The sequence below is a fragment of the Microbacterium sp. SORGH_AS_1204 genome (assembly GCF_030818935.1).
GTDB lineage: Bacteria > Actinomycetota > Actinomycetes > Actinomycetales > Microbacteriaceae > Microbacterium.
On record NZ_JAUTBD010000001.1, the window covers coordinates 2,860,260 to 2,917,084 of the forward strand.

At 70.8% G+C, this 56,825-nt stretch carries 54 protein-coding genes and 1 pseudogene (2 of these 55 cut by a window edge); 19 read left to right on the forward strand and 36 right to left on the reverse strand.

Annotation, left to right across the window (positions count from 1 at the left end):
- The 3 genes in view from QE410_RS13120 to QE410_RS13130 are tightly spaced (at most 3 nt apart) and all read left to right on the forward strand, a layout consistent with a single transcriptional unit that may run on beyond the window.
- Positions 1-483, forward strand: the 3' portion of a protein-coding gene (locus QE410_RS13120) for an MFS transporter (protein ID WP_307332835.1). It extends 867 nt beyond the left edge of the window; only the last 483 of its 1,350 coding nucleotides appear in the window; the start codon falls outside the window, past its left edge; it ends in the stop codon at positions 481-483.
- The gene (locus QE410_RS13125) at positions 480-1,814 is read left to right on the forward strand and encodes an aspartate aminotransferase family protein (RefSeq protein WP_307332839.1); all 1,335 of its coding nucleotides are present in this window, start codon (positions 480-482) and stop codon (positions 1,812-1,814) included. Before QE410_RS13120 ends, QE410_RS13125 begins: the two co-directional genes overlap by 4 nt.
- Positions 1,815-1,817: 3 nt before the next feature.
- Complete coding sequence (locus QE410_RS13130; RefSeq protein ID WP_307332842.1) at positions 1,818-2,561, forward strand: GntR family transcriptional regulator; 744 nt, start codon at positions 1,818-1,820, stop codon at positions 2,559-2,561.
- Positions 2,562-2,664: 103 nt separating this feature from the next.
- On the opposite strand, the gene QE410_RS13135 is transcribed toward QE410_RS13130, so the two are convergent.
- From QE410_RS13135 to ykgO, 3 genes are all read right to left on the reverse strand, one after another.
- The gene (locus tag QE410_RS13135) at positions 2,665-2,961 is read right to left on the reverse strand and encodes a hypothetical protein (RefSeq protein WP_307332846.1); all 297 of its coding nucleotides are present in this window, start codon (positions 2,959-2,961) and stop codon (positions 2,665-2,667) included.
- Positions 2,958-3,260: a helix-turn-helix transcriptional regulator gene (locus tag QE410_RS13140; protein ID WP_307332849.1), complete on the reverse strand. Its 303-nt coding sequence runs from the start codon at positions 3,258-3,260 to the stop codon at positions 2,958-2,960. The genes QE410_RS13135 and QE410_RS13140 overlap by 4 nt, the downstream gene beginning before the upstream one ends.
- Before the next feature lie 97 nt (positions 3,261-3,357).
- Complete coding sequence (gene ykgO, locus QE410_RS13145; RefSeq protein ID WP_307332852.1) at positions 3,358-3,480, reverse strand: type B 50S ribosomal protein L36; 123 nt, start codon at positions 3,478-3,480, stop codon at positions 3,358-3,360.
- A 79-nt stretch (positions 3,481-3,559) separates the two neighbouring features.
- Between ykgO and QE410_RS13150 the strand changes: the two genes are divergently transcribed.
- From QE410_RS13150 to QE410_RS13160, 3 genes are all read left to right on the forward strand, one after another.
- The gene (locus QE410_RS13150; protein WP_307332855.1) at positions 3,560-4,555 is read left to right on the forward strand and encodes a GTP-binding protein; all 996 of its coding nucleotides are present in this window, start codon (positions 3,560-3,562) and stop codon (positions 4,553-4,555) included.
- 376 nt (positions 4,556-4,931) lie between these two features.
- Positions 4,932-5,123 (forward strand): hypothetical protein, encoded by a 192-nt coding sequence (locus QE410_RS13155; RefSeq protein WP_058230988.1) that lies wholly within the window; start codon positions 4,932-4,934, stop codon positions 5,121-5,123.
- Complete coding sequence (locus QE410_RS13160) at positions 5,120-5,956, forward strand: DUF72 domain-containing protein (protein ID WP_058230987.1); 837 nt, start codon at positions 5,120-5,122, stop codon at positions 5,954-5,956. Before QE410_RS13155 ends, QE410_RS13160 begins: the two co-directional genes overlap by 4 nt.
- Positions 5,957-6,291: 335 nt before the next feature.
- Here QE410_RS13160 and QE410_RS13165 read toward each other — a convergent pair whose 3' ends face one another.
- The 4 genes from QE410_RS13165 to QE410_RS13180 form a co-directional block, all read right to left on the reverse strand.
- Positions 6,292-7,386, reverse strand: a complete 1,095-nt coding sequence (locus QE410_RS13165; RefSeq protein ID WP_307332858.1) for an ABC transporter permease — start codon at positions 7,384-7,386, stop codon at positions 6,292-6,294.
- On the reverse strand, positions 7,383-8,480 hold the full coding sequence (locus tag QE410_RS13170) for an ABC transporter ATP-binding protein (protein WP_307332862.1): 1,098 nt from the start codon (positions 8,478-8,480) through the stop codon (positions 7,383-7,385). The genes QE410_RS13165 and QE410_RS13170 overlap by 4 nt, the downstream gene beginning before the upstream one ends.
- 199 nt (positions 8,481-8,679) lie before the next feature.
- Positions 8,680-9,579 (reverse strand): NAD(P)/FAD-dependent oxidoreductase, encoded by a 900-nt coding sequence (locus tag QE410_RS13175; RefSeq protein ID WP_307332865.1) that lies wholly within the window; start codon positions 9,577-9,579, stop codon positions 8,680-8,682.
- 213 nt (positions 9,580-9,792) lie between these two features.
- Positions 9,793-10,746 carry a glycerophosphodiester phosphodiesterase family protein gene (locus QE410_RS13180; RefSeq protein ID WP_307332868.1) on the reverse strand — a complete coding sequence of 318 codons (954 nt, stop codon included), beginning with the start codon at positions 10,744-10,746 and terminating at the stop codon, positions 9,793-9,795.
- A 142-nt stretch (positions 10,747-10,888) separates the two neighbouring features.
- Here QE410_RS13180 and QE410_RS13185 point away from each other — a divergent pair, with 142 nt between their 5' ends.
- Together QE410_RS13185 and ligD are read left to right on the forward strand one after the other, a co-directional pair.
- A complete protein-coding gene (locus QE410_RS13185) occupies positions 10,889-11,758 on the forward strand; it encodes a Bax inhibitor-1/YccA family protein (RefSeq protein ID WP_307332871.1) in 870 nt (289 codons plus the stop codon).
- Positions 11,759-12,199: 441 nt separating this feature from the next.
- Positions 12,200-13,432, forward strand: coding sequence for a non-homologous end-joining DNA ligase (ligD, locus tag QE410_RS13190; RefSeq protein WP_307332874.1), 1,233 nt, complete (start codon positions 12,200-12,202; stop codon positions 13,430-13,432).
- A 53-nt stretch (positions 13,433-13,485) separates the two neighbouring features.
- On the opposite strand, the gene QE410_RS13195 is transcribed toward ligD, so the two are convergent.
- The 7 genes from QE410_RS13195 to guaB form a co-directional block, all read right to left on the reverse strand.
- A complete protein-coding gene (locus tag QE410_RS13195) occupies positions 13,486-14,853 on the reverse strand; it encodes a glycosyltransferase (RefSeq protein WP_307332877.1) in 1,368 nt (455 codons plus the stop codon).
- 353 nt (positions 14,854-15,206) lie between these two features.
- Positions 15,207-16,787, reverse strand: a complete 1,581-nt coding sequence (gene guaA / locus QE410_RS13200; RefSeq protein WP_307332881.1) for a glutamine-hydrolyzing GMP synthase — start codon at positions 16,785-16,787, stop codon at positions 15,207-15,209.
- A complete protein-coding gene (locus QE410_RS13205; protein WP_307332884.1) occupies positions 16,784-17,305 on the reverse strand; it encodes a DUF3817 domain-containing protein in 522 nt (173 codons plus the stop codon). Before QE410_RS13205 ends, guaA begins: the two co-directional genes overlap by 4 nt.
- A 10-nt stretch (positions 17,306-17,315) precedes the next feature.
- Positions 17,316-18,185, reverse strand: coding sequence for an SURF1 family protein (locus tag QE410_RS13210; RefSeq protein WP_307332887.1), 870 nt, complete (start codon positions 18,183-18,185; stop codon positions 17,316-17,318).
- Between the two features lie 11 nt (positions 18,186-18,196).
- Complete coding sequence (locus tag QE410_RS13215; RefSeq protein ID WP_307334533.1) at positions 18,197-19,312, reverse strand: GuaB3 family IMP dehydrogenase-related protein; 1,116 nt, start codon at positions 19,310-19,312, stop codon at positions 18,197-18,199.
- Positions 19,313-19,327: 15 nt separating this feature from the next.
- Positions 19,328-20,005: a TMEM175 family protein gene (locus QE410_RS13220; protein ID WP_307332890.1), complete on the reverse strand. Its 678-nt coding sequence runs from the start codon at positions 20,003-20,005 to the stop codon at positions 19,328-19,330.
- 75 nt (positions 20,006-20,080) lie between these two features.
- The gene (guaB, locus tag QE410_RS13225) at positions 20,081-21,583 is read right to left on the reverse strand and encodes an IMP dehydrogenase (RefSeq protein WP_307332893.1); all 1,503 of its coding nucleotides are present in this window, start codon (positions 21,581-21,583) and stop codon (positions 20,081-20,083) included.
- A 344-nt stretch (positions 21,584-21,927) separates the two neighbouring features.
- Here guaB and QE410_RS13230 point away from each other — a divergent pair, with 344 nt between their 5' ends.
- The 4 genes from QE410_RS13230 to QE410_RS13245 are packed head-to-tail and all read left to right on the forward strand — an operon-like array spanning position 21,928 to position 25,921.
- On the forward strand, positions 21,928-23,214 hold the full coding sequence (locus QE410_RS13230) for a branched-chain amino acid ABC transporter permease (RefSeq protein ID WP_307332895.1): 1,287 nt from the start codon (positions 21,928-21,930) through the stop codon (positions 23,212-23,214).
- Between the two features lie 7 nt (positions 23,215-23,221).
- Positions 23,222-24,205, forward strand: coding sequence for a branched-chain amino acid ABC transporter permease (locus QE410_RS13235; protein WP_307332898.1), 984 nt, complete (start codon positions 23,222-23,224; stop codon positions 24,203-24,205).
- A gap of 37 nt (positions 24,206-24,242) precedes the next feature.
- Positions 24,243-25,202, forward strand: coding sequence for an ABC transporter ATP-binding protein (locus QE410_RS13240; protein ID WP_307334536.1), 960 nt, complete (start codon positions 24,243-24,245; stop codon positions 25,200-25,202).
- On the forward strand, positions 25,199-25,921 hold the full coding sequence (locus QE410_RS13245; RefSeq protein WP_307332900.1) for an ABC transporter ATP-binding protein: 723 nt from the start codon (positions 25,199-25,201) through the stop codon (positions 25,919-25,921). Before QE410_RS13240 ends, QE410_RS13245 begins: the two co-directional genes overlap by 4 nt.
- Positions 25,922-26,408: 487 nt before the next feature.
- On the opposite strand, the gene QE410_RS13250 is transcribed toward QE410_RS13245, so the two are convergent.
- From QE410_RS13250 to groES, 3 genes are all read right to left on the reverse strand, one after another.
- A complete protein-coding gene (locus QE410_RS13250) occupies positions 26,409-27,758 on the reverse strand; it encodes an ABC transporter substrate-binding protein (protein ID WP_307332903.1) in 1,350 nt (449 codons plus the stop codon).
- Positions 27,759-27,928: 170 nt separating this feature from the next.
- Positions 27,929-28,870, reverse strand: a complete 942-nt coding sequence (gene rarD, locus QE410_RS13255) for an EamA family transporter RarD (protein WP_307332906.1) — start codon at positions 28,868-28,870, stop codon at positions 27,929-27,931.
- Between the two features lie 189 nt (positions 28,871-29,059).
- Positions 29,060-29,356 (reverse strand): co-chaperone GroES, encoded by a 297-nt coding sequence (groES, locus tag QE410_RS13260; protein ID WP_013583903.1) that lies wholly within the window; start codon positions 29,354-29,356, stop codon positions 29,060-29,062.
- 397 nt (positions 29,357-29,753) lie between these two features.
- On the opposite strand from groES, the gene QE410_RS13265 reads away from it, so the two are divergent.
- The 4 genes from QE410_RS13265 (at position 29,754) to QE410_RS13280 (ending at position 35,848) form a co-directional block, all read left to right on the forward strand.
- Positions 29,754-31,724, forward strand: coding sequence for an Hsp70 family protein (locus QE410_RS13265; RefSeq protein ID WP_307332909.1), 1,971 nt, complete (start codon positions 29,754-29,756; stop codon positions 31,722-31,724).
- A gap of 30 nt (positions 31,725-31,754) precedes the next feature.
- Positions 31,755-34,331 carry a helix-turn-helix transcriptional regulator gene (locus tag QE410_RS13270; RefSeq protein ID WP_307332912.1) on the forward strand — a complete coding sequence of 859 codons (2,577 nt, stop codon included), beginning with the start codon at positions 31,755-31,757 and terminating at the stop codon, positions 34,329-34,331.
- A 91-nt stretch (positions 34,332-34,422) separates the two neighbouring features.
- Complete coding sequence (locus tag QE410_RS13275; protein ID WP_058230967.1) at positions 34,423-35,166, forward strand: IniB N-terminal domain-containing protein; 744 nt, start codon at positions 34,423-34,425, stop codon at positions 35,164-35,166.
- The gene (locus QE410_RS13280; protein WP_307332918.1) at positions 35,153-35,848 is read left to right on the forward strand and encodes a hypothetical protein; all 696 of its coding nucleotides are present in this window, start codon (positions 35,153-35,155) and stop codon (positions 35,846-35,848) included. Before QE410_RS13275 ends, QE410_RS13280 begins: the two co-directional genes overlap by 14 nt.
- Before the next feature lie 48 nt (positions 35,849-35,896).
- Here QE410_RS13280 and QE410_RS13285 read toward each other — a convergent pair whose 3' ends face one another.
- The 5 genes from QE410_RS13285 to QE410_RS13305 form a co-directional block, all read right to left on the reverse strand.
- Entirely contained in the window at positions 35,897-37,435 is a 1,539-nt protein-coding gene (locus tag QE410_RS13285; protein ID WP_307332921.1) for a dynamin family protein, read from the reverse strand.
- Positions 37,432-39,147 carry a dynamin family protein gene (locus tag QE410_RS13290; RefSeq protein WP_307332923.1) on the reverse strand — a complete coding sequence of 572 codons (1,716 nt, stop codon included), beginning with the start codon at positions 39,145-39,147 and terminating at the stop codon, positions 37,432-37,434. Before QE410_RS13290 ends, QE410_RS13285 begins: the two co-directional genes overlap by 4 nt.
- A 61-nt stretch (positions 39,148-39,208) precedes the next feature.
- Positions 39,209-39,352, reverse strand: a complete 144-nt coding sequence (locus tag QE410_RS13295) for a hypothetical protein (RefSeq protein WP_307332925.1) — start codon at positions 39,350-39,352, stop codon at positions 39,209-39,211.
- Between the two features lie 124 nt (positions 39,353-39,476).
- Entirely contained in the window at positions 39,477-40,334 is an 858-nt protein-coding gene (locus tag QE410_RS13300) for a hypothetical protein (RefSeq protein ID WP_307332927.1), read from the reverse strand.
- Between the two features lie 30 nt (positions 40,335-40,364).
- A complete protein-coding gene (locus QE410_RS13305) occupies positions 40,365-41,228 on the reverse strand; it encodes a hypothetical protein (protein WP_307332928.1) in 864 nt (287 codons plus the stop codon).
- 309 nt (positions 41,229-41,537) lie between these two features.
- Between QE410_RS13305 and QE410_RS13310 the strand changes: the two genes are divergently transcribed.
- Positions 41,538-42,725, forward strand: a complete 1,188-nt coding sequence (locus QE410_RS13310) for an SAM-dependent methyltransferase (protein ID WP_307332930.1) — start codon at positions 41,538-41,540, stop codon at positions 42,723-42,725.
- Positions 42,726-42,734: 9 nt separating this feature from the next.
- Here the strand turns inward: QE410_RS13310 and QE410_RS13315 are convergent, their stop codons facing one another.
- From QE410_RS13315 to tsaB, 4 genes are all read right to left on the reverse strand, one after another.
- Positions 42,735-43,175, reverse strand: a complete 441-nt coding sequence (locus tag QE410_RS13315) for a hypothetical protein (protein WP_307332932.1) — start codon at positions 43,173-43,175, stop codon at positions 42,735-42,737.
- A gap of 245 nt (positions 43,176-43,420) precedes the next feature.
- Positions 43,421-44,542: a tRNA (adenosine(37)-N6)-threonylcarbamoyltransferase complex transferase subunit TsaD gene (gene tsaD / locus QE410_RS13320; protein ID WP_307332934.1), complete on the reverse strand. Its 1,122-nt coding sequence runs from the start codon at positions 44,540-44,542 to the stop codon at positions 43,421-43,423.
- Positions 44,542-45,204, reverse strand: coding sequence for a ribosomal protein S18-alanine N-acetyltransferase (gene rimI / locus QE410_RS13325; protein WP_307332936.1), 663 nt, complete (start codon positions 45,202-45,204; stop codon positions 44,542-44,544). Before rimI ends, tsaD begins: the two co-directional genes overlap by 1 nt.
- Positions 45,204-45,836: a tRNA (adenosine(37)-N6)-threonylcarbamoyltransferase complex dimerization subunit type 1 TsaB gene (gene tsaB / locus QE410_RS13330; RefSeq protein WP_307332938.1), complete on the reverse strand. Its 633-nt coding sequence runs from the start codon at positions 45,834-45,836 to the stop codon at positions 45,204-45,206. Before tsaB ends, rimI begins: the two co-directional genes overlap by 1 nt.
- Before the next feature lie 77 nt (positions 45,837-45,913).
- On the opposite strand from tsaB, the gene QE410_RS13335 reads away from it, so the two are divergent.
- Entirely contained in the window at positions 45,914-46,858 is a 945-nt protein-coding gene (locus QE410_RS13335) for an alpha/beta fold hydrolase (RefSeq protein WP_307332940.1), read from the forward strand.
- 26 nt (positions 46,859-46,884) lie between these two features.
- On the opposite strand, the gene tsaE is transcribed toward QE410_RS13335, so the two are convergent.
- From tsaE to coaA, 5 genes and pseudogenes are all read right to left on the reverse strand, one after another.
- Entirely contained in the window at positions 46,885-47,388 is a 504-nt protein-coding gene (tsaE, locus tag QE410_RS13340; RefSeq protein ID WP_307332941.1) for a tRNA (adenosine(37)-N6)-threonylcarbamoyltransferase complex ATPase subunit type 1 TsaE, read from the reverse strand.
- Complete coding sequence (alr, locus tag QE410_RS13345; protein ID WP_307332942.1) at positions 47,385-48,506, reverse strand: alanine racemase; 1,122 nt, start codon at positions 48,504-48,506, stop codon at positions 47,385-47,387. The genes tsaE and alr overlap by 4 nt, the downstream gene beginning before the upstream one ends.
- A gap of 239 nt (positions 48,507-48,745) precedes the next feature.
- Positions 48,746-49,093: pseudogene (locus QE410_RS13350) on the reverse strand (holo-ACP synthase); the annotation flags it as partial.
- A gap of 162 nt (positions 49,094-49,255) precedes the next feature.
- Entirely contained in the window at positions 49,256-51,106 is a 1,851-nt protein-coding gene (gene glmS, locus QE410_RS13355; protein ID WP_307332944.1) for a glutamine--fructose-6-phosphate transaminase (isomerizing), read from the reverse strand.
- 66 nt (positions 51,107-51,172) lie between these two features.
- Positions 51,173-52,126, reverse strand: coding sequence for a type I pantothenate kinase (coaA, locus tag QE410_RS13360; RefSeq protein WP_307332946.1), 954 nt, complete (start codon positions 52,124-52,126; stop codon positions 51,173-51,175).
- Between the two features lie 101 nt (positions 52,127-52,227).
- Between coaA and QE410_RS13365 the strand changes: the two genes are divergently transcribed.
- The gene (locus QE410_RS13365; RefSeq protein ID WP_307332948.1) at positions 52,228-53,157 is read left to right on the forward strand and encodes a Ppx/GppA phosphatase family protein; all 930 of its coding nucleotides are present in this window, start codon (positions 52,228-52,230) and stop codon (positions 53,155-53,157) included.
- A gap of 98 nt (positions 53,158-53,255) precedes the next feature.
- On the opposite strand, the gene glmM is transcribed toward QE410_RS13365, so the two are convergent.
- The 5 genes from glmM to QE410_RS13390 all read right to left on the reverse strand — a co-directional run.
- A complete protein-coding gene (gene glmM / locus QE410_RS13370; RefSeq protein WP_307332949.1) occupies positions 53,256-54,611 on the reverse strand; it encodes a phosphoglucosamine mutase in 1,356 nt (451 codons plus the stop codon).
- A gap of 14 nt (positions 54,612-54,625) precedes the next feature.
- Positions 54,626-55,096 carry a 30S ribosomal protein S9 gene (gene rpsI / locus QE410_RS13375; RefSeq protein ID WP_058230951.1) on the reverse strand — a complete coding sequence of 157 codons (471 nt, stop codon included), beginning with the start codon at positions 55,094-55,096 and terminating at the stop codon, positions 54,626-54,628.
- Positions 55,097-55,120: 24 nt separating this feature from the next.
- Positions 55,121-55,567, reverse strand: coding sequence for a 50S ribosomal protein L13 (gene rplM, locus QE410_RS13380; RefSeq protein WP_058230950.1), 447 nt, complete (start codon positions 55,565-55,567; stop codon positions 55,121-55,123).
- Between the two features lie 187 nt (positions 55,568-55,754).
- Entirely contained in the window at positions 55,755-56,504 is a 750-nt protein-coding gene (locus tag QE410_RS13385; protein WP_307332953.1) for a CPBP family intramembrane glutamic endopeptidase, read from the reverse strand.
- 199 nt (positions 56,505-56,703) lie between these two features.
- A protein-coding gene (locus QE410_RS13390) for an alpha/beta fold hydrolase (RefSeq protein ID WP_307332955.1) crosses the window boundary here: on the reverse strand, positions 56,704-56,825 show its 3' portion. It continues 715 nt past the right edge of the window; 122 of the gene's 837 nt are visible here — the last part of the coding sequence; its start codon lies beyond the right edge, outside the window; its stop codon occupies positions 56,704-56,706.

Sequence of the window (56,825 nt, forward strand, 5' to 3'; positions counted from 1 at the left end):
GTCCTGCCGGTCACGTTCGGCGTCGCCGGACTCGCTGCTCCCATCGTGGCCGGGTGGGTTTCCGACACCCTCTTCGGCGCACGACGCGCTCCGGTGGCCGTCATCGCCCTCGTGGTGACCGCCGTCTGCTTGGCTCTGTTCTACCCGCTCACGGCCACGGGATCGGTGTGGGGTCTGGCACTGATGTTCGCCGCCCTCGGTTTCGCCCTGTACAGCGCCGACTCGGTCGTGTCCGCGGTCGCTGCCGTCGACTTCGGCACCGACGACTCCGCCGCGGCATCCATCGGCTTCGTCAACGGCGCCGGCGCCGTGGGAGCCGTGCTCGGGGGCCTGCTCCCCGGCTACTTCGAAGGGTCGACGCTGTTCCTGGTGTTCGGCGGCGCCACGGTGGTCGCCGCGCTCATCCTGGCGCCGAGCTGGAACCGGATGCCGTCCGAGCCGGTCGACGAGAAGATCGTCGCCGCCGAGGGGGTGGCGCGATGAGCGGCTCCAGCATCATGGAAGCCAACAGCTTCCGCGGATTCGCCGCCGACGGCGACGAGACCGACCTGCAGCGGCTCATCGGCCGACGTCAGCGCGTGCTGGGCGGGGCGTACCGCCTGTTCTACCGCGAGCCGGTGCACCTCGTGCGCGGTGAGGGTGCGCGCCTGTGGGACGCGGAGGGCCGCGAGTACATCGACATGTACAACAACGTCGCGAGCCTCGGCCACTGCCACCCGGCCGTCGTCGCCGCGGTCACCGAGCAGATGTCCCGCTTGAACACGCACACCCGCTACGTGCACGAGACCATCGTGGACTACACCGAACGCCTGCTGGAGACGTTCCCCGCGCACATCGATCGGGCCATGTACATGTGCACGGGCTCGGAGGCGAACGATCTGGCCATCCGCGTCGCGCGGCAGTACACCGGTCACCGCGGCATCATCGTCACGGCCGAGGCGTACCACGGCACGAGCGACCTGACCAGCGGAGCATCGCCGGCGCTCGGATCGGGCCAGCCCCTCGCCCCGGAGGTGCGAACGGTCGCCGCCCCCGACACCTACCGGGAGGGGGATGCCGCGGGTGCGAGGTTCGCCGCCGACGTGCGCGCCGCGATCGCCGACCTGGACGAGCACGGATACGGTGTCGCCGCCCTGCTGGTGGACTCGATCCTCTCCTCCGACGGGGTGCTCCCCGGGCCGCGGGGCATGCTCTCCGACGCGGCGGCCGCGGTTCGGGCGGGCGGCGGCGTGGTGATCGCCGACGAGGTGCAGCCCGGCTTCGGACGCACCGGCGAGACGTTCTGGGGGTTCGACCGTCATCATCTGGACCCCGAGATCGTCACGCTCGGAAAGCCCATGGGCAACGGGATGCCGGTCTCGGGCCTCGTCGCCCGGGGCGACGTGCTCGCCGCCTTCAGCGACCATCTGCCGTACTTCAACACATTCGGCGGCAATCCCGTATCGATGGCCGCGGCATCTGCGGTGCTGCGCACGCTGCAGGAGGAGCGCCTGATGGAGCACAGCGCTCGCGTCGGCGCGGAGCTGCTCGAGCGCCTGTCGATGCTGGCGCTGACGCACCCGCTCGTCGGCGACGTGCGAGGGGCGGGCCTGTTCATCGGTTTCGAGCTCGTGACCGATCGCGACACCAAGGAGCCCGCGACCGTGGCGGCACTGCGGGTGCTCGAGGAACTGCGCCGACGGGGCGTGCTGACCTCCGTCGCCGGGCCCCACGGCAATGTCTTGAAGTTGCGACCCCCGCTCGCCTTCCAGTCCTCCGACATCGACCCGGTCATCGCCGCGTTGGACGAGGCCCTGTCGGTGGTCGAACATTGACCCATGACGACGGGCACGGCCGGGGAGGTCGCGCAGCATCGACTGCGTGAATGGATGACGGCCAACGCGTTCCTCCCCGGCGAGCGCCTCGGGAGCGAGCGTGGCCTCGCGGAGCGGTTCGGCGTCAGCCGGGCCGCTCTGCGCTGGGCCCTGGACCGTCTCGAAGCGGGCAACGAGGTGCGTCGGGCGATGGGACGCACCGGTGGCGTCTTCGCCGACGACGGCAAGCTGCAGCGGCAGGTCAAGACCACACTGGGCGTGCCGGCGATCGCGCGCCAGCAGGGATACGACGTCATGACGAAGGTCCGGGGGTGCGAGGTCGTCGAGGCGACCCCCGCGCAAGCCCGCGCTCTGCGCCTGCACCCGGGCGCACCCGTCGTCCGGCTGCGGCGGCTGCGCAGCGTGAAGGGCAGCAGCTGGTCGCTCGACGAATCGGTGCTTCCGGCAGAACGCTTCCCCGGTATCGAACGCGCGGATCTGTCGGGCTCGCTATACGCCCTGCTGCGCGATGTCTTCTCCCTTCGCATCGGCAGGACGGAGGAGACGGTGGAGGGTGTCTCAGCGGATGCCGAGCAGGCCGATGCGCTGGACGTGGATCAGGGCGCGTCGCTCCTCGTGCTGCGCCGCATCGCCTGGGACGACGCGGGGGCGCCCTTCGAGTGGGCGCTCGACGCCTTCCGCGCCGACCGGACTCGCCTGCAGCTCGCGCCGTTGCCCGCCAACTGGAAACGTCACGGGGACGCCTGAGACGACGCCGCCGTCGGCAGACGGAAGGGCCCGCCTTTCCCGAAGGAGAAGCGGGCCCCCACTCCCGGCATCCCGCGCTCGTGACACGGGATGCCGCTCGAACTCAGTGCTCGTCGTAGTGGTCGGCGTGCAGCGAGTGACGGTGCCCGTCGTGCACGTAGTCGACGTGGTCGTCGTGCTCGACCTTCTCGTGCCCGCAGTCGTCGCCGTGCGCGTGCTCGTCGACCGTGTGCTCGGCCTTCGATTCGTGCTCGTCGTAGTGGTCGCCGTGCAGGGCGTGGTGGTGCGTGCCGTGCACGTAGTCGACGTGGTCGCCGTGCTGGATCTTCTGGTGGCCGCAGTCGTCGCCGTGGGCGTGCTCGTCGACGGAGTGCTCGGCGTGGGTTTCAGCGATGCTCATTGTTCGTTCCCCTGGTCGGTCGATTCTTGTGCGTGGGCGATCGCATCGAGCACGACGTGCGCGACGTGCTGGTCGGTGAGGGCGTAGCGGATCTCTTTGCCCTCGCGTTCCGAGCTCACCAGCCCCGCCTGCCGCAGCGTCCGCAGGTGTTGCGACACCAGCGGTTGCGACAGGCCGGCCTGGTCGGCGAGCGCGCCGACCAGGAGCGGTTCGCGGCTCAGCAGCCACACGAGCGCGAGTCGCGACTCGTTGCCGAGAACCTTGAACAGCTCCGCAGCCTCGTCGAGCCCGGCGATCATGTCCACGGCATCCACGACACCATACACATGCACAGATTGCAATGTGTTCACCTAATCGGGAACGGTTCTCGTTCGCGTTATCGAGACCCCGCGCGCATCACCCCTGACGCCCCTTGAACCGCGGGTTCAGCTTGTTGATGACGAAGATCTTGCCGCGGCGGCGCACGACCTGCGCCCCGGGCTGCTTCTTGAGCGACTTGATCGACGCGCGAACCTTCATGGCATCCTCCTTGTTGATAACCGTTCTCAACAACACGGTAAGGTGTCGAGAGCTCCCTGACAAACGAGAGGTGGATGCCATGAGCCGAACGATCGCCGTCATGGGCGTCTGCGCCCCCGAACGCCGCGCCTACGCCGAACGCACCGCCGTCGCGCTCGACCGCTCGCTGCACCTGCTGCGATACGCCGACCTGCGCTCCCCGCACGCCCTGCCGCACCCCCGATCCCGTCCGGCCGATGCGGACGTCGTCGTCGACCTCGCGGGCGATGTCGACCTCATCCACGCCATCGGCGCACGGGGCGGCGCCGAGGTCGAGGCGGTGTGCGTGGTCGACGCCCGGCACATGATCGGCGATCTTCTCGACGACGCCCCGCTCGTGGCATCCGTCCGCGTCGGCGACACCCGCGGCGACGTCGGCGCGCGCGCCCGGCAGGCCGCGCTCGCGCTGGAGCTGGCGACCCGCATCGTCTGGATCAACTGGGAACAGGTGCCCACGCCGGCGCTCGCCGTACAGATGGCGCTCGCGTCGCACCTGAATCCCACCGCTGTCGTGCGGCTCTCGCGCGATCCCCTGAGCGATCTGCGCTCCGAAGCCGTGCACGAGGGCGAGATCCTCGAGCGCGCCGGCTGGGTGCGCGCGCTCAACGGCGAGCACGACCCCTACATGAGCGACAACCGCGTCATGACCCTGCGCTACGAGCAGCTGCGCCCGTTCCATCCCGCGCGCCTGTCGGCCGCCCTCGACCGTCTCGATGAGGGCGCGGCCGGACGCCTCGTGCGCTCCGCCGGATTCTGCCGTCTCGCGTCGCGTCCCGGCATCCTCGCCCGATGGGAGCACGTCGGGTCGGCGATGTGGATCGAGCCCCTGGGCGCCGACGACGGCCGCATGGGAATGGGGCAGGAGATCGCGTTCACCGGCCTCGATCTCTCGGCCCCGAAGCTGGCGCACGTCCTCGACCAGGCGGCACTCACCGACGACGAACTCGCCGCCGGCCCCTCGGCGTGGGTGGCGTTCGACGATCCGCTACCGGCGTGGCCCGCGGCGGCACCGTCGATTCCGGATGCCACCAACTGAACGCGTCGTTCTTGCCCGCGTGCGCTCGGAGCCGAAGGGCCGGGTTTGAGGTGTGTTCGGCACGTCGGGGCGGAGAAATCACGCCCCAAGACGCCGATCACGCCCCAAACCTCGCCCCGACTCAAGCAGCGCACGCCCAGAGCGGCAAGACCGGGTTTGGGGCGAGATTCGCACCCTGGAGCAGGAGTACCCGGGTTGGGGCGGCTTTCGCACGTCGGGGCGGCGAAATCACGCCCCGACTCGCCGATCACGCCCCAAACCCGCCGCGACCCGCCCCGCAGCACGGCCTCGCCCCCGGCGACGCCCTCTCAACGAGCGAGACGGCCGCGCTGTCAAGCCGGTACACCGGGCCGCGCACGTGCGGCACCGTGGGCGCATGAGCACTCCTGACATTCCGTCCCGTCACGCCGACGACGCCCGCGCCGACTCCGCCGCCCCCACCGATGCGGTGACCGACGACGTGCGCGAAGACGCCGCGCAGGCCGAAGAGCACGTGAACCTCGACGATCACACCGGTGACGCCCTCGAGCCCGACCCCGGATTCCCCGCCGCGGAGGGCCACGCCTGACCGCCTCGGCGTTCGTCGGCATTTCAGGGTGGCGGTATCCGCGCTGGCGCGGCGACTTCTACCCGCGCGGGCTCGTGCAGCGGCGCGAGCTCGCGTACGCCGCCGAGCGGATGCCGAGCGTCGAACTGAACGGGTCGTTCTACTCCCTGCAGCGGCCGTCCAGCTACCAGCGCTGGCGCGCCGAGGTGCCCGACGGGTTCGTGTTCGCCGTGAAGGGCTCGCGGTACGTCACGCACATGCTGCGGCTCGTCGGCGTGCACACCGCGCTCGCGAACTTCTTCGCCTCCGGCGTGCTCGCCCTCGGACCGACGCTCGGCCCGTTCCTCTGGCAGCTCCCCGAGCGCCTCGAATTCGACGCCGGTGTCCTCGACGACTTCCTCGCACAGCTGCCGCGAACCAGCGGTGACGCCCTCGCGCTGGCCCGAAACCACGACCAGCGGCTCGACGGACGCACCTGGCTCGACATCGAGAGCGATGTGCCGCTGCGTCACGCGCTCGAACCCCGCTCGGCGTCGTTCGCCGACCCGCGCGCCGTGGAGGTGCTGCGCGCGCACGACGTCGCCCTCGTGCTCGCCGACACGGCCGGACGCTGGCCGGCGTTCGACGCCGTCACCGCCGATCACGTCTACGTGCGCCTCCACGGCTCTCGCGAGCTCTACGCCAGCGGGTACACCGACGCCGAGCTCGACACGTGGGCCGATCGCATCCGGGGCTGGCTCGACGGCTCGGCAACGCCCGACGGGCTGCCCCGCGACGTCTACGCGTACTTCGACAACGATGCGCGCGGACGAGCGCCATGGGATGCCATGGCACTCGCGGAGCGGCTGCGCTGAAGGGTCGGCGTCGCTCGCGGAGCGGCTGCGCTGAAGGGTGGGCGTCGCTCGCGGAGCGGCTGCGCTGAAAGGTCGCCGGAGCTCGCGGAGCGGCTGCGCGGCGGACCCACCAGCGGCGGTGTCCGGGCTCCCGCGCTAAGGCTCCACTGGCGACGCGCCCCGAGGCCCGCGCTGCGGCCATCAGCGTTCGCACGCGCCGCCTCGCACTGCTGCGCGATACGCGTCCCCGGAGACTGTCGCCTCGCCAGACCCCGCGCGCGAGCCGTTCCCCTCTCGCACGACGCGAGGCTCCGGCGGTGCTCCCCGCCGATATCCGCGCGCGAGACGACGCGCTCCTAGGCGATACGCGTCCCCGGGGGCAGTCGCTTCGCCGGCGTCCGCGTACGGGCGATCCCCCAAGCCATCAGACCGCCGGCGAGCACGACCTGAACGAGCAGACCGACGAACCAGCTCGGGGTCGTCCCGGCAATCTGCTGCTCGGGCGTCTCGTACGGGGGCTGATCCTGCGAGAGGTACTGCCCGCACGACTGCACCACCTCGCGAGGCTCGGGAGGGATCTGCGCGAAGCGGACGCCGTACGCGATCTGCGAGAACAGATCACTCGGCGAGCCGTACTCCTCGTCGTACGTGGGCGGCGTCGCATCGGCCAGAATGACGAACGGGTTCGCGGCGAGCAGCCACCACACCCGGTCGAAGCGCGGCACCTCCCGATACGAGGTCGTCTCGACGCACCCGATCTCCGAGGGCGACGGACACCCCTCCCGGTCGGTGGGACCGTAGGGGTTGCATCCCACCGGCACCGAGTCGACGTCGATGTCGCGCACCACGGTCTCCTGCGTCGATCGCAGCGCCGTCGACCCGAGACCGAAGGCCAGGAGGGTGCCGATCGTCAGGGCGGCGACGATGAGATACGTGCTCGCGACGGAGAAGAGCGGCCTGGCGAGGATCGCGCTCAGCCCCACGCCGATCGCCGCGACGATTCCCACCTCGATCACCAGGATCAGCAGCGACGTGAGGATGACCAGCGGATTCAGTTCGCCCGCGAACGTCGACACGAGCAGGAAGGGCAGAGCGACCACGAGGAACGCGAGTCCCGAGATCCAGGCGGCGAGGAACTTGCCGACGACGATCTCCACCGTGGTGGCGAGCGTGATCTGCACGGGCGCGAGGGTCGCGGCATCCCGATCGCCGTTGACGGCGCTGCCGCTCAACGTCGGCGACACGAGCAGCACGAGCAACAGCACCAGCATGATGACGAACGAGAAGAACAGCTCGTTGCCACCGCTCCACAGGGAGAACGAGGCGAACGACAGCACCAGCAACCCGACCAGGATGACGGCGAAGACGCCGAGCAGGACGTACCAGGCGACGGAGCGCACGCGCTGTCGCAGCTCGATCCCGACGATCGTGCGAAGGCGGTGGAGGTTCATGCGCTGCTCCCGTCGTCGGACCGGCTTTCGGGCGGGGCGGCCGGTCTCGGCGGCGCACCGGGCGACGGTGAGGGCGAACGAGGCGAGGGGTGCGCCGACTCGGGAGTCGGAGCGGCGCCCGGGGAGGATCGGGGCGTCGAGGCCGCGTCGGGGGTGCCCGCTGCGTCGGCTCTCAGATCGAGGAACGCGTGCTCGAGATCGCCGACCGCCGGCGCGAACTCCACGATCGGCAGCCCGGCGCTGACCAACGAACGAAGCCCCGCGACCGCGGCGGCCTCGTCGGCGAACGGCACGAGCACATCGCGTCGGTCGACGCCGACCTCGGGCCCCGTGCGGCCGAGAGCGGACGCGATGTCGAGGCGGACGGCATCCATCGGCCGGGCGGTGTCGGCGGCCGCACGCACGCGCCACACGCGAACCCGGGTGGCAGCCGCCGCGATGCGATCGCTGCCGACCGTGCGCCCTTCGACGAGGAACACCGCGTCGTCGACGACCTCTTCGAGTTCGGACAGCACGTGACTCGAGATCAGGATCGTGCGCCCCTCCGCCGCGAGGCGTCGCAGCAGCACGCGCAGCGCGATGCGGGCCTGCGGATCGAGGCCCGATGCCGGCTCGTCGAGCAGCAGCACTCGCGGGTCGTGCACGAGCGCCCGCGCGAGGGCGAGGCGCTGCTTCTGCCCGCGCGAGAGGACCCGCGCCGGCGAGGCGGCGAGCGCGGTCAGATCCACGAGCTCGAGCAGTTCGTCGGCGCGGGTGCGCGCGGCCTCGCGCGTCAGGTCGTAGAGCTGTGCGGTGGCGACGAGCACCTCGCGCGCGGTGAGGCTCGGCCAGGCGCCGAGCGAATCCGGCATCCATCCGAGCAGCCGCCGGACTCCTGCCGGATCGGCCACCGGGTCGACGCCGCCGAGACGCATCCGCCCCTCGTCGGGACGCAGCAGCGACGCGAGCATGAGCATCAGCGTCGTCTTGCCCGATCCGTTCGGGCCGACGAGACCGGTCACCCGCCCCGGCGCCGCTGTGAACGTGACCTCGCGGACGGCGTGGACCGCCCCGAACGACCGTTTCACCCCTGCGACGTCGATACCGGCATCCATGCGCCCCACCCTAGAGGGGGCCTCCGACACCGCCCCCGCCGGAGGGGCCGCCCCGAGCGCGCGACCGGCGGGCGATTCCGCGGCACGATCGGCAATCCGGCCGGCGCCGACGCCCGCGCGTGTCGGCGCCGCCGCGGGCTCGTTCGTCTCGACCCGGCGCCGTCGGACTCAGGATGCCGCCAAGGCCCGCCCGAGCGCGTCACCCGAGGTCCATGCGGTGCGCACGGCGGCGCTTCCCTCCCCAGGCATCACCGCAGGCCGAGAGTCCGGGCGAGCGGAAGAAGGGCTCGCCCGTGGTCTCGGCCGGGCGTGCGAACGTCCAGCGGTGAGCGCGCGCGGCCGCGGGCTCGGCGTCGATGCGCAGCAGGCGGCGCGTCGCGGTGAGCACGGGGGCGATCGCTCCGTCGGGATCGTCGAGATGCCGACGCGCTCGATCGGCCGTGGTGTGCACGACGAGCACGGGGGCGCCGTCGCCGCGCCGGTCGCCGTCATCGGCGATGAAGGTGACGTCGGCGTCGCCGTCGGCGAAGGCACCGTGCAGGTCGGCATCCCACTGCCGTTCGTCCCACCGCAGCACCACCGCGATCACGGGATCCCACTCCTGCGACCCGCCCGGAGCGTCCCCCGTCAGGCGGGCGGCCTGGGGCGCGGGCATCGCGAGCACGACCTCGCCCGCGTCCTCGCCGTCGACCCGGTACGGCGCCACCCGTTCGACGAGCCGTTCCGTCTCGACGTCGAGCCCCTCGGCGAGATCCAGCGCGAGCGTGCGGAGTCCGAGCGGGGCGGCCCACCGCATCGGCCCGGGCTTCGGCGTCTTCGTGCCGTCGGCGTCGATGACCTGGAACGTATCCGTCCACGGGCGAGCGAGCTCGCGCTCCTCCCAGTCCGCGACGACGTGGGCGAAGTCCTCGGCCTCACCGACGACGAAGTACGAGGCGCCGAGATCGACGGGGCGCTCGTCGATCGTCCGGCTCGCCAGACGCCCACCCACGCGCCGCCCGCGATCGAGCACTCGCACCGTGCGTCCGGCATCCCGCACCGCCCGCGCGCACGCGAGCCCCGAGATACCGCCGCCGACCACCGTCACGTCCACCGTCATGCGGTCATCCTCGCGCGGCAGATCGGGCCGCACGGCGGGGTTGCGCGGCGTGCGTCCGCCCGTGCTCGCGTGCCGGGTGGTGGGTGCAGGCGGCTCACGTCAGCCGCCGCTCGCGCGCCGGACTCCGGAGGATCACCCGCGCAGCGGCGCACTCCGCGCCCGCGAGCGGCCGCGACGTTCGACTTCTCCGGAGCCCGGCCCGCCCGCCCACGATCACGGCCGGAAGAACTCCACCCCCAAGTCGGGGTGATCGACGAACACCCCGTCGAGCTCGGCCTCGCGCAGCACCGTCCACTCGCGTCGGTAGTCGCCGAAGGCCGCGTCGGCGCCCGGCAGGCGATACGTCGGCAGCAGAAAGACGTTCTCCGGGCGGCACGTGTACGCGAAGACGGTCAGCCCGCGCGCCTTCGCTTCCCGCGCCAGCTCGGGGATATCCCACAGCAGGCCCTTGTCGACGCTGAGGCCGTCGACCTCGGCCTCGAGCGAGTCGAGGCCCCGCGGCGTAAGCATCGACGCGTACGTCGCAGCCTCCGAGCCGTCGCGCGCGCGCAGATCCCACGGCGCCCCTCCTCGGTCGACGAGCTGGATGAGGGGGACCCGGATGCCGCGCTCCCGCAGCCGCGCCAGCACCAGCGGCTCGAACGACTCGATGACGAGGGCGTCGACGGCATCCACCCATCCCGCCTCTCGCAGCTCCGCCTCGACCAGCGCCGCCATGTCGAAGCCGAGCCGGGCGAAGGATGCCGCGTGCTTGATCTCGAGCACGACGCCGACGCCGCCGGCCCGCGCGATATCGAGCACGTCTCGCAGCCGCAGCACGGGCTCGGTGTCGTCGTGCGCCGCACTGTCGGGACGGAGGGCGGGGATCCGCTCGCGGCACCGGAGCGTACCGAGCTCGTCCCAGGTCAGGTCCTCGACGAACCAGCCGGTCATCCGCTCGCCGTCGACGACCTTCGTCGTGCGGCGGTCGGCGAACTCCGGCCGTAGCGATATGTCGGTGGTCGCACCGATCTCGTTCTCATGCCGCACCACCAGCACGCCGTCGCGCGTAGGGACGACATCGGGCTCGACGGCATCCACTCCCGCCGAGATCGCGAGCAGGTAGGAGCTTCGCGAGTGCTCCGGGAGGTATCCGGGCGCACCGCGGTGGCCGATGACGAGAGGCACTCGGGAAGCGTACGAGCCTCGGGTGAACGACAGTATCGCTCATAGCAGAATCCCAGTCAGCACAGGGATTCCGACGCGCTGCTCGGCTAGTGTTGTCTGACAGCACGGTGCTGTGATCACCATCTTTGGAGTGTGAGTTCCCGTGGCCCTCAACAACCCGGCATTCAATACCCCGGCGTTCCAGGACCCTCGAGCCGGTGGCGCCAACACGCGCTACAGCCCGCCCCCGGCCGTCGATCCTGCCGCCGCCGCATCGATCGAAGGCGCCTACTCGGCCCCGTCTGCGAGCGCCGTCGACACCGGTCGCATGACGGTCGAAGACACCGTCATGAAGACGCTGGCCCTGTTCGGCATCCTCGTCGTCACCGCCGTCGTCGGCTGGATCTGGACGATGAGCGGTGTCACCGCCGCCAACCCGCGCCCGAGCGCCGCACCGATGATCATCGGTGGCCTCGTCGGCTTCGTCCTGGCCCTGGTGGCGACCTTCAAGAAGAAGCCGTCCGTCCCCGTCTTCGTCGCCTACGCGGCGTTCGAGGGTCTGTTCATCGGCGGTATCTCGGCCTTCTTCGAGTTCCAGCTGCCCGGCATCGTCGTGCAGGCGACGCTCGCGACCCTCTCGGTCGTCGGTGTGACCCTCGCGCTCTTCGCCAGCGGCAAGATCCGCGCGTCGAAGCGGGCCACGAAGATCTTCATGATCGCGATGGTCGGCTACCTCGTGTTCAGCCTCCTCAACCTCGGTCTGATGCTGTTCGGCGTCCTGCCCGAGGGCATGGCGTTCGGCCTGCGCAGCGCCACCATCGCCGGCATCCCGATCGGCCTGATCCTCGGTGTGCTCGTCGTCATCATGGCCGCGTACTCGCTGGTGCTCGACTTCGACCAGATCCAGCGCGGCGTCCGCAACGGCGCCCCGCGCGTCTACGGCTGGGTCGGCGCCTTCGGCATCATGGTCACCGTCGTGTGGCTGTACGTCGAGATCCTCCGCATGATCGCGATCATCCGCGGCAACAACTGACGCACCGCTCTGCATGAAGGGCCGTCCCGTTTCGGGGCGGCCCTTCGTCGTCGCCGCCGCATGCCGCGACTCCGGGCGGTCGCGATAAACGCGATCGGCGGGAAGGAACGCCAGCACAGCGCGTTTCTTCCCGCGAAACGCGTTTATGCCAAGACCTGCGACACTGACCCCCTCGCGCGCGGGACGGCCGACGCGGGCCCGCCGCGGCATCCGCCGACTCCCGGGGGTAGCCATAAACGCGATCGCCGGGAAGAAACGCCAGCACAACGCGTTTCTCCCCGCGAATCGCGTTTATCAACGCCCGCCGCACCCCCCTCGCGCGCGGCCGCGGACGGGACGGGCCCGCCGCACCCCCTCGCACCCCCGGGACGGAACCGCCCCACCCCGCCCGCGCGCCGCAAGGGGTCTGCCCGCCGAGGGCGACGGCACTAGCGTCGCTGCATGAGCCCCGCCAAGACCCCGGCTGAGATCCTCGACATCGACGGACACGAGGTGCGCGTCACCAGCCCCGACCGCGTCGTCTTCGCCGAGCCCGGCCTCACGAAGCTCGATCTCGTGCGCTACTACCTCGCCGTCGCCGACGGCGCACTACGCGGAGCGGGCGGACGCCCGATGGTGTTGAAGCGCTTCTCGAAGGGCCTCGACCAGGAGCCCTTCTTCCAGAAGCGCGTCCCCGAGAATCACCCCGCCTTCATCGACACGGCGACGCTCCGCTACGCCTCCGGCACCTCCGCCGAAGAGACGGTGATCCGGGATGCCGCGGGCCTGGCGTGGGTCGTCAACCTCGGCTGCCTCGACCTCAACCCTCACCCGGTGCGCGCCGAAGACCTCGACCACCCTGACGAACTCCGCGTCGACCTCGACCCCATGCCCGGTGTGGATTGGGCGCAGATCGTCGACGTCGCGTTCATCGCCCGCGAGGTGCTCGAGGATCACGGCCTCACCGGGTGGCCGAAGACCTCCGGCTCGCGCGGCCTGCACATCCTCGTGCGCATCCGCCCCGACTGGGAGTACGCCGACGTGCGCCTCGCCGCGGAGACCCTCGCCCGCGAGGTCGAGAATCGCGCGCCCGGACTCGCGACGGCCCGCTGGTGGAAGGAGGAGCGCGGCGAGAGCGTCTTCGTCGACTTCAACCAGAACGCCAAGGACCGCACGGTGGCATCGGCCTACTCGATCCGGCCGCTCCCCGACGCCCGCGTCTCCACTCCCCTCACCTGGGACGAGGTGCGCGACCGGCGCCCCGAGGAGTTCACCGTCCTCACCGTGCCCGACCGGTTCCGCGCGATCGGCGACCCACACACCGGCATCGACGATGCCGCGGGGTCGCTCGACGCCCTCCTCGCCCTCGCCAAGGAGCTCGGCCCCGCCGAGAAGCCGCCGCGCGGCTCCGACGGTTCCGGTCGGCGCGCCTCGACCATGCCCCTCATCGAGGTCGCGCGCACCAAGACAAAGCCCGAGGCGCTCGACGCCCTCGAGACGTGGAGAAAGCGGCATCCCGACGCATCCGAGCAACTCCACCCCGCCGACGTGCTCATCGACGGCATGCGCGGGTCGAGTTCGCTCTGGTACCGCGTCCGCGTGAATCTGCAGCACATTCCGGATGCCGAGCGCCCGGCGCAAGAAGCCCTGATCGCCGACTACGACCCCTGGGCCGGCCGCTCGGCGAGTACCTGAAGCCGCGGGCGTCGACCGTCGTCAGGCTATGCGCCATGCCCGACGGTCTGGCGTCAGCGCCGCCGCGGGCGTGACAACGATTCGCGGCACGCGGCTGCGAGCGTCGTCATCGCCCGCTCCGGGCTCAGCGCGGCCGCGGCATCCCGCGCCTGCGCCGAAAGACGTTCGCGCAGCGCGGCATCCCTCAGCACGCGGGTGAGGGCAGCGGCGAGCGCGTCTTCATCGCCGTCCGGAACCAGGATGCCGCCGCCGGTGGCGAGCATGTCGCGCGGGCCGTAGCGGATGTCGTACGCGACGACGGGCGTGCCGTGCGCGAGGGCCTCCGCCATCGCGAGCCCCTGCCCTTCGAAAGCCGAGGTGGTGAGGTAGACCGCGGCTCGGTCGAGCACGGTGCCGGGACTCGAGGTGAGGCCGGGCAGGGTCACGCGCGCGCCGAGACCGTAGTCTGCGACGAGCCTCTCGAGGTCGCCGCGCTGCGGCCCTTCGCCCCACAGGTCGAGCCGCGCGTCGGGCACACCGTCGGCGACACGGGCGAAAGCGCGGATCGCATGGTCGAGCCGCTTGCCCGGGGCGAGACGGCCGAGGACGACGACCCGACCGGCATCCCGCTGACTCGACGGAACCGCGGTCGCCGGCCCCTCGACGGCGTGCGGTGCGACGACATCATTCGCCTCCGCGCCGAAGCGGGCGCGCACCTCCTCGCGCTGCTGCAGGGTCGGCCAGAGCACGGCGTCGAAGCGCGGCGCGATCTCGAACCACCGCGCCCACAGACGGTTCAGGTCGGAGTCGGCGCGGTACGGCGGCTCGAGATGGATCGTATGAATGGTGTGCAGGATCCGCACGTCTTCGTCGCCCCACCCGACGATGAGCTCGCCCAGCTGCCGCGACTCGCAGATGACCACGATCGGCCGATCGATCTCGGCGCGCATCGCCGAGGCAACGTGCGACAGCCACGCCCGGTACAGGGCACCGAATCCGTCGATGACGCCCACCGGCTCGCCCGCGGTGTCGCGGACGACGATCGGCGCCGTCGTCAGGAGCCAGTCGGGGTCGATGACATTCGGCAGCGACACCGCGCCCCCGGCGACGTCGCGGTACTCCAGCGTCGGATCGGCGTGCCCGTGGTGCGCCGCCTCGCGCAGCCACTCGGCCGCTCCCCCGGCGGTCGCCACGGCGTCGTCGAAGAGGTTGCGGAAGACTTCGGATGCCGCAGCCGCCCCGCGCTCGACGAAGGTCGCCCGGTGCGCCGCGTGGGCGTCGACCGCGCCGGGGTCGACCGTCAGCAGCAGCGGCGACGCACCGGCCTCCGCCATCTGACGTGCCCGGGCCAGGGTCGAGATGGTGTAGCCGCCGTCGAGATCGGGGATGAGTCTGCTCGAGAGGATGAGGTACCAGGCGTCGGGGAACTCGGCGTCGATCACGCCCCTATCCTCCCGCACCAGCCTTTGCGTCCGCGTCGGCCGCCGGGCACGGCCATCGCGCCGTTTCGGGGCGGATTCCGCCGTTCGGGGCGAGATCCGCCTGCCCCGACCGGCCGATCCTGCCCCAAATCCCGTCGCAGCGCCGCCGGCGCCGGACGGCGAAGGGGCATCGTCTCCGGGTCGATCCGGGTAGGGCCCCCGCCACACCCCTTCGCGTCCAGACAGAGCGCCGCCGACGCCGGACGGCGAAGGGGCACCGTCTCCGGGTCGATCGGGGTAGGGGCCCCGCTCTCGACCCGGAGACGGTGCCCCGGAGCCGGCCGACGACGTCGGCGCGGGAGCGAGCTAGACGCTCACTCCCATTCGATCGTCCCCGGCGGCTTCGACGTCACGTCGAGCACGACCCGGTTCACGTCTTTCACCTCGTTGGTGATGCGGTTCGAGATCTTCGACAGCACGTCGTAGGGCAGGCGCGTCCAGTCGGCGGTCATGGCGTCTTCGCTCGAGACGGGACGCAGCACGATGGGGTGGCCGTAGGTGCGGCCGTCGCCCTGCACGCCGACCGAGCGCACGTCGGCGAGCAGCACGACGGGGCACTGCCAGATCTCGTTGTCGAGACCGGCCTTGGTCAACTCGGCGCGGGCGATGGCGTCGGCCGCACGCAGGATCTCGAGACGGTCAGCGGTGACCTCGCCCACGATGCGGATGCCAAGACCGGGCCCCGGAAAGGGCTGGCGGCCGACGATCGCTTCGGGCAGACCGAGTTCGCGACCGATCGCGCGCACCTCGTCTTTGAAGAGGGTGCGCAGCGGCTCAACGAGCTCGAACTGCAGGTCTTCGGGGAGACCGCCCACGTTGTGGTGGCTCTTGATGTTGGCCGTGCCCGCGCCGCCGCCGGACTCGACGACATCGGGGTAGAGCGTGCCCTGCACGAGGAAGCGCACCTGCTCGCCTTCGGCCTTGGCCTCGGCGACGAGGTCGGCCTGAACCTTCTCGAACGCGCGGATGAACTCGCGGCCAATGATCTTGCGCTTCTGCTCGGGGTCGCTGACTCCGGCGAGCGCCTCGAGGAACGTCTCACGGGCGTCGACGGTGATGAGCTTGACTCCGGTGGAGGCGACGTAGTCGTTCTCGACCTGCTCGCGCTCGCCCTGGCGGAGTAGGCCGTGGTCGACGAACACGGCGATGAGCTGGTCGCCGACAGCCTCGTGCACGAGGGCCGTGGACACCGCGGAGTCGACGCCGCCCGAGAGCGCGGAGATGACGCGGCCGGTGCCGACCTGCTGGCGGATGCGCTCGACCTGCTCGGCGATGACGTTGCCGCTGTTCCAGTCGGCGGGCAGGCCCGCCGCCTTGTGCAGGAAGTTCTCGAGCACGTGCTGGCCGTGGTCGGAGTGCTTGACCTCGGGGTGCCACTGCACGCCGTACATGCGACGGGTGTCGTTCGCGAACGCGGCGACGGGCGTGTGGGCCGTGCGGGCGAGCACCTCGAAGCCCTCGGGGGCGCGCGAGACCTGGTCGCCGTGGCTCATCCAGACGTTCTGCTCGACCGGCTGTCCCTCGAGCAGGGTGCCCTCGGTCACGATCGTGGCATCGGTCGCGCCGTACTCGCGCAGGCCCGTGTTCGCGACCTCGCCGCCCAGGGCTTTCGCCATGACCTGGAAGCCGTAGCAGATGCCGAGCGTGGGGACGTCGAGATCGAACACCCCGGTGTCGAGGCTGGGCGCGCCCTCTTCGTACACCGAGGAGGGGCCGCCCGACAGGATGATGCCGACGGGGTTCTTCGCCGCGATCTCCTCTGCTGAGGCGGTGTGCGGCACGATCTCGCTGTAGACGCCCGCCTCGCGGACGCGGCGGGCGATGAGCTGGGCGTACTGGGCGCCGAAGTCGACGACGAGGACGGGGCGCTGGGACGTTTCGGTCTGTTCGGTCACCGGTTGCCTTCCGGGGCGGGAACGGGAGCGGATGCCGTGGCGGCTTCGCGCTCGGCGAGGTAGGCGCGCACGCGGCGAGCGGTGCGCACCTCGAGGAAGAAGGAGAGGAACGGCACGACGCCACCGAGGGCGAGGAACACGAACCGACGGAACGGCCACCGCATGAGGCTCCACACGCGGAAGCACGAGAAGAGGTAGACGACGTAGAACCAGCCGTGCGCGACGAGGATTGCGAGTGAGACGTTGACACCGTCACCCGTCGACAGGATCTCGCAGCCGCTGCCGCCGGGCACGAAGAGCGAGAACCACTGGCAGTCGGGGCCGGGCACGGCATCCGCGAACCACAGGAAACCACCGGACCCGCCGAGGAACAGCTCCACGTGAAGGGGCGTGTACTTCAGGATCATCTCGGCGACCAGCAGCAGCAGGCCGACACCGGTGATGATGGAGCAGATCTGGTAGAACTTCAGGGCTCCGCGGATCGCCGGGAACGAGGCGAGCTTGGGGGCGCGGGGCATGGATGCCAGTCTAGTCGCGGGACGCCGCGGCCCCCGCCGCAAGGGCTTCGGCCTGCTCGTCTTCGAGATCTTCGACCTCTTTCTCCCAGGCGTCGCGGGCGAGGCGGTACCAGAGGTAGAGCGCGAAGCCGGCGAAGACGGCCCACTCCGCGGCGTAGAAGATGTTGAGCCAGTTGACGCGGGAGCGCTCGTCGGGAGCCGGAGAGGCGATGACGTCGAGCGGGCCGATCGCCGTCTGCGAGGCGATGTACTGCCGGTAGACGTCGACGTTCTCGACGTCGTGCCAACGCCCCAGCAGCATCGCCGGCGACATCTTCACCAGGGTCAGCGGGTCGGCTCCGGCGGGCGGGACGGAGGGCCCCTCGTCGGAGATGAGGCGTCCGGTGACCTCGACCACGGCCGCGGGGTCGGCTCCGGCCTGGCGTTCGAGTTCGTCGGCGGCGGCGTTCGCCTGATCGAGGTTCTGCGTCCATCCGGTTGCCACGGCGACCGAGGTGGGTTCGGCGGTTCCCGCCACACGGAGCTGACCGGTGACCCAGTACCCCTGGACGTCGTCGTTGAATCGCGAGGAGACGACGATGAAATCGGATGCCACCCACGTGCCGCTCACCTCGACCCGCTGCCCCACGAGGGGCTCGGGCAGGTAATCCCCCGGCTCCACGACCTCGGAGAGGGGCCGCACGACCTCGGTCATGCCGGGTTCGGGCGGGGCGGTGTCGACGGCGCGACCCAACTGCCACTGCCCCAGCCACGCGAGCACACCCGCGACGAGCAGCGAGAACGCCAGTAGCGCGATCCAGCGCGGTCGCAGCATTACCTCCCGCAGCGTGGGCGGGAAGATCTGCGGCGGCGCCGGGTCGGTCGCGGGGGTCGACGTCATGCGGTGGCGGCTCAGTGACCGTAGGGGGCGACGACGACCTCGACGCGCTGGAACTCCTTGAGGTCGGAGTACCCGGTGGTGGCCATCGACTTCTTGAGCGCTCCGACGAGGTTCGCGGTGCCGTCCGCGACGGGCGCGGGACCGTACAGGATCTGCTCGAGGGGACCGACGCGGTCGACGGCGACGCGGCGACCGCGCGGGAGCTTGGCGTGGTGCGCCTCGGGACCCCAGTGGAAGCCGCGACCGGGAGCGTCGGTCGCGCGAGCGAGCGCGACGCCGAGCATGACGGCATCCGCCCCCATGGCGAGCGCCTTGACGATGTCGCCCGAAGTGCCCACGCCGCCGTCGGCGATGACGTGCACGTAGCGTCCGCCCGACTCGTCGAGGTAGTCGCGGCGCGCGCCGGCGACGTCGGCGACGGCCGTGGCCATCGGGGCGTGCAGGCCGAGGGTCGCGCGGGTGGTGGAGGCCGCTCCCCCGCCGAAGCCGACGAGCACGCCGGCGGCGCCGGTGCGCATGAGGTGCAGCGCCGCGGTGTAGGTCGCCGCGCCGCCGACGATGACGGGCACGTCGAGGTCGTAGATGAACTTCTTGAGGTTGAGCGGCTCGGCGACCTTCGAGACGTGCTCGGCCGACACGGTGGTGCCGCGGATGACGAAGAGGTCGACGCCGGCGGCGACGACGGTCTCGTAGAGGTCTTGCGTGCGCTGCGGCGTGAGGGCGCCGGCGACGACGACGCCCGCGGCGCGCACCTCGGCGAGACGGTCGCGGACGAGCTCGGGCTTGATCGGCTCGGAGTAGAGCTGCTGCATGCGACGCGTCGCGTCGGCCTCGGGGAGAGTCGCGATCTCGGCCAGGTGCGGCTCGGGCTCGTCGTAACGCGTCCACAGGCCCTCGAGGTCGAGGACGCCGAGACCGCCGAGGCGGCCGAGCTCGATCGCCGTGCGCGGGCTGACCACGGAGTCCATCGGAGCGCCGAGAACGGGGATCTCGAACGGGAAGGCGTCGATCGTCCACGCGGTCGAGACGTCTTCGGGGTTGCGCGTGCGCCGCGACGGCACGACCGCGATGTCGTCGAAGGTGTAGGCGCGGCGGGCGCGCTTCGCGCGGCCGAGATCGATCTCCATGGTCACCCGCCCAGCCTACCTGCGCCCTCCGACATCGCCGTCGGCTCGGTCGCGGTCCGCGGCTGAAGGAGAGACGGGCGCGTCCGCCCCGCGAAGAGCCCGCGTGAGCAGCCCATCGAAGACGAAGAGCAGGAACGCGGCCGACCCGAGCCACGGACTGAGGAGCATGGCCGCGCCGCTCAGGATGACCGCGCTGAGGCTGGCGCGGCCGAGTCGTCGCGCGTCGTCGGGCGTGAGGTCGGTGATCGCGCCCGAGCGGACGGCCCAGATCCACTGCACCCAGCCCAGGACGATCGCGAGGAAGAAGTTGATGGGCAGGAGGATGCGTCCGAGCAGCAGGTCGGCGTACGACGTGTCGAGCGACGAGGTGAACGGCACCAGCACGATGAGCAGGAGGCGCAGGGTGTTGATCCACATCCCCGCGTCGTCGATGCGCACGATCCACTCGAACTGCCGGACGTGCGTCATCCACATGAGACAGAGGATGAGGAAGCTGATGACGAAGGAGAACACCGGATGGAGGAGCTCCCGCAACGCCGAGGCGAGCTCCGCGTCGGTTGTGATGGTGCCCAGCGACCGGTCCGTCAGACCGAGCACCAGTAGCGTCGCCGCGATGGCGAACACGCCGTCGGTGAACGCCTCTGTGCGCCGCGCCGAGACGGATGCCTCCGGATGCCGCGTCCGCCGAATCATGGGCTCAGCGTAGCCCCGCGCCGGCTACGGCGAAGGGCCGGGCGATCGTCCGCCCGGCCCTTCGCGAGAAACGTCCTACTTCTTGTAGTTCGGCGCCTCGACGACGATCTGCACGTCGTGGGGGTGCGACTCCTTCAGGCCCGCCGACGTGATGCGCACGAACTTGCCCTTGGCCTTGAGCTCCTCGACGGTGCGCGCACCGACGTAGAACATCGACTGACGCAGGCCCCCGATGAGCTGGTAGGCCACGGCCGCAACGGGACCGCGGTAGGGAACCTGACCCTCGATGCCCTCGGGGATGAGCTTGTCGTCGCTGGGAACATCAGCCTGGAAGTAGCGGTCTTTCGAGTACGACGTCTTCTTGCCGCGCGTCTGCAGCGCACCGAGCGAGCCCATGCCGCGGTACTGCTTGAACTGCTTGCCGCCCTGGAAGACGATCTCGCCCGGCGACTCGTCGGTGCCCGCCAGCAGCGATCCGAGCATGACGGTGTCGGCACCCGCGACCAGCGCCTTGGCGATGTCGCCCGAGTACTGCAGACCGCCGTCGGCGATCACGGGCACGCCCGCGGGGATCGCCGCCTGCGCGGCCTCGTAGATCGCGGTCACCTGGGGCACGCCGACGCCGGCGACGACGCGGGTGGTGCAGATCGAGCCCGGCCCGACGCCGACCTTGACCGCATCCACTCCCGCATCGATCAGGGCCTGGGCGCCGTCGCGCGTGGCGACGTTGCCGCCGATGACGTCGATGTGCGCGAACGACTCGTCGGCCTTGAGGCGGCGCACGATGTCGATCACGCCGGCCGACTGACCGTTGGCGGTGTCGACGACGAGCACGTCGACGCCCGCGTCACGGAGCGCCTCGGCACGCTGCCACGCGTCGCCGAAGAAGCCGATGGCGGCGCCCACGCGCAGGCGACCCTGGTCGTCCTTGGTGGCGAGCGGGTACTTCTCGCTCTTGTCGAAGTCTTTGATGGTGATGAGGCCGGCGAGTTTGCCCTCGTCGTCGACGAGCGGCAGCTTCTCGACGCGGTGCTTGGCGAAGGTGGCGATGACGTCGTTGGCGTGGATGCCGACGTGACCGGTGATGAGGTTGTCTTTCGTCATCACGTCTTTGACCTGCGTGGTCTGGCGTTCGAAGCCGGAGACGAAGCGCATGTCACGGTTGGTGATGATGCCGACCAGCACACCGTCGGCGTCGACCACCGGCAGACCCGAGATGCGGTACTGCGCGCACATCGCGTCGACCTCGGCCACGGTGGCATCCGGGTTCGTGGTGATGGGGTTGGAGACCATGCCCGACTCGCTGCGCTTGACCTGGTCGACGATGCCGGCCTGGTCTTCGATCGAGAGGTTGCGGTGCACGATGCCGATGCCGCCCTGGCGGGCGATCGCGATGGCCATGCGGGCCTCGGTGACGGTGTCCATGGCACTGGAGAGAAGAGGAGTGGCCACCGTGATGCGGCGGGTCAGACGCGACGACGTGTCGGCCTCGCTCGGGATGACGTCGGTGTGCCCGGGCAGGAGCAGAACGTCGTCGTAGGTCAGTCCGATGAAACCGAAGGGGTCGTGCTGCTCCATGGGTCCTCCTGCGCACGCGGCGCCTGTCTGAGATAGGGACGTCGTCGGCCGGCGCGCGCTATGCGCTCCGCCTGAAAGTGTAAGCGCCGGAAGGCCCCTCTTTCTTCCCGCTCGCGCGGGATAGCGCACCGGAAAGCGCCGTCACAACCCGCATTCCGCATCACCGCGGACGACTCCACCACGCAGTCTGCGACGGACGTCGACGCGCCGGGTATCGTTCTGGCATCAACTGCCGCCGGAGAAACACCGCGGCAATATTCCCGGACTACGGTGTCCGGGCGGCGACGGGCCACGTCGCCGAATGACCAGGAGGTTCCGTGACCACTCGGCAAGCATCCCCGAGGATGCCTCGCCGTCGACGTTCGATCTTGACGCTGTTGTCAGGATTCTTCGCTGCCGCACTGGTGTTCGGGCTCGCCCCGGCATCGATGGCGGCCGTCGGCGACGAGGACCTTCCCTATTCGATCAATGTCAACGTGCGTTCCGAGGGTGAGCCCGTCGCACAAGCCAAGGTGACCGCCACCGACGGCACCTTCACCGGCGAGGGCACGACCGACGAGCGCGGTCGTGCGACCATCAAGGTTCCGACCAAGGACGGCACCTGGACGCTGGAGCTCGACCGCAACTCCCTGACGGGCATCTCGGTCCCCGACGGCTCGGAGTTCGAACGCACGGTGGAGTTCGGAAGCTCCAGCACCGTCTCGAGCAACTTCACGCTCGGAGCCGCGGAGCGACAGACGACGAGCTTCGTCGACCAGTTGCTCTCGCGCACGGTGAACGGCCTGAACTTCGGCCTCATGCTCGCCCTCGCCGCCATCGGCCTCTCCCTCGTGTTCGGCACGACGGGCCTGTCCAACTTCGCGCACGGCGAGATGGTGACCTTCGGCGCCATTGCCGCCTTGTTCCTCAGCGCCGGAACCGGGTGGTCGATCTGGGTGGCGATTCCCCTGGCGATCGTCTTGTCGGGTCTGTTCGGACTCGCCATGGATGCCGGGATCTGGCGGCCCCTGCGGCGACGCGGTCTCGGCATCGTGCAGCTCATGATCGTCTCGATCGGTCTGTCGCTCGCGCTGCGCTACATCTTCCAGATCTTCATCGGCGGCGGCACGCAGCAGCTGCCCGGCGCCTCGAGCGAGATCATCCCGGGCCTCGGGCCGGTGCGCATCAGCGTCACCGACGTCACGAGCATGGCGATCTCGATCGTCGTCATCGGCGCGTTCGCGTGGTGGCTGACCCGCACGCGCCTCGGCCGCGCCACGCGCGCCGTGTCCGACAACCCGTCGCTGGCCGCGGCCTCGGGCATCGACGTCGACAACGTCGTGCGCATCGTGTGGGTGCTGGCATCCGCCCTCGCCGGTCTCGCCGGCGTGCTGTGGGCCTACTTCCGGCCCGGCATCCGTTGGGACATGGGCTCCGGCATCCTGCTGCTCATGTTCGCCGCCGTCGTGCTCGGCGGCCTCGGAACGGCGTTCGGCGCCCTCATCGGCTCGATCGTCGTCGGCCTCCTCATCGAGGTGTCCACCCTGTGGATCCCCTCCGACATGAAGTATGTGGGTGCCCTCGTGGTGCTCATCGTCATCCTCCTCTTCCGGCCGCAGGGCATCCTCGGCCGCCGAGAGCGAATCGGGTAGGTACACCATGGACTTCCTGCAGATCCTCTCCAACACCGCGTCGCAGATCCTCGCGCCGGCCACGTTCGGGTACGCCCTCGCCGCCATCGGCCTGTCGATGCACTTCGGCTTCGCGGGCCTGCTCAACATGGGTGTCGCCGGCTTCATGGCCATCGGCGCCTACGGCTTCGCGATCTCGATCCTCACGTTCGGCCTCGCATGGCCGATCGCGGCCCTCATCGGGTTCGCCGCGGCCGTGGTGTTCGCGCTCATCATGGGCATCCCGACGCTGCGTCTGCGCGGCGACTACCTCGCCATCGTCACGATCGCCGCCGCCGAGATCCTTCGTCTGATCTTCTTGACCTCGACCTTCCGCAGCGTCACCGGTTCGGCCGACGGCCTGTTCAACTTTCAGTCGGGCTGGCGCGGCGAGAACAACCCCCTGCCGCAGGGCGACTACGGCTTCGGTCCCTGGACCTACAACGCCAACCGCTGGTACGTCATCATCCTGGGCCTGCTCGCCGTCGCCGTGGCGGTGCTGCTGGTGTGGATGCTGATGCGCAGCCCGTGGGGCCGTGTCATCCGCGGCATCCGCGAAGACGAGGATGCCGTGCGCGCGCTCGGTAAGAACGTCTTCGCCTTCAAGATGCAGGCGCTCGTCATCGGTGGTGTGATCATCGCCGCCGGCGGCATCATCACCGCCATGGACACGAACGTGAACCCGAACGTGTACGTCACGTCGCAGACGTTCTTCGTCTACACGGCGCTGCTGCTCGGAGGAGCGGCCACGATCTTCGGCCCGGTGCTCGGCGCCGTGCTGTTCTGGGTCGTGCGCGCGTTCCTGTCGAACCTCCTGCCGGCGCTGTCCTCTATCGGGCTGCTGCCGTTCCTCACCGCCGATCAGTCGCAGATGCTCGTCTTCGTCATCGTCGGCGTCGCACTGATGCTGCTCGTGATCTTCCGCCCCCAGGGCATCCTGGGCAGCAAGAAGGAGATGACCTTTGTCCGATGAGTCCACGCCCGTCGCACCCAGCGCTTCGGCGCCGCGGGTGAAGGCGACCGGGCTGCACAAGGGCGAGGTGGGCCCGGGCGTCGCGAAGGTCGACCCGATCATCATCGCCGACAACGTCCGCCGCGACTTCGGCGGCAACACCGCCGTCAATGTCGAGCACCTGGAGATTCCGCGAGGCGCCATCACGGCACTGATCGGGCCCAACGGTGCCGGGAAGACGACCCTGTTCAACCTGCTCACGGGCTTCGACAAGCCCAACAGCGGCCAGTGGTCGTTCGACGGCAAGAATCTCGCCGGCATCCCGGCGTTCAAGGCGGCCCGCATGGGCCAGGTGCGCACGTTCCAGCTCACCAAGGCGCTGGGCCTTCTCACCGTGCTCGAGAACATGAAGCTCGGAGCGACGAAGCAGAAGGGCGAGGGGCTCTTCTCGAGCATCCTGCCCTTCGTCTGGCGCAAGCAGGAGGCCGACAACGAGGCGAAGGCGCGCGAGCTGCTCAAGCGCTTCAAGTTGGATGCCAAGGAGGCCGACTTCGCCGCCTCGCTGTCGGGTGGTCAACGCAAGCTCCTCGAGATGGCCCGCGCGCTCATGAGCGACCCCACGTTGGTGATGCTCGATGAGCCGATGGCCGGTGTCAACCCGGCGCTCACGCAGTCGCTGCTCGACCACATCCTCGATCTGAAGGACCTCGGCATGACCGTGCTGTTCGTCGAGCACGACATGCACATGGTGCGCCACATCGCGGACTGGGTCGTGGTGATGGCGGAGGGCAAGATCGTGGCCGAGGGACCGCCCGACACGGTGATGAAGGACCAGGCCGTCATCGACGCCTACCTCGGCGCCCACCAGGACGTCGACCTCGGCGTCGTCACGGGTCGCCACGAGGGCACGGTCGATTCGGCCGCCGCGGCAGAGCTGCTCGAGACCGCGCAGCAGGTCGACGCCGCGATCGACAGCGACTCCTCGCCGTCGTCGCACGAGAAGGAGGACGGTCGATGACCGGCAACGTTGTCGAGCTCCGCGATGTGCACGCCGGGTACCTGCCCGGGGTGAACATCCTCAACGGCGCCAACCTCACCGCCGCCCCCGGCGAACTGATCGGCATCATCGGCCCCAACGGTGCCGGCAAGTCGACCATGCTCAAGGCGATCTTCGGACAGGTGAAGGTGCGTTCGGGCTCCGTCATCCTCGACGGCGAAGAGATCACGGGGCTGCGGGCGAACAAACTCGTCGCCAAGGGCGTCGGGTTCGTGCCCCAGACGAACAACGTCTTCCCCAGCCTGACGATCGCCGAGAACCTGCAGATGGGGCTCTACCAGCGACCGAAGGGATTCAATGAGCGGGTCGACTTCGTCACGAGCATCTTCCCCGACCTGGCCAAGCGCCTGAAGCAGCGCGCCGGCTCGTTGTCGGGTGGCGAGCGTCAGATGGTCGCCATGGGCCGCGCGCTCATGATGGACCCGAAGGTGCTGCTGCTCGACGAACCGTCGGCCGGGCTCTCGCCCGTGCGACAGGACGAGGCGTTCATCCGCGTCTCGGAGATCAACAAGGCCGGCGTGACCTGCATCATGGTGGAGCAGAACGCCCGCCGCTGCCTGCAGATCTGCGACCGCGGCTACGTGCTCGACCAGGGCCGCGACGCCTACACGGGCACCGGTCGCCAACTCATGGACGACCCTGCCGTCATCGGCCTGTACCTGGGCACGCTCGGCACCTGAGCCGCGCGTGCGTGCCGGAAGGCCCGAGTCCCCGTAGGGGGCTCGGGCCTTCTCGTCGCCGCGGGGGCCTCGCCGGGGGCCCTCGCGTGCCGGCCCGGGTCGGCTGCGGGGGCCTCACCGCAGGTCCTCGCGTGCCGGCCCGGGTCCGTGAGGTGGCTCGACACGTGCCTGCCCGCCGCGCTGCGCCGCGGTCGGTGCGGGTGGCTCGGCCCGCGTCTGGTCGCCGCACCGCGGTCACGGCCGCCTTGCGCAGGATCACGCGTCGCCGGCGGCGCGAGTCGCGCGTGAGTGCGAGGCGGCACCGAATCCTGGACGCCGATCCCCCGCGCGACGCTCCGGTACTGGGGTGACACCGGATGCCGCGCATGTGCCGGCGCCCGGGCGCGACCCCGCTGGGGCGTGCGTCGCGCCGACAGCGCAGCACGCGCGCCCGGCGCAGAAAAGTGGCCCCGGAACCGAAGTCCCGGGGCCACGCATGCAGAACCGATCAACCGGCGCGGAGCCAGCTGTAGTTGTTGTCGTCGCCGTACTCGAAGACACCGATCGTCGCCTCGGTCGGGTCGCCGACCTCGTCGAAGGTGATCGGGCCGGAGACGCCGTCGTAGTCGGCCTCGCCGCCACCGATGATGATGTCGGCGCACTCGGCGTACGTCGTGCACTTGGTGCCGCTGCCGCTGCCGCCGGACACCGCCTGCATGTTGGCCGCGACGTCGGGACCGGCAGCCGAGCCGGCCTTCAGCGCCGCGAGAGCGAGCAGCACGACCGAGTCATACGACTCGGGGGCGTAGGTGAAGTCCTCGAGCGCGGGCTGACCCTTGCCGGACCAGAACGACTCCAGCGACGAACGGAACGTCGCCGTCGAGTCGGGGTCGACGCTGGGGTAGGTGCCCTTGGCACCGGCGAGCGTACCGGCGGGGAACTGGTCGCCGAAGTTCTTCAGGTTGCCGTCGACGAAGAAGAGCTTGTCGGGGCTGACGCTGGCGGTCAGGTCGGGGATGATCGTCGAGACCTCGTCGAACGTGATCAGGGCGATCGCGTCGGGCGACTGGGCCAGCACGTCTTCGATCTGGGCCGAGAAGTTCGTGTCACCGGTGTTGTAGAGGCTGGTCGCGACGACGGAGCCGCCGGCGTTCTCGAAGGCCTTCTTGGTGAAGCACGCGAGGCCGGTGCCGTAGGAGTCGTTCAGCACGATCATGCCGAGGGTCTCGTTGCCCTCGGACGCGATCAGATTGCCGAGCACCTCACCCTGGAGGACGTCGGAGGGAGCAGTCCGCCAGTACAGGCCCTTGTCGTCGTAGCCGGTGAACGCCGCGGAGGTGTTGGCCGGCGAGATCTGCACGGCGTTCGCCGCGATGACCTGGTCGATGAACTGCAGCGACGTGCCCGAGGACGCCGCGCCGACGATGGCGGTGGCGCCGGCGCCCAGCAGACGCGGGATCTCGGTCTCGTAGGCCTTGTTGTCGGTGTCGCCCGAGTCGCCCTGGATGAGGTTGATCTGCACGCCCTTGTTGGCGGCGTTGATCTCGGACGCGGCATATTCGGTGCCGGCGATCTCGGGCGGGCCGAGGAACGCGAGGTTACCGGTGACGGGCAGAGCCGTACCGATGTTGAACGTCAGGTTCGTCGCGGGCCCGGTCGAGGTCGACGAGTACTCGGGGGTGTACGAAGCGGGCTCGGCCGCGTTGCAGTCGATCGGGAAGTCGCCGCCACCGGCAGCGTCGCCGGTCTCGGCGGGGGTGCTGCTGCCGGAACAACCGGCGAGGACGAGCGCGCTGACGCCGACCACGGCGAGGCCGCCGATGATCTTCGCGGTACGCGAACGGGAGAGGACACTCATATGGGTGCTCCTTGGTGAGTAGGAACCGCGCGGAGGAACCCCCGCGGATTGTCACAAACCTAACCGCGCCCCTGTGGCCCCGTTGTTGCAATGTGTTAACGGTCGATTACGCGACCCAATCGTTACTTTTCCGCGGCAACGACGGGCCGCGAAACGCAGGATCCCGCGGTTCAGACGGGTTCGGGCACGTCGTCGACGCCGCGTCGATGCCGTCGGGAAGCCACGAGCGAATCCACGCTCAGCAGCACGAGGGCGACCCAGACCAGGGCGAAGCCGACCCAGCGCTCCGGGGTCATCGGCTCGTGCAGCACCCACGCGCCGATGACGAACTGGATGACCGGCGCGACGAACTGCAGCAGCCCGATCACGGTGAGCGGCACGCGCCGAGCCCCCGAGGCGAACAGCAGCAGCGGCACGGCGGTGACCGCCCCGGCCGCCAGCAGCAGGACCGTGTGCAGCACCCCCTCGTTGCCGAGGGTGATGCCCGTGACGTTCGCGACGACGATGAGCTGGACGACGGCGACCGGAAGGAGCCAGAACGATTCGAGGGTCAGGCCGCTCACGGCATCCACGGCGGGACCGATCTGCTTCTTCACGAGACCGTAGAAGCCGAACGAGAACGCCAGCGTCAGGGCAATCCAGGGGAACGCGCCGTAGCCGACCACGATGACGACGACCGCGGCGACGGCGATGCCGATCGCGACCCACGGCAGCACGCGCAGGCGCTCGCGGAGCACGACGACGCCGAGCAGCACGGTCACGATCGGGTTGATGAAGTACCCGAGGCTCGTCTCGATCACGTGGCCGGTGAGCGCCCCGATCAGGTACGTCTGCCAGTTGACGTAGATGAGCACTCCGGCGAGCGCCGTCAGTGCCATCAGACGCGGTTGACGCACGATCGCGAGGAAGGGGCGCCACACCCGCAGCACCGTCAGCAACAGCAGGCAGAACGCGAACGCCAGGATGATGCGCCACGCGACGACCTCGAAGGGGCCGGTCGGCTTGAGCTGCAGGAAGTAGATGGGCAGGACGCCCCACAGCAGATAGGCGCCCAGCGCGAAGAGCGCGCCGCGCGTGCTCCCGCCGGCGGAAGCGGGAGGAGCGGGGGTCACCGACCCAGCCTACGCGCGCGCCACGGACGTGAGCCGCCGAGTGTCCGCGGTTTCCTGCCGGCGGCGTCGCCCGAGCACGGCCGCGAAAGTCCACCGCGCCGGAGCCATAACATCCGTCGGCCGATGAGTCCGAGAACGACGAAGACCCCGGATGCCACGGCATCCGGGGTCTTCGTGAGAGTCACGCGATCAGCGGACGACGACCGCCAGGACGTCGCGAGCCGAGAGCACGAGGTACTCCTCGGCGCCGAACTTGACCTCGGTGCCGCCGTACTTGCTGTAGAGCACGCGGTCGCCGACGGCGACGTCGAGGGGGACACGGTTGCCGTTGTCGTCGATGCGGCCGGGGCCGACGGCGACGACTTCGCCCTCCTGCGGCTTCTCTTTGGCGGTGTCGGGGATGACGAGACCACTCGCGGTGGTCTGCTCAGCCTCGACCTGCTTGATGACGATGCGGTCCTCGAGCGGCTTGATGGAAACCGACACGGTCTACCTCTTTCTCGTTACAGAAGACTTGTCAGCACTCACGCGGGGAGAGTGCTAACACGAGTCTAGGGAACGGTTGGCACTCGTGCAATGCGAGTGCCAACTCCGAGCCGCACGGCGGCGGGGCCGCAGAACGATCAGCGCGGACGCATCGCGCAACCCACGGCGAGGGCAGCCGGAATCGCGCGCAGTATTGCACCTCTGCGCGATCGTGCATAGCCGTCGGCGGTGCCCTTTCGCTCTCTTTGCCGGTGTGCGACACTCGTGGCACAGCGTCGACAGCGTGCAGGGGGCACGGGTCGATGGAACACGAACGGGCTCGTTGTCGAGCCCGCAGAGTCGGGGGACACAGGGGTGCCGTTTGGCGTTCCTGCGCGCCCTCGGGGGGTCGGGACACATGGCTACGCCGTACTACTTGGCGATCGATGTCGGAACGAGCAGGACGGCGGCTGCGACCGCGCGCTCCGCACCGGACGGAGCGTTGCTGGCGGCGCCGCTCCCGCTCGGGCGCAACGCCGACAGCACACCGACGACTGTCTTCATCTCCGACAGCGGACTGCTGTTCGGCGATGCGGCGGAGCGCCGCGGCACGGCGCAGCCCGAGCGTCTCGTGCGGGAGTTCAAGCGACGCATCGGCGACGACGTGCCCATCGTCGCCGGCGACCGGCGCTTCTCACCGCAAGACCTGTACGCCCTCGTCGTCGGGTGGGTGATCGGCACCGCCGTCGAGCGAGAGGGTCAGCATCCCGCGGGCATCGCCGTCTCGGTTCCCGTCACGTGGGGCGAGTACCGCACGCAGCTCGTGCAGGACGCCATCGGGCGACTGGGCTGGAACGACGTGCAGATCATCACCGAGCCCGAAGCCGCCGCACGCCACTACGAAGCGACGCATCCCCTCGGCACCGGACGCGCCCTGGCCGTCTACGACTTCGGCGGCGGCACGTTCGACACCGTCATCCTGCAGAAGGCCGCGGACGGCCGCGTCGACTTCGTCGGCAGCCCGGTCGGCATCCCCGACCTCGGCGGCGCCGACTTCGACGACATCGTGCTGCGCCACACGGTTCGCGCCGCCGGCATCCCGGCATCCGCCCTCGCCGGCGTGCAGAGCGACGCCGGTCTGCGCATGGCGGTCGCATCGCTGCGCCGAGAGTGCGTCGACGCGAAGGAGTCGCTGTCGTTCGACGGAGAGGCCGTCGTCCCGGTGCTGATCGGCGACGGGCACGGCGCCGTGCGTCTGACCCGCGCCGAGTTCGAGGACATGATCGAGCCAGAGATCGAGCGCACCGTCGAGGTGATGGAGATCGCCCTGGAGCAGTCGGGCCTGACCGCCGACGACCTCGACGCGATCCTGCTCACCGGCGGCACCTCGCGCATCCCGCGTGTGGCGCAGCTGCTGTCCGAGCGTTTCGACCGCCCCATCGCCATCGACGCCGACCCGAAGGCGATCATCGCGCTCGGTGCCGCCCGCACGGCGGCGGTCGGCGCCGTCGAGGAGTCCCCCGCCCTGTTCGAGCTCGCCGACGTCGACGAGCACGCACCTGTCGTCGATGACGATGAGGACGACGACGACATCGCCGCGGAGTCCGGCTTCTCCGGGGAGCGGGTGCAGAAGCGCGCCCCCTGGTTTCGTCGAGTCCCCGCCACCGCGTACGTCGCGGCGGGCGTGGCGGTCCTGACGGTGAGCGTCGGCGTCATCAGCGTGCCCGCCCTGGGCGTCGGCATCCTGGCGCGCACGGGCCTCGGCGGCGTCACCTCGCAGCCGCTCGCGGCCGACCTCGACGTGCGGCTGTTCGACCCGCTCGACCTCCCCTCGCAGCCTCCGGCGAGCATCGCCGCCCCCCAGGCGCAGCCCGTCGCCGAGCAGCCCGCCGCGCCGCAGGACGCCGCCGCCCCCGAGCAGCCGCGCACGGAGAACCGCAGCGAGGAGCGCCGCCGCACCCCGCAGCGACTGACTCCGCAGGCCGCGGAGCAGCGCAGCCCCTCGGCGGCGCCGTCTCAGCAGCAGCAGAGCTCCGGTGGCGCCGGCGGTAGCGGAGGCGGCAGCGGGAGCGCGGCCAATCCGGCTCCGGCCACGCAGCCCTCGTCGTCGTCCGAGGCGTCCCAGACCGCCGCACCCGTCGAGAGCCCCTCGACGCAGCCGCCGACCTCGGAGCCATCCCCCACCGACACGGGAACCACGGCTCCGGGGACCGAGACGCCCTCCACGGACCCGTCGACCGATCCGCCCACGACTCAGGAGCCGCAGCCGGAGCCATCGACCGAGAACCCGGCACCGCCCGCCGAAACATCGTCTCCCCCTGCCGAGGAGCCGGCCGCGTCGACCGCGCCCGAGCCCGTGTCGACCTCTTCCGTCGAGCCCACGCCCTGACGCGCGCCCATCGGAACGAGAGCACCACCGATGTCGATCTCGAACACGTCCTCCGATGCTGCCCACGGCGACCTCGAGTCGCTGTTGCTGCCACGCGTCGCCCGCGGTCTCCTCGACGCCTTCGTCGCCGCCCCCGACCCGACTCCGCTCGCGGTCGTGGGCACGGCGGGCTCCGGCAAGTCGCGCGTGCTGCGGCACCTCTTCACGGCGCTGCGCGCCGCCGGCGCCTCCCCCGTCGCGTTGACCCACCTCGCCGACCTGCCGTCGAGGCAGGGCTCCGTCCTCGTCGTCGACGACGCCCACCTGCTCGACGACGCGACGTTGAGCGCGCTGACCGAACGCCTACGCGCGGGCACCGCCACCGTCATCCTCTCCACCCGTCCCGACCCGGAGTCCGCGACGCTGCGCGCCCTGGTCGACGACATCGAGCGGCACCAGCCGCCCGCGCTGCTCGGGCACGTGTCGATGGCCGACATCGCGGCGCATCTCGACGGCGAGGCGACCGACGCCGCGAGGGCCTGCATCGCGCGACTGTTCGAGGCCACCGGCGGCCTGGCGTGGCTGACCGCCGAAGCGCTCATGCTGCACGGTGAAGCCCTCTGCGACGGGCGGTGCGATCACGATGAGATCGCCCAGTCGCTGTACGACCTCGTCTCGCACCGCATCGACTCGCTCGACCCCTCGTTGCGTCTCGCGGTCGAGGCGCTGTGCCTCGACGATAGTTCCGCGCTCGATGTCAGCGCCGGGCCCGCCTGCGCCGCCGGCTACGACGCGGGTCTGCTGCAGCGCGGCGGTCGAACTGTCCCCCTCGTGCACGATGCGGTGCGAGCGCGGCTCACGGCCGACCGCCTGCTCGAGCTGTACTCGGCTCGGCTCGTGCGCGACGCCGCCTCCGTGCAGGCGCTGCTCGGCGGCGCGACCGACGAGCGGGTGGCATCCGCCCTGCTCGCCGACGGCGATCGCGAGCTTCCCCGCGACCCCGCGAAGGCCGCCGAGCTGTACGAGGCGGCCGACCGAGCCGGCGCCGCGCCGCGGAGCCTGGCGTTGCGACGCGCTCGCGCCGCGTGGGCCCTGGGCGACGTGGATGCCGCGGGGTCGTTCGTCGACCGACTGCTCGCCGGCGACGATGCGCCCGGTGACGCGGCCCTCGACATGGCCGCCGCCGTCTGGGCGATGCGCGGGGACATGGACCTCGGTGCGCAGGTGTACGGGGGCGGCATGCCGACGACCCCCGAGAGCCGGGCGAAGTGGCTGATCGCCGCGGCCGGGGCAGGTCACGCCGACCCCGCCGACGCCCCCGCGCACGCCCCCACCCGGACGATCCCGACCGCGCACGGCGTGTCGCTGGAGCTGCTGTCGCGGGGGCTGCGGGCGACGCTCGACTCCGACGACCACGACGGGTTGCAGGACCTCGTGCGCGCGAGCGAGATGTACACCGCGTCGGGCAGCGACGCTCCGCTGCCCGAGCTGCCCGCCGTGATCGCCGCTCTCGTCGCCCTGCACCTGGGCGAAGCGGCTGTCGCGCAACGCGTTCTGGACGCCGCCGTCGCGGGTCATCAGGGCGGAGCGTGGGCCGCGCCCCGGCTGCTGCTGTGGCGGGCGTGGGTCGCCATGCAGCGCGAGCACCACGCCGAGGCGGAGAAGGCCCTGCGCGCGGCGACCAGCGGACGAACCCTCGCCGTCAGGGACCGCCTGATCGCCGACGCGGTCGAGCTCGGGCTCGTGCGCCGCAACGGCCAGCCGTCCGAGCTCGCGCCGGTCTGGCAGCGCGCGCAGGATTCGCTGCTGCGGGTGCAGGTCGACCTGTTCACCCTGATCCCCCTCGGCGAGTTCGCCGTCGCCGCCGCACGCGTCGGCGAGTTCGGCGCCGTGCGCTCGCAGCTCGCCCAGGCCGAGAGGATCCTGACCGCACTCGGGCGGCCGGCGCTGTGGGTGACGAGCCTGGAGTGGTCGGGAATGCACGCGAGCATCCTGCTGGGCAGCCCCGAGGAGCTGACGGTGCACGCCCGCGCCCTGCGAGCCGCCGCCGAGCGCTCCCCTCTCGCCGTGCGCCTCGCGCGCGCCGGGCGGGTGTGGACCGACGTGCTCACCGGCGCCGTCGACGCGGATGCCATCGAAGAAGCCGCCGAGGGCCTCGCCGCGTCCGGATTCGCCTGGGACGGCGCGCGACTGGCCAGTCACGGGGCGAGCAAGTCCACCGACCGCCGCGTGATCGCGCGCCTACTGGCCTGCGCCCGCCAATTGCACCCCCGCGAGCGGGCGGAGACCCCGGCCGTGGTCGGCGCCGACACCGGCCCGGTTCCGCTCCCCGCGCGGGCCGCCGAGAGCACCGGCATCCTGAGCGACCGCGAGCGCGAAGTCGCGGCACTGGTCCTGCAGGGCAAGACCTACGCCGAGATCGGCGAGACGATCTTCATCTCCCCCCGCACCGCCGAGCACCACATCGCCCGCATCCGCCGGCGCTTGGGAGCCACGTCGCGCTCCGACCTGATGGCCCGTCTGCGCATGGCCCTGGACGACGACGCGCACGTCGCCGACCCGCCGTCGCAGCCGCCCGTCGAGGCCGGACGACCCGCCCGGGTCCTGGCATCCGTCAAACCCCTATGACCCGTCCCGCGCTATGGGGGTTCCCCCCGACGCGGACACAGACCCCGTCGACCTAACGTCGATCCCAAGGAACAACCGTGAGGAGACCCCAATGAGCGTCACGCTGGCGACCATGGCAGATGCGCTGATCGAATTCATCCTGAGCCTCCTGCGCGATCCGGAGGCCGCCGCCGAGTTCGAGGAGGATCCGGAGGGCGCGATGGCGGCGCGCGGACTGAACAACGTCTCGTACGCGGACGTCTGCTCGGTCGCCCCGGTCATCGCCGAGAAGCCCCACGTGGTGGTGAACACCCAGCCCGCGCCGGTGCCCGTGGCACCCAAGCCGGAGTGGAATCCGGTGGTGAAGGAGATCAAGACGATCACCACGCAGCTGTCGTACACGCACATCGACGACCGCGACACCATCGTCGACCAGAGCGTGAACCAGAACATCTGGGCCAACGGCGACGTGAACCAGACCTTCGGCAACGAAGCCGTCGTCGCCTCGGGCGACAAGGCGGTCGCGGCCGGCAACGACGTCGACCAGGACACCACGCTCGACAACTCCACGAACATCGACGCGGGCAACGACGTCAACATCGGCAACGACGAGACCAACACCGACATCGACGGGTCGTACAACGACACGACCGAGACCACCACCGAGACCGACAACTCCACCGACGTCGATCTCACGGACTCCGCGAACGACTCCTCGACGGATGTCGCGGTCGACGGTTCGTTCAACGACACCACCGACACGACGGTCGACACCTCCGTCGACGAGGACACCACCGTCGTGTTCGACTCGGGCAACGACGTCGTCATCGAAGACACGTCGGATGACACCCTCTGACACGCCCTCGGAACGGCGGGTGGGCTCTCACGAGCTCACCCGCCGTTCGGGCGCGTCCGCCCCGCAGGCCCAGGTGCGCCGCTCGCCGGCGCCGCCGCCGTACGAACCGCCCGCCAAGGCCGCGAAGCCGGAGCGCCCCGCGCTGCACGACAAGGCGGCGGCACCGGTCATGGTCAAGATGCCGCCCCCCGCGGGCGTGCGCCTCGCGCAGATCTGCTGGGTGCTGAGCCTGGTCGTCGGCGCCATCGCCGTGGGGTACCTGTTCGTCATCCGGCAGTCGATCGACCCCGACATCGAGGCCATCGTGCGCGAGGTCGACGCCTCGCGGCCCGCCGAGACCGTGAGCACCGCCGCCGACATCGTCTTCTGGTGCGTCTTCGGCGCGCTGGTGACGGTGCTGCTGGTGCAGATCACCTCGCTTGTGTCGTTCAACAACCGCCGCAACAACGCACGGTGGTGGATGCTCGGCGTCCTCCTGCTGCTCGCCGTGACGGTGCTGGCCGCGCGGCAGTTCGTCGCCGTCGGCGACCGGGGCGTCCCGCTGGATCGACTCCTGCTGATCCAGCTCGGCCTGTCCGGCCTCGGCCTGCTGTTCTCGGTCATCCCGGCGGCCCTGCGCTGGACCAGACGCAAGCACGACATCCGACGCGGCAGTCCCGGCAGTCCCTCGGCCGAGTTCTGACGAAGCGGCATCCGATCCTCCCGGGGCCGGATGCCGCTTTCGTTTCGCCTAGGCCGCCGGACCGCCCGAGAGCACGGCATCCGACGCGGCGACGCGCCCGTCGCCCGCCTCGCCGGCGTCCGCGGTCAGAAGACCGGATGCCGCCCCCTCGACGCTGCGCACGACGCCACGGCACAGGTCGGCGGTGTGGCGGTCGGTCAGCGGCGACTCCGCGAGCGAGCGCCAGTGGGCCAGCAGGTGATCGATGCGTTCGCGCTGCGCCGACGGCGGGGCGTCGTCGCCGAGTCCCAGCCGGCGCACCGGCGAGAGGCCTGCCCCGCCCACGATGCGCTCCGCTTCGGCGAGCGTGTCGGCGTCGAGGGCGGGCGGTGCCGTGCGCAGCTCGGCGAGCAGCGACAGCTCGCGCAGATCGTGACTCTGCGCGGTGAGCCGCTCGATGGATGCCAGAAGCCCGGCGGTGTTCGGGCGCGGGCGCTCGCGCACCAGACGCTCCACACTGCCCAGGATGCCGCGCGCCTTCAGCGCGAACGCCCGGCCGCGGAACTGGTCGTCGACGAAGCGCTGCACCTCGACCAGCCCGCTCTGCTGCACGAGGCGGTCCGACAGCGCCGACGACGTCGTCGCGCCCCCGCGGATGAGCGCGGCCGCCAACCGCACCCCGAACAGGCCGAAGCGGCGCAGCAGACCGCGACGCACGTCGACGCTCAGCGCGGTGTCGTCGGTCGCGCGGGTGAAGCGATCGACCGTCAGCAGCAGGCGGTCGCGGGCGGCGCGGTCCATGAGTGCGATATGGCGGAGGGCGATGAACTCGCTCTCGCGGAGCGTGCGCCCGCCCTCGGCCAGCAGCCCGGCCACCGGCACCACGTCGAGGGCGAGGGCGCGCAGCTCGCCGTCACGGCGGTAGCGGTCGGCGATCTTCGCCGCCGACAGCAGCGAGTCGATCCGGCCGGAGCCGATCTCGTCGGCACGCGAGAGCGCGGCGAGGGCGTTGACGGTCTGCGACTCCCCCGCCGCCGTGTCACGGAAGGCTTCGAGGAACTTGAGGTCTTCGGCGTGCACGTGCCGGAGCAGGTAAATGATGGCATCCGCCGCCGTCGGCGTGTCCCTCGGGATGAAGAAGTCGGTCGAGCGCACCGAGTTCTCCACGCTGAGCGAGGCGATACCGGGGGTGTCGATGAGCACCGTGGAGCGCAGGCTCTCGCTCGGCCACGCGACGTCGATCCAGGCGACCTCTTCGGCGGTGTAGCCGCCCATGTCGAGCACGAGGCGACCCTCGTGGCGCCGCACGGGGCGCGAGATGCGCCGGCCGTCGTGCAGCCGCAGATCGACGCGCGCCGTCGACCCGTAGCGGTACCAGGTGATGGTGCGCGTGCACTCCCCCGCATCGGTCGGCGCGATCCGCTCGCCGATCAGGGCGTTCAGCAGCGTCGACTTGCCCGCCTTGACGATGCCGGCCACCGCGAGGCGCAGCGGCTCGCGCAGGCGCGCGCGGAACGACTCCAGCACCTCGACGGATGCCGCGTCATCGGCGTACACGCCGAGGGCGTCGTCGACGATGCGGGAGACCTCGCTCAGCCCGGCGCTCATCGGGTGACCGCCGCGCGGGCCGGGCGTTTCGCCTCGAGCTCGCCGGTGGGGATCCGGCCGCGCAGCGCCTCGATGTCGCGCAGCTGCGCCTGCAACTGCGCGATGCGCTTGTCGCGGTCGGCGGTGTACGAGGCCGCTGCCTGCTTGGCCACCAGCACCGAGTCGCTCAACGACCGGTGCAGCTCGTCGGCGATCGACCCGAAGTGGTCGCGGGCGGTGCGCTGGACGATGCGCAGACGATCCTTGAGCTGCTTGCCCACCTGGAAGACGGTGTCTTCGATGTGGCGGCGCAGAAGGTTCTTCGCCTCGTTCTGCCGGCGGAGCAGACGCGCCGACATGTCTTCGCGGAACGCGCGACGGCCCACGAGCACGCCCGCGAGCAGCGACAGCGGGTTGATCAGCGAGAGCCCGACGATGCTCGTGGCGAGGCCCACCATCAGCACACCGCCGTATGACCCGCGCACGCCGATGTAGATCTTCTCGGCCGCGCCCATCTTGCCGTCGTCGAGGTGCTGCAGCTCCTCCACGGGGTCGAGCAGCCCGTCGGTGCCGGCCACGTCGATGAGGGGGATGGACTCCTCGCCCATGCGGAACTCGTCGGCGACCTGCTCGGCCAGCCACTGCGAGCGCTCGTTCGTCCAGACGAACGTCTCCGAGACCGCGGCGTTGACACGCTGGTCGACCCACTCCGCGATCTGGTCCCAGATCGGACCGGGATCGCCCTCGTCGATGGCGGCCTCGCCCTCGCGCTGCACCTTGCGCAGGCGATCGCGCAGGTCGTGTTCGGTGTCGGAGATCAGGTCGGCGATGCCGTCGGAGAGAGTCACCTGCCAGCGCGAGGTCCGGCTGCGGAAGTCGTCGGCCTTCGCCTTGGCATCCTCGAGACGGGCGATCATCCCCGGTGTGTCCTCGGGGTGCTGCAGGGCGTTGAGTTCGGTCTTGACGGCCAACGAGAGCTGGTCGGCCACCGTCATCAGGTCGTGGACGGCCGCCCGGCGGTTGAGGTCTTCCGCCTTGCCGAGCACGTCGCGACGCAGGTGAGCCACGAGCTCCGGGAAACCGGACTCGTCGTTGAGCTCGCGGTCGCCCTGTTCCGCGGCGAGCAGCCGCAGGTCGCTCGAGACGGCGAAGACGGGGACGTCGTCGATGTCGACGCCGAGCTCGCCCAGGTGCTTCTCGTCGACGCGCTGGATCTGACGCCACTCCGGGTACAGGTCGGTCTTCGACAGCACCGCCGCGACGTTGGGCGAGATGCGCATCGCGTGACGCAGGAACTGGATCTCGGGCTCGGTGTACTCCTGCGACGCGTCGGAGACCAGCAGCACGGCGTGAGCCGTCGTCAGGGCCGCCAGGGTGGCGAGGGAACGGGTGGACTCGAGGCCCCCGACCCCGGGAGAGTCGACGATGCGCAAGCCGCCCTTGAGGATCTCACGCGGCAGCAGCACCTCGGCGCCCACCACATCGCCGTCCTGCTCCTCATCCGCCCGCGCGGTGACGTAGTCGGACAGTCGCTCGAAGGGGATGTCGACGCGTCGGATCTCGTGCGACTCCCCGCTTTCGCGCTTGACCAGAACCGTGGCCGACGGCTCCTCCGCGTAGCCGACGGAGGTGGGGACGCTCGTGGCGATGTCGTCGTCGACGGCGCAGGCGGGGGCATTGATCAGGGCGTTGACCAGCTTGCTCTTTCCCTGTTTGAACTGCCCGACGATCACGACCCGTACGTGCGGGTCCTGCAGGCGGGCGCGCGTGCTGGTCAGCTTCTCGGCGAGATCCTCACGCGCCGAGCACGGCCGAGTACTTGCGGGCTCGCTCCACCAGGGCGGTGAGCTCGCCGGGCACCGGCGCCGGAGCCTTCTGCGCGCCGGGGGCGGCGCCGTTCGGCGCGGGGGTCGTGGTGGGCTGGGCCGGTGCGGACACGCGAGGACCTCTCGGTTGGCTCGACGCCGCTTCGGCGCCGAAGGATCTGGGGACGACGATAGCCCCGGGCGGAAGTTCCGCCCAGGGCTACCGATCAGACGTTCAGGTCGATACGGATGACCGCTCAGTCCTCGAGGTCGAGGTTCGGAACCTGCACGTCGACGACCTCGGAATTGCCGGAACCCCAGATGACGTCGGCGTTGATGGTCCAGTCCTGCGACTCGGTGGTGCTGAAGTCCTCGTTGAACGAGTCGGTCAGGTCGACGTTGATCGACTCGTCGTTGTACGAGTTGTCGATCGACCAGTCCTGCGAATTGTCGGTGAGCTCGACCGAGATGTCGGTGGTGTTGCCCACGTTGTCCCACGTCGTGATCTCGGTCGTGTTGCCGATGTTGATGTCGCCCTCGGCGTCGAAGCTGGTCGATGCATCCAGCGAACGCGAGATCGACACGTCACCACCGGCGGCCACGGCACCCTCCCCCGAGGCGGCGACGGCGCTGTTGCCGAAGTCCTGGGTCAGGCCGCCGCCGACGACGTTCTGGTTGACCGACTGGTCGAGGATCGTCGACTGGCTGTGGATGGCCGTGTTGCCACCGGCGCTGCCGCCGCTCCAGCCCGAGAAGCCGGTGTTGTACTCGCGAACACCCGCGTTGATCGAGTTGTCCTCTTCGGAGCTGTCGGTGTTGAACGAGTCGACCGCGATGTTCGTCTCGACCGTGTTGTTCGAGTCGTTCACGGAGTCGTCGGTGTTGCCCGAGTTGTCCCACGAGTTGTCGAGGTTGCCGGAATCGACGTTGCCCGAATCGGTGATCGTCCAGTCCTCCGACGAGGAGTCGGTCACCGAGTTGTCCACGTTGCCGACCGTGTTGAGGTCGACGGCGAGGTTCTGGCTGTTGTTCGTCGTGGACGTGTTGTTCGTGTTACCGACGTTCGTCCAGCTCTCGTTGCCGGAGTCGCTGATGTTTCCGATGTCCCAGACCATGATGTTGTCTCCTTGTTCTTGTCGAGGCGCTCAGGCCAGGGGCAGGTTGAGGTCGGCGGTGTTGAAGCTGTCGACGACCGCGGTGATGTTGACGTCGACGATGGTCTCGCTGTCGAACGTGTCGGTCGTGTTGAACGAACCGTCGGCCGAGTAGTTCTCGGAGAGGTCGTTGAACGAGTCGGTGACGTCGATAGTGGTGGAGCTGTCGGTGTACGAGTAGTCGAGGCTGTACTCGTTCATCGAGTCGGTGATCGTGGTGATCGTCGTCTCGTTGCCGATGTTGATGTCGCCGCCGGCGCTGAAGTCGGTGGACTCGTCGACCGAGTAGTCCCAGTCGACGCTGCCACCGGCCGCGATCGATCCCTCGCCCGAAGCGACGACGGAGGAGTTGGCGAACGACTGGTCGACATCGCCGTCGGCCGCCACGTTCTGGTTGACCGACTGGTCGACGATCGTGGAGCTGCTCCAGATCTCGGTGTGCCCGGCGCCGCCTGCGGCACCCGACTCGGCGGCCGAGGCGCCGCCCCATGCACCGAAGCCCGTGTTGTACTCGCGGACACCCGCGTTGATGGAGTTGTCGGTGACCGAGTCGTCGGTGTTGTACGAGCCGTCGGCCCAGTTGACCGTCGTCGAGTTACCCGAGTCGTTCGTCGAGCTGTCGGTGTTGTTGGAGTCGACCCAGTCGTTCGACTCGTTGTACGAGCCCTCGTTGAACGAACCGTCAAGGTCGACGGTGGTGCTGCTCTCGTCGGTGACCGAGTTGTCAGTGTTGAACGAGTCCGTCGCCGAGGCGTCGATGTCGACCGAGTTGTCTTCGTTGACCTCGCTCGTGTCGTTGAGCGAGTCCGCGATGACCGTGTTGAGCGTGTTGTTGATGTCGCCGGTGGTAGGCATTTCTTCCGTCCCAATCCCGGGCCGCGGCCCGCAGGTGCTGTTCGTACTGTCGAGAGTAGGAACGGCGTCGGAATCCGGCATCGGGGGCACCCCCGGTATCGGGGTGGGGGCAACCCGGGGTTTTCGAGGGAGGGGGGTGGGGGACCCGGGCTGATCCCCGTGTTCTCCGCCTGCCTCGAGGGCCCCACCCTGAGAACGTCGAGGGTCCTGCACGGTGTGAGACCGAGGACCTGAGCCCGTCGAGGGTCCGGCCCCCGTGCGCACGCCGACCCCGGGCAGTGACGCCGACCCGCCGCCTAGGCTGGTTCGGTGGACATCGCCGAGCTCACCGCCCTGCTCACCCCCGAGGGCCTGCGCCTGCTCGACGAGATCGGCCCCCTCGACAACACCGACGATGCGGCACGCGGCGTCTCGCGGCTGCGGGCGGCCGGCCACTCCCCCGATCTCGTCGCCGGGGTCGTCGGTCAAGCCCGCCTGCGCGTGCGCGCCGCGGCGAAGTTCGGTCCGTTCGCCGAGCGGATGCTGTTCACCCGGGCGGGCCTCGAGCAGGCGACGCGCCTGCCGATCGCCGCGCGTCACGCCGGCCGGTTCCGCGCGGCCGGCATCGAGCGCGTCGCCGACCTCGGCTGCGGCATCGGCGGCGACGCGCTGGGACTCGCGGGGCTCGGCATCCGGGTGCACGCCGTCGACGCCGACGAGGTGACCGCCGCGATCGCCGCGTACAACCTGGCTCCGTTCGGCGACGCCGCGACCGTCGCGCAGGCCCGCGCGGAAGAAGTGGACCTGACCGGCGTGGATGCCGTGTGGCTCGACCCCGCGCGACGCACCGCCGGCCATTCCGAGACGCGACAGGTGGCATCCGGCGAGTGGTCGCCCTCGCTCGAGTGGGTGTTCGCGCTTCTCGGCCGCACCCCGGGCGGGGTCAAACTCGGCCCGGGCTTCGACCGCACGTTGATCCCCGACGACGTGGAGGCGCAGTGGATCAGCGCCGACGGTTCGACGATCGAGCTCGTGCTGTGGGCGGGGGCCCTGGCGCGCGACGGGGTGCGCCGGGCGGCGCTCGTGGTGCGCGGCGACGATGCGTGGGAGCTCACCGCCCCCGACGACAGCCCCGACGTCGACTCCCGGGAGCTCGGCGCTTTCGTGCACGAGCCCGACGGTGCGGTGATCCGCGCCCGGCTCATCGGCGAGGTCGCCCGCGCCCTCGACGCGGGCATGCTGTCGACCGGGATCGCCTACCTGACCTCGGATGCCGCGATGACGAGCCCGTTCGTGTCGACCTTCCGGGTGCGGGAGCAGCTGCCGGTCGACACGAAGAAGCTCGCTCAGGCTCTGCGAGCCCGCGGCATCGGAACGCTCGAGATCAAGAAGCGCGGCGTCGATGTCGATCCCGCCGTGCTGCGCAAGAAGCTGTCACTGCGGGGCGACGAGGCGGCGACGCTCATCGTGACCCGCGTCGGCTCCAAGCGGCTTGCGCTGCTCGCCGACCGCGTCTGATCGATCCGCTCAGACGACCGCGAGCTGCGAGAAGCCCCAGATCAGCCAGCCGGCGCTGAAGGCGAGGGAGACGACGGCCAGGGCCAGCGCCCACCCGCCGACACGGCGACTGTCGCGTGGTCTGCGCAACGACAGCGCCGAGAAGACGAGCGCGACCACGCCCAGGGGCAGGAGCCATCCGGTGAAGAGGGATGCCGTCAGCGCGAGGATCGCCAGCGCGAGCGCCCACGGGGCGAGCGACCGCGGCGCGGGCGGTTCGGGCGGCACGTACGGGATGAGGTGATCGCCGAACGCGGCCATCTCGAGCTGAGCCGTCGGCATCCGTTCGGGATCGTCGACGAAGGGCGCGCCCGGGCTCGCGTCGGCCCCGGAGGCGTCCGCGGCCGGCGTTCCCGTCCCGCCCGGGGCGGGCGCGACCGGCGTTCCGGCCCCGGCCTGGGCAGTCGTCACCGGCATTCCCGTTCCGCCCGGAGCGGGCGCAGCCGGCATCCCGGTCGAGCCAGGCCCTGCCCCGCTCGGAACCCGCGCATACGACGCCGCGGCGGCCGCCGCACTCCCCGGGATCGCGGGCGTCGGGGCGGAGGCCGACGACGGGTCCGACCCGGGGCGTGTCGCGCCGTCGACGGACGGCGCAGCGCCCGAGGCCGACCCCGAAGCGTCCTTACGGGTGCGCCGCGTCGGCGGAGGCACCTCCGTCACGGCGCACCCCCGGGTGCCGCGGCATCGGCGACGGTCGCGGGCGTCGGCGGCTCGGCATCCGCGTCTTCGGCCACCTGGATCTCGGTGACGGGGAGCGTCGAATCCGCACCGAAGGCGAGGGTGGAGGGGCGTCGGCCCGACGAGATGAGTTCCGCGGCGAGCGCGGCGATCATCGCGCCGTTGTCGGTGCACAGTCGCAGCGGCGGGATGCGCACCGCCACCCCCGCGGCGGCGGCCCGCTCGAGGGCGACGTCGCGCAGACGCTTGTTGGCGATCACGCCGCCGCCGAGCAGCAGGCGGGGAACGCCGTGGCGCGCGCACGCGTCGAGCGCCTTGGTCACGAGCACGTCGACCACGGCCTCGCGGAACGACGCGGCGACATCGGCCACCGGCACGGGCTGACCCGCGGCCTCGTGCTGCTCGACCCAGCGCGCGACGGCGGTCTTGAGTCCCGAGAACGAGAAGTCGTAGCGGTGGGATGCCATGTCGGAGGCGCGCGAGAGCCCCCGCGGGAAGCGGATCGCGGTGGGGTCGCCGTCGGCCGCGGCGCGGTCGATCTCGGGGCCTCCCGGGTAGGGCAGCTTCAGCAGCCGCGCCACCTTGTCGAAGGCTTCGCCGGCGGCGTCGTCCATGGTCTCGCCGAGGAGTTCGACGTCGCTGGTGAGATCGCGCACGAGCAGCAGAGAAGTGTGGCCGCCGCTGACCAAGAGGGCGACGGTCGGGTACTCGAGCTCGCCGGCGTCGGCGTCGAGGATGTCGGCGGCGATGTGCCCGACGAGATGGTTCACGGCGTACAGCGGCTTGTCGAGCGCGACCGCGAGTCCCTTCGCCGCCCCCACCCCGACCATGAGCGCCCCGGCGAGGCCGGGACCGCTGGTGACGGCGACGGCGTCGAGGTCGGCGAGGGTGACGCCCGCCTCGGCGAGGGCGGTGTCGATCGAGGGCTGCAGCGCTTCGAGGTGGGCGCGGGCGGCGACCTCGGGCACGACGCCGCCGTAGCGGGCGTGCTCGTCCATGCTGGAGGCGATGGTGTTGCTCAGCAACTGCCGGCCGCGGACGATACCGATCCCGGTCTCATCGCAGCTGGTCTCGATGCCGAGCACGAGGGGCGCGTTCATCAGCACCAGCCCTTTCCGATGGTGGGGGTCGGGGAGGCGGCGGCGCCGGCCCCGTCGACGGGGTCAGCGGCCTCGAGCGCTCCGGTCTCCGCATCCTGGATCGCACCAGCCTCCGCGTCGTGGAGCGCCCCGGGCCCAGAGGCCGGGAACGCGGCGGACTCCGAAACGGGGGGCAGGGGGCCTGCAGAGGCCGTCTCCACGCGCCGCGCCGCCCACCCGCGCAGGTCGAGCTGCATCACGAGCGCGTCGACGTCGTCGGGCTGGTAGTAGCGCGGACGGCGTCCGACCTCGACGAACCCCTCCGACAGGTAGAGCTTCTGGGCGACGGGGTTGTCGGCCCGCACCTCGAGGAAGACCTCGTGCACGCCGCGGCGAACGGCCTCGTCGAGCAGGTCGCCGAGCAGGGCGCGTCCGCGGCCCCGCCCGCGCGCCGACTCGGAGATGGTGATCGTCTGCACGTCGGCGTCGCGGGCGCCGCGCACCGCTCGCAGACCGGCGTAGCCGACCACGCGCCCGAGCTCTTCGACCACGACGTACCAGCTGTGCGGCGACGCGAGCTCTTCGCGCATCATCGCGTCGCTCCACGCGTCGGTGGGGAACGACGCACGCTCGAGCGTCATGATCGCGTCGAGGTCGGCGACCGTGGCGGTGCGCGTGCTCATCAGCTCACCCGCTTCGGGGCGTGCGCGGCGACGACGTCGGGGCTGCGCAGGTAGAGCGGCTCGGCGCCGGCGAGCGTGCGACCGGCGTCGACAGCGCGGGCCGCGGCGAGCGCGATCATGGCGGCCGACACCCTCGTCGCGTCGACGCGTACCGCTTCGAGGTCGGCGAGGCGGGCGTCGAGGTCGTCGCGCGGACTGAGCGCGGCGTCGGCCAAGCGGACCGGCAGGCCGTCGTCGTCGAGTCCCTCGTAGACGCTGAATGCGAACTCCCGGCGACGGGCGTCGGTCACGACGGCGAAGCGACCGGTGTCGGCGTGGGTGAGCGCGTCGCCGAGCAGAACGCCGAGTGCGACCCCGTCGTGACTGGGCACCGGGACGATCGGAACCCCGCGGCCCAGCGCGTAGACCCGGGCGGCGGCGATGCCGACTCGGAGGCCCGTGAACGGGCCCGGGCCCATGCCGATGGCGACGTGCGCCGGCGCGGGAGCCGCCGCCGTCGCCCGCCGCAGCAGATCGCCGATCACCTCGGCATGGCCGAGGGGATTCGCGCTCTGCTCGTCGACGAGCACCTCCCCGTCGCGTGCGATCGCCGCGACCGCGGTGCCGAGCGAGGTGTCGATGCCGATGATCACCGTTCCAGCGTATCCGGCACCTCCGACACGGCTCCCCCGGCGGCATCCGACCCCGTCATCCGCTCCGAAGAAGCGGCATGGATGCCACCGAGCTCGGCCTCCGCCGCGTCGTCGTCCCGACGGGCGTCGGGCCGCTCGTCGTACGCACCGGCCGCGGGTCGGGGAGCCCCGTCGCGACGATCCTGCTGCACGGCGCGGCGGGGTCGTGGACCACGTGGGTGCCGATGATCTCGGCATCCACCGCTCCCCGCCTCACCGACGTCGTCGCCCTCGACCTGCCCGGCTGGGGCGAGACGCCCGGCCCCGTCCCCGATCCGGCGGAGCTCGCCGTCGCGGTCGCGGCGGTCGCGCGGGCCCTCGGCTACCCCCGATGGCGGGTCATCGGGCACTCGCTCGGCGGGGTGATCGCCCTGGATGTCGCTGCGCGCTTCCCGCACGAGACGGTCGCCGTCGGCGTCGTCTCACCCAGCGGAGCAGGTGCCCGGGCGGTGACCCGGCGTCCGTTCATCGGCGCCGTGCGGCTGCCGTGGCTGGCCGGCATGGTGGTGGCGATGCGGGTGCTGCGTGCGATCGGGCCCCTCGCGCGTCCGCTGCTGCGGCTGCTGCGACGCACGCGCGCACTACGCGTGCTCGCGCGACCGTTGTTCCGGCATCCGGATCTCATCGATCGCTCCGTCACCGACGCCCTCGCGGACGAGATCCGCCCCGCGTCCTTCCTCGCCGCGGCCCGCGCCTCGCTCACCCACGACGACGGCGTCTGGCGGCGCATCGTCTGCCCCGTCCGCTCGGTGCGCGGTGCGCACGACGTGTTCGTCGCCGAGCGCGACGCCCGGGACTGGGCGGCGCTCCTGCCCGACTACGACGACCGCGTCCTCGTCGACAGCGGCCACTTCGCCCACGTGGAGCAGCCCGTCGCGACCGTCGACGCCCTGCGCGAGGTGTGGACGGCGGAGCGGATGCCACGCCCTTCGCGCCCCCGTACACCCCGCCCTCGCGGGGCTCGGCGCACCACCACCGGCTGATCCCCGCCCCGGGCGGCCGGGCCTCGTCAGGGACGCCGTGAGATCGTGACGGTCCGCGGAGCGTCGGCGTCGAGCTCGACCGTGTGCACGGCGATCTCACCGCACGCGTTGTCGACCCCGCGCCCGCCCAGGTGCCGGTCGATCTCGATCTCCCACCACGTGTCGGCCAGGTACTCCGCGACGCCGCGACCCCACTCGACGATCACCGCGGAGCCGGCGACGTCGATGTCGAGGTCGTCGAGCTCGACCGCCGCCCCCAGCCGATAGGCGTCGACGTGCACGAGGGGTGTGCCGCCCACGAGCGAGGGATGCGTGCGGGCGATCACGAACGTGGGGCTCTGCACGGGGCCCCGGATGCCGAGCCCCTCGCCGATCCCCCGGGTCAGGGTCGTCTTGCCCGCGCCCAGGGGGCCGGTGAGCACGACGACGTCACCGGGTTCGAGCGCGCGTCCGATCGCGCGGCCGAGCTCGTGCATGTCGTCGGGGCCGGCGACCTCGCGGACCCCGAGCAGTTCGATGGGTACGCTCACGCGTCGACCTCCCGGCGGGGCACGCGGGAACCCACCCGCGTGACGATCTCGTAGTCGATGGTGTCGGCGGCATCCGCCCAGTCGCGTGCCGAGGGCGCACCCAGCGTCGGATCGCCGAAGAGCACGGCCTCATCGCCCACGGACACCGGGTGGTCGCCGACGTCGACCACGAACTGGTCCATGGCGATGCGGCCCGCGACGGTGAAGCGACGGCCGCCGATCGACACCGGTCCGCGACCCGACGCCTGACGCGGCACGCCGTCGGCGTAGCCCAGGGGCACGAGGGCGAGGGTGGTGTCGCGCTCGGTGCGGTAGTCGTAGCCGTACGACACCCCGGTGCCGGCCGGCACCCGTCGCACCGCGGCGACGGCTCCGCGCAGTGTCATGGCGGGACGAAGCCCCAGCTCGACGGGCGTGCGGTCGGCGAGCGGCGAGACGCCGTAGAGCCCGATGCCGATGCGGACGCAGCCGAAGCGCGCCTCGGGCAGCGTGATCGCCGCGTTGGTGGCCGCGAGGTGGCGCAGCGGAGGGTTCAGCCCCGCGGCCGCGGCGAGGGCGATGCCCTCCTCGAAGCGGGTGAGCGCGGTCCGGTCGTCGTCGAGGCTGGTGTTCGACAGGTGCGAGAACAGCCCGATCACGCGCAGGCGCCCGATGCGCTCCAGGCGCGCGGCCTCCGAGAAGACGGTGCGCCACTGCGCGGGGGCGATCCCGTTGCGTGACAGACCGGTCTCGATCTTCAGGTGCACGGCCGCGGGTCTGCCGCCGGCGCAGGCCTCGCCGGCGCGCTGCAGCTGCTCGAGGTCGGAGATGCCGAGCTCGACGTCATGACGCACGGCCTCGGCGAACGAGACGCCGGGAGCGTGCAGCCACGCGAACAGGGGCGCGCGGATACCGGCGCGCCGGAGGGCCAGAGCCTCGTCGATGTCGGAGACGCCGATGCGTGCGGCACCGCCCGCGAGTGCCGCGCGAGCCGTGCGCAGGGCGCCGTGTCCGTAACCGTCGGCCTTCACCACCGCGATGATCTGCGACCCGGTGAGCGTGCGCAGGTGCCGCACGTTCTCGGTGATGGCGTCGACGTCGATGACCGCTTCGCGCAGCACTCCTCGCGGCATCCTCATGCGGTGTCCTTCCGGGCGATGTCGGAATCGGATGCCGCGGACTCGGCGATCCCGCCCGCCGCGGCCTGACGGGCGGCAGCGGTGTCACGCTCCCCCGCCTGCTCATCGAGCGGGGTCGGTGCGGGCTGCAACGCCGGGATCACCGCCGGGACCGCGCCGAGCTCATCTTCTGCGCCGCTCTCCGAGGCCGCGGCGGGCTGCAATGCGGGAACCACCGCGGGCGGCGCAGCACTCTCGACCGCCTCGGCGATGACGTACGCCGTCGCGAGCCCCGCGTCGTGCGACATCGACAGGTGCACGGCGGTGATGCCGCGCGCCGCGACCGTCTCGGCGGTCTCGCCGCTCAACGAGAACACGGGCCGACCCGACGCCTCGGAGGCGATCTCGATGTCGGTCCAGTGCACGCCGTCGGAGCCTCCCAGCGCCTTGATCAACGCTTCCTTGGCGGCGTAGCGGGCCGCGAGCGAGCGCGGCTTGAGCACGCGCTCGGCCGGGGCGAACAGACGCGGCAGCAGGCGCGGGGTGCGCGCGAGCGTCGCGGCGAACCGCGGGACGTCGACCACGTCGACGCCGATTCCGACGATCATGCGCCCTCCCCTCGTGGCTTCCTCTCCATTCTGCCGGTGCGCGCGGGCCTCGGCCGCCGCTCGCGCGCCCGCGCGCCGCACCGCGCGGGGTCGGCACCCGCCCGCGCGAGAACGACGAGGGGGCCGGATGCCATGGCATCCGGCCCCCTCACGCGCGACGACTTACTCCACCGTCACCGACTTCGCCAGGTTGCGCGGCTGGTCGACGTCGAGGCCCTTCGCCTCGGCGAGACCCATCGCGAAGATGTGCAGCGGCACGACGGCCAGCAGCGGCTCGAACAGCGGGGCGGCGAGAGGGATGCGCAGCACCTCGTCGGCGGCGGGCAGCACGGCCACGTCGCCCTCTTCGGCGATCGCGATCACCCGGGCACCGCGGGCGCGGATCTCCTCGATGTTCGACACGACCTTCTTGTGCATCTCGCCCGAACCGCGCGGCGACGGCACGACGACGAACACGGGCTGGCCCGGCTCGATGAGCGCGATGGGGCCGTGCTTGAGCTCACCGGCGGCGAAACCCTCGGCGTGGATGTACGCCAGCTCCTTCAGCTTCAGTGCCCCCTCGAGCGCGATCGGGTACCCGACGTTGCGGCCGAGGAACAGCACCGAGCGGGTGTCGGCCATCCAGTGCGCGAGCTGCTCGATACGCGCCTGCTCGCTCTCGAGCACGCGAGCGATCTTGCCCGGGATGGCCTCGAGCTCGGTGACGGCCTCGACGGATGCCACGGGGTCGACGGCACCGCGGACGCGACCCACGTGCAGGGCGAGCAGGTACAGCGCCGTGATCTGGGCGACGAAGGCCTTGGTCGATGCGACGGCGACCTCGGGGCCGGCGTGGGTGTAGACGATGGCATCCGACTCGCGCGGGATGGTGGCGCCCTGGGTGTTGCAGATCGACAGCGTCTTCGCCCCGCGCGAGCGGGCGTACTTCACGGCCATCAGCGTGTCCATCGTCTCGCCCGACTGGCTGATCGACACCACGAGCGTGCGCTCCGTCAGCACCGGGTTTCGGTAGCGGAACTCGTGGGCGAGCTCGACGTCGACGGGCACGCGCGTCCAGGTCTCGAGGGCGTACTTGCCCACCATGCCGGCGTACGCGGCGGTACCGCACGCGATGACGAGGATGCGGTCGATGTCGGCGAGGAAATCGTCCATCCCGTCGAGCTCGGGGATCTCGACCCGGCCCTCGTGGATGCGGCCGCGCAGCGTGTTGGCGACGGCCTCGGGCTCCTCCGAGACCTCCTTGGCCATGAACGACGACCAGCCGCCCTTCTCGGCCGCCGAGGCGTCCCATGTGACCTCGAACGCCTCGACCTCGACGGGGGCGCCCGAGAAGTCGGTGACCTCGACGCCCTCGGGGGTGATCGCGACGATCTCGTCCTGCCCGATGGCGAGGGCGTTGCGGGTGTGCTCGACGAAGGCGGCGACGTCGGAGCCGAGGAAGTTCTCGCCCTCGCCGAGGCCGATGACCAGCGGCGAGTTGCGGCGCGCGCCGACGACGAGACCCGGGTGGTCCTCGTGCATGGCGAGGAGCGTGTACGCCCCCTCGAGCCGCGAGACGACGGAGCGGAAAGCCTGCACGAGGTCTTTCGTGCGGGCGTACTCGCGGCCGATCATGACGGCGGCGACCTCGGTGTCGGTCTCGCTGCGGAACGCGAAGCCATCGCCGACGAGCTCGCTCTTGAGCTCGGCGAAGTTCTCGATGATGCCGTTGTGGATGACGGCGAGCTTGTCGTCGTCGGCGAGGTGCGGGTGCGCGTTGGCATCCGTCGGTCCGCCGTGGGTCGCCCAACGGGTGTGTCCGATGCCGGTGGTGCCGTTGGACATGGGCCGTGATTCGAGGTCGTCGCGCAGCACCGCGAGCTTGCCCGCGCGTTTGCGCATGTCGAGGCTGCCGTCGCCGTCGATCACGGCGATGCCGGCGGAGTCGTATCCCCGGTACTCCAGACGCGACAGACCCGCGATGAGGATGTCCTGGCTCTGCCGGGGACCCACGTATCCGATGATTCCGCACATGGGACACAATCCTACGGGGCGGGGGCCGAGCATCCCCTGCGACCGCTCCGACGGCTCGGCCGGGCGTCAGAGCTTGCGCAGCAGGACCGACTCGACGGTGTGGTCGGCGCCCTTCTGCAGCACGAGCTTCGCCCGGTGGCGGGTCGGGAGCACGTTCTCCTCGAGGTTGGGGAGGTTGATGTCGCGCCAGTAGCCGAGCGCTCGTTCGACCGCTTCTTCGTCGCTGATGTCGGCGAACACGCGGAAGAACGACGTCGGGTTCGTGAAGGCGTTGTCGCGCAGTGCCAGGAAGCGGTCGACGTACCACTTCTCGATGTGGGCGGCGTCGGCATCGACGTAGATCGAGAAGTCGAACAGGTCGCTGACGGCGACCTCGTTCGGCGAGGGCGGCGGCTGCAGCACGTTGAGCCCCTCGACGATGACGACGTCGGGTCGGTGCACGCTCACGTGCGCGTCGGGCATGATGTCGTACCGCACGTGCGAGTAGAAGGGCGCGCGGGCTTCTTCGGCTCCCGACTTCACCTCGCTGAGGAACTGCACGAGCGCCCGCCGGTCGTACGACTCGGGAAAGCCCTTGCGGTCCATGAGTCCCCGGCGCTCGAGCTCGGCGTTCGGGTAGAGGAATCCGTCGGTGGTGACCAGCTCCACCCGCGGGGTGTCGGGCCAGCGGCTCATGAGCTCGCGAAGCAGACGCGCGATGGTCGACTTGCCCACCGCCACCGAACCCGCGACCCCGATGACGAAGGGGGTCGTGGCATCCGTCTCGCCCAGGAACTCGCTGGTGTCGGCGCCGAGACGGCGGGTCGCCCGGGCGTACAGGCTCAGCAACCGGCTCAGTGGCAGGTACACCTCGGCGACCTCGCGCAGGTCGAGGCGGTCGCCGATCCCGCGCAGCTGCACCACCTCGGTCTCGGTGAGCGGCTGCTGGATGCCACCCGCCATGCGCGCCCAGTCGTCGCGGTCGATCTGACGGTAGGGGCTCAGCGACGGCGCGGCAGCGTCGGTCTCGGCGGCGGGCACCCGCCCATGCTACTGGCGCGACCCGACGGGAGACGCCGGGGCCCTGGCATCCGGAATCCGCCGACGACGGTCGCGCCGGACCGCGCCATTACGCTCGGAGCGTGCGCCTGGGAGTCCTCGACATCGGTTCGAACACCGTCCACCTGCTCGTCGCCAACGCCCGCGCGGGCGGTCGGCCCACGGCCACCACCTCGCACCGGTCGGTGCTGCGCCTCATGCGCTACCTGCAGCCGGATGGCTCCATCTCGCCCGAGGGCGTGCAGGGACTCGTGGATGCCGTGACCGCGGCGTGCGAGCGGGCGCGCGCCGAGGGGGTTGACGAGCTCCTGGCCACCGCGACCTCGGCCGTGCGCGAGGCGACGAACGGCGAGGCGGTCATCGCGCAGATCGAGGAGGTGCTCGGCCAGCCGCTGCAGGTGCTCGGGGGCGAGACCGAGGCGCGGTTCACCTATTTGGCGGTGCGACGGTGGTTCGGGTGGTCCGCGGGACAGATCCTGCTGTTCGACATCGGCGGCGGCTCGCTCGAGATCGCGGGCGGCGCCGACGAGCTGCCCGACCTCGCCGAATCCGTGCCGTTGGGCGCGGGCCGATCGACGGTGCGGTTCCTGCCGCACGACCCGCCGAGCACCGACGAGATCGACGCGCTGCGCCAGCACGCGATGTCGGTGCTCGCGCCCGTGTCCGAGCGCTTCGCTGCGCTCCCCCGGCCCGACCACGTGGTGGGGTCGTCGAAGGCGATCCGCTCGCTCGCGAAGCTCGCGGGCTACCCCGTTCCGGGCTGGTCGGGCATCGACCGCATGGTGCTGCCGCGCCGGGAGCTCAAGGACTGGATCCCGCGTCTGGCCCGCATTCCCGCCGATGCGCGCGAGGCATTGCCCGGCATCACCGCCGACCGCACCTTCCAGATCGTCGCCGCCGCCGTCGTCGTCGAGCGGGCGATGAAGGCGCTGGAGGTCGAAGAGCTCGAGGTGTCCCCCTGGGCTCTGCGCGAGGGGGTCCTGCTGCGCTACATCGAGTCGCTGGAGTACTGACGGCGAAGGCTCAGGGACCCCGATGAATCGAGGTCCCTGAGCCTGTCGAAGGGACCGGACGCCCGCGGAGGTTCTCGAACTCGTCGACGGACGAGCTGCTACAGCGCCAGCCGCTCGCGCACGACCGCCGCGAGACGGTCGGCGTGGGCGCGGGCGACCTCTTCGGATGCTGCCTCCACCATCACGCGCACCAGGGGTTCGGTGCCCGATGCGCGCAGCAGCACGCGGCCGGAGTCGCCGAGTTCGGCGACCGAGGCGGCCACGGCCTCCTGAACGAGCTCGTCGTTCACGCCGTCGCGGTCGACGCCGCGGACGTTGACGAGCACCTGCGGGTACACCGTCATCAGCGACGCGAGCTCTGCCAGGGTCTTGTTCTGCCGCGCCATCTCGGCGACGATGTGGAGCCCCGTGAGCAGTCCGTCGCCCGTGGTGGCGAACTCGCTCATGATGACGTGACCCGACTGTTCGCCACCGAGGGAGTACCCGCCCTCGTTCATGGCCTCGAGCACGTAGCGGTCACCGACGCCCGTCTGCAGAACACGGATGCCGTGCTCGGCCATCGCGCGGTGGAGTCCGAGGTTGCTCATCACCGTCGCCACGAGCGTGTCGTCGGCGAGCGCACCGCGCTCCTTCATCGACACCGCGAGGATCGCCATGATCTGGTCGCCGTCGACGACGTTGCCCTGGGCGTCCACGGCGAGGCACCGGTCGGCATCTCCGTCGTGGGCGATTCCCACGTCGGCGCCCAGGCGCACGACGGCCTCGGAGAGCACGTCGAGATGCGTGGAGCCGACGCCGTCGTTGATGTTGAGCCCGTCGGGCTCCGCTCCGATGACCGTCACCTGGGCGCCGGCGTCTTTGAACGTCTCCGGCGACACGCCGGCGGCGGCGCCGTGCGCGCAGTCGAGCACCACGTGGATGCCGTCGAGACGGTGCGGCAGCGAGCCCAGCAGGTGCAGCACGTACCGGTCTTCGGCATCGGCGAAGCGACGGATACGACCGACCCCGGCGCCCGTGGGTTGCAGCCGTTCGCCCTCGAGGGCCTTCTCGATGCGCTGCTCGACGATGTCCGGCAGCTTGGTGCCGCCGCGCGCGAAGATCTTGATGCCGTTGTCGGGGGCGGGGTTGTGCGACGCCGACACCATGACACCGAAGTCGGCGTCATGGTCGGCGATGAGGAACGCGGTGGCGGGGGTGGGGATCACACCGGCGTCGAGCACGTCGACGCCCGAGGAGGCCAGGCCCGCCGAGACCGCGGCGGCGAGGAACTCCCCCGAGACGCGCGGGTCGCGCGCGACGACGGCCGTGAGGCGACGACCCTCGGCCTTGCGCGCCTCCGCGGAACGGCCCTGGCCCAGGACGACGGCAGTCGCCTGGGCCAGGTGCAGCGCGAGTTCGGCGGTGAGGAGGCCGTTGGCCAGCCCCCGCACCCCGTCCGTGCCGAAAAGAGGCATACGGAGGTTCGAACTCAGCGCTTGGAGTACTGAGGCGCCTTGCGGGCCTTCTTGAGACCGGCCTTCTTGCGCTCCTTGACGCGAGCGTCGCGCGAGAGGAAGCCGGCCTTCTTCAGGGTCGGGCGGTTGTTCTCGGCGTCGATCTCGTTGAGCGCACGGGCGATGCCCAGGCGCAGCGCGCCGGCCTGGCCCGAGGGGCCGCCACCGGAGATGCGCGCGATCACGTCGTACGAGCCCGCGAGCTCGAGAACCGTGAACGGGTCGTTGATCAGCTGCTGGTGCAGCTTGTTGGGGAAGTAGTCCTCGATCGTGCGGCCGTTGACCGTGATCGTGCCCGAACCGGGAACCAGGCGCACGCGGGCGATGGCCTGCTTGCGACGGCCCACGGCTGCGCCGGGGACGGAGAGCACGGGGCGCTCGGCCGCGACGGCCGACTGCTCGGCCGGCGTCTCGGTGCTGTAGTTGCTGGAGTCGATGTTCGACACTGTTTCGTCCTTATCCGGCGGCGCTTACTGGGCGACCTGGTCGAAGGTGTATGCCGTGGGCTGCTGAGCACCGTGGGGGTGCTCGGCGCCGCGGTAGACCTTGAGCTTCTTGAGCTGCGCCGCGCCGAGGCTGTTCTTGGGCAGCATGCCGCGGATGGCCTTCTCGACCGCGCGGACGGGGTTCTTCTCGAGGAGTTCGTCGTAGGTGACGGACTTGAGGCCGCCCGGGAAGCCCGAGTGGCGGTAGGCCTTCTTCTGCGTGAGCTTCTGGCCCGTGAGCGCGACCTTGTCGGCGTTGATCACGATGACGAAGTCGCCGGAGTCGATGTGGTTGGCGAAGGTCGCCTTGTGCTTGCCGCGGAGGAGGACCGCCGCGTGCGAGGCGAGACGGCCGAGGACGACGTCGGTGGCGTCGATAACGACCCACTCGCGCGTGACCTCAGCGGCCTTGGGGGTGAAAGTGCGCGTCACAGTAGTGCTGCTTTCTTGATCGAACGGAGGAGTTCGTGAATCCCGCTCCGGTGGTCCGTTGCCGCGCCGATGACGCAGGAACAGGGCCGGTGGAGGGCTCACGTTCGGGCAACCCGCTCGCAGAGAGGCGGGCACCAAAGAGCAAGACTACGGCATCCGGATGCCACGGCCAAATGCCGGCGGGTCGTCACGCGAGGAGCGTGCCCACCGCGACGAGAGCGAAACCCGTCGCGTTGTAGACCACGTGCGTGGCCACCGCCGGCCAGATGCGTCCGGTTCCGACCGTGAACGTCGCCGTGACCACGCCGACCAGCGCGAGTGCCACGAGTTCCGACGTCTCCCGCGGCGCGGTCAGCTCATGGGCTGCGACGAAGAGTGCCGTCGAGAACGCGATCGCGGCAATACCGGCCGACGACGCGCCCATCCGACGCCGGACGACCGAGAAGACGCCGACCAGCACGACCCCGCGGAAGAACGCCTCCTCGAGGGCCGGGGTGACGAGCGACCCCGCGAGCGCGTCGAGCGGGAAGGTCGCCGGCAGCCGCCCATCGGCGGTGAACGTCGACGGCCATGCGGCACCGCCCACGACGACGTCGGCGACGATTCCCTCCGTCAGCCGGAGGAGCAGCCCGAACACGAAGCCGTAGACGACGTCGATTGCGCGCACACGCAGCAGACCACGCGGACGCGAGCGCGAGAAGGCCACGGCGACGGGAACCGCCATCGACAGCCACACCAACGCGCGCGCGGCGTTCGCGGCGGTCTCCACGGGGAAGACCGCGGGGGCGGCGTGGGAGGCGAGGGCTCCCGCTCCGACGGCGCACACGGCCCATCCGAGCATCTCGAGGTCCCAGCGCGCGGTGCTGGAGCCCCCGTCCCGCCATTTCCGTCGCCGGCGGTCCCGGGGGCGAGGGACGGGGGCGTCGAGGGAGGGCACGCGGGCCAGGGTAGGACGCCGATAGGCGGCGTGACCCGCGTGAGGGCCCGCGGGCACCGGCCTTCACCATCTGCTTCACCCCGACGAGGAAGAGCCTCGTCCGAGCACGACGATGCCCCGCCGCCCGAAGACGACGGGGCATCGACACGTCTGCGCGTCCACCGCGGATGCGGGCGAGAGTGAGGACGCGGGCCGTGGGTCAGCGCTGGAGGAAGTCGATCAGCACACGGTTGAACTCGTCGGCGTGGCTGACGTTCACGCCGTGCGGCGCGCCCGCGACGACGTGGAGCTCGCTTCCCGCGATCGCCTCGTGCGTGCGCT

What these genes read in the sequence shown, in the direction of transcription:
- tsaD (WP_307332934.1), bottom strand. Translation starts at nt 44,542, where the DNA reads ATGAACGCGCCCCTCGTGCTCGGCATCGAGACCAGCTGCGATGAGACC.
- guaB (WP_307332893.1), bottom strand. Translation starts at nt 21,583, where the DNA reads ATGGAGCAGCACGACCCCTTCGGTTTCATCGGACTGACCTACGACGAC.
- QE410_RS13220 (WP_307332890.1), bottom strand. Translation starts at nt 20,005, where the DNA reads ATGATTCGGCGGACGCGGCATCCGGAGGCATCCGTCTCGGCGCGGCGC.
- QE410_RS13150 (WP_307332855.1), top strand. Translation starts at nt 3,560, where the DNA reads ATGAGCCGAACGATCGCCGTCATGGGCGTCTGCGCCCCCGAACGCCGC.
- QE410_RS13125 (WP_307332839.1), top strand. Translation starts at nt 480, where the DNA reads ATGAGCGGCTCCAGCATCATGGAAGCCAACAGCTTCCGCGGATTCGCC.
- QE410_RS13270 (WP_307332912.1), top strand. Translation starts at nt 31,755, where the DNA reads ATGTCGATCTCGAACACGTCCTCCGATGCTGCCCACGGCGACCTCGAG.
- alr (WP_307332942.1), bottom strand. Translation starts at nt 48,506, where the DNA reads ATGAGGATGCCGCGAGGAGTGCTGCGCGAAGCGGTCATCGACGTCGAC.
- QE410_RS13305 (WP_307332928.1), bottom strand. Translation starts at nt 41,228, where the DNA reads ATGCCTACCACCGGCGACATCAACAACACGCTCAACACGGTCATCGCG.
- QE410_RS13210 (WP_307332887.1), bottom strand. Translation starts at nt 18,185, where the DNA reads ATGACGTCGACCCCCGCGACCGACCCGGCGCCGCCGCAGATCTTCCCG.
- QE410_RS13280 (WP_307332918.1), top strand. Translation starts at nt 35,153, where the DNA reads ATGACACCCTCTGACACGCCCTCGGAACGGCGGGTGGGCTCTCACGAG.
- QE410_RS13285 (WP_307332921.1), bottom strand. Translation starts at nt 37,435, where the DNA reads ATGAGCGCCGGGCTGAGCGAGGTCTCCCGCATCGTCGACGACGCCCTC.
- QE410_RS13250 (WP_307332903.1), bottom strand. Translation starts at nt 27,758, where the DNA reads ATGAGTGTCCTCTCCCGTTCGCGTACCGCGAAGATCATCGGCGGCCTC.
- QE410_RS13175 (WP_307332865.1), bottom strand. Translation starts at nt 9,579, where the DNA reads ATGACGGTGGACGTGACGGTGGTCGGCGGCGGTATCTCGGGGCTCGCG.
- QE410_RS13265 (WP_307332909.1), top strand. Translation starts at nt 29,754, where the DNA reads ATGGCTACGCCGTACTACTTGGCGATCGATGTCGGAACGAGCAGGACG.
- ykgO (WP_307332852.1), bottom strand. Translation starts at nt 3,480, where the DNA reads ATGAAGGTTCGCGCGTCGATCAAGTCGCTCAAGAAGCAGCCCGGGGCG.
- QE410_RS13275 (WP_058230967.1), top strand. Translation starts at nt 34,423, where the DNA reads ATGAGCGTCACGCTGGCGACCATGGCAGATGCGCTGATCGAATTCATC.
- QE410_RS13235 (WP_307332898.1), top strand. Translation starts at nt 23,222, where the DNA reads ATGGACTTCCTGCAGATCCTCTCCAACACCGCGTCGCAGATCCTCGCG.
- QE410_RS13205 (WP_307332884.1), bottom strand. Translation starts at nt 17,305, where the DNA reads ATGCCCCGCGCCCCCAAGCTCGCCTCGTTCCCGGCGATCCGCGGAGCC.
- glmM (WP_307332949.1), bottom strand. Translation starts at nt 54,611, where the DNA reads ATGCCTCTTTTCGGCACGGACGGGGTGCGGGGGCTGGCCAACGGCCTC.
- rimI (WP_307332936.1), bottom strand. Translation starts at nt 45,204, where the DNA reads ATGAGCACGCGCACCGCCACGGTCGCCGACCTCGACGCGATCATGACG.
- ligD (WP_307332874.1), top strand. Translation starts at nt 12,200, where the DNA reads ATGAGCCCCGCCAAGACCCCGGCTGAGATCCTCGACATCGACGGACAC.
- QE410_RS13170 (WP_307332862.1), bottom strand. Translation starts at nt 8,480, where the DNA reads ATGGATGCCGGTATCGACGTCGCAGGGGTGAAACGGTCGTTCGGGGCG.
- QE410_RS13245 (WP_307332900.1), top strand. Translation starts at nt 25,199, where the DNA reads ATGACCGGCAACGTTGTCGAGCTCCGCGATGTGCACGCCGGGTACCTG.
- QE410_RS13300 (WP_307332927.1), bottom strand. Translation starts at nt 40,334, where the DNA reads ATGGTCTGGGACATCGGAAACATCAGCGACTCCGGCAACGAGAGCTGG.
- QE410_RS13230 (WP_307332895.1), top strand. Translation starts at nt 21,928, where the DNA reads ATGCCTCGCCGTCGACGTTCGATCTTGACGCTGTTGTCAGGATTCTTC.
- glmS (WP_307332944.1), bottom strand. Translation starts at nt 51,106, where the DNA reads ATGTGCGGAATCATCGGATACGTGGGTCCCCGGCAGAGCCAGGACATC.
- QE410_RS13140 (WP_307332849.1), bottom strand. Translation starts at nt 3,260, where the DNA reads ATGATCGCCGGGCTCGACGAGGCTGCGGAGCTGTTCAAGGTTCTCGGC.
- QE410_RS13165 (WP_307332858.1), bottom strand. Translation starts at nt 7,386, where the DNA reads ATGAACCTCCACCGCCTTCGCACGATCGTCGGGATCGAGCTGCGACAG.
- QE410_RS13215 (WP_307334533.1), bottom strand. Translation starts at nt 19,312, where the DNA reads ATGGAGATCGATCTCGGCCGCGCGAAGCGCGCCCGCCGCGCCTACACC.
- QE410_RS13130 (WP_307332842.1), top strand. Translation starts at nt 1,818, where the DNA reads ATGACGACGGGCACGGCCGGGGAGGTCGCGCAGCATCGACTGCGTGAA.
- QE410_RS13155 (WP_058230988.1), top strand. Translation starts at nt 4,932, where the DNA reads ATGAGCACTCCTGACATTCCGTCCCGTCACGCCGACGACGCCCGCGCC.
- QE410_RS13335 (WP_307332940.1), top strand. Translation starts at nt 45,914, where the DNA reads ATGGATGCCACCGAGCTCGGCCTCCGCCGCGTCGTCGTCCCGACGGGC.
- QE410_RS13135 (WP_307332846.1), bottom strand. Translation starts at nt 2,961, where the DNA reads ATGAGCATCGCTGAAACCCACGCCGAGCACTCCGTCGACGAGCACGCC.